The sequence below is a fragment of the Pseudomonas weihenstephanensis genome (assembly GCF_001043055.1).
GTDB lineage: Bacteria > Pseudomonadota > Gammaproteobacteria > Pseudomonadales > Pseudomonadaceae > Aquipseudomonas > Aquipseudomonas weihenstephanensis.
In genome coordinates this window covers 1-57187 of the sequence record NZ_JYLF01000003.1, presented here as the reverse complement: position 1 = coordinate 57187, position 57187 = coordinate 1, and the positions used below count along the sequence as shown (strand labels likewise).

The following is a 57187-nucleotide window of genomic DNA, read 5'->3' as shown; positions in this document are numbered from 1 at the left end:
GGCGAAAAGTGGCAAGGCAACGAGGGTGCAGGCTTGATCCATCGTTCGCCTGCGCTGCAAGCCGGCGAACGACGGCTGATTTTGACCCTGGATTGGCTGGCCTGAGGCATATTGCAGCCTTCCATCCCTACAGAAGCGTTTGATGATGCTGCACAACATTCCTACCCATGTGATCGCCGGGCCGCTGGGCGCAGGCAAAACCAGCCTGATTCAGCACCTGATGGCCCAGAAGCCTGTGCACGAACGTTGGGCGGTACTGGTGAATGAGTTCGGTCAAATAGGTCTGGATGCTGCTTTGATGAGCCAAAGCGGTGATGCAATCGCTATTACTGAAGTCGCGGGCGGCTGTGTCTGTTGCGTGAACGGTGCGCCTTTTCAGATTGGTTTGAGCCGTCTGTTACGTCAGGCAAAGCCTGATCGCTTATTCATTGAGCCTTCGGGTCTCGGGCATCCTGCGCAAATCCTCCAGCAGCTCAGCGCTGCGCCCTGGTTAGGTGTTTTAGCCTTGCAGCCGTGCGTAATAGTGCTAGATGCCGAGGCGTTAGCGTTGGGTAAACCGGTGCCTGCAACCCAACAAGAAGCCTTGAAAATGGCCGGTTTAGTGGTCATGAATAAATCTAATAGTGTCCAAAATGAGCAACGTGAGCAGATTGCATGCAGCCTGCCAAAGTGCCCTGTTTTATGGACCGAGCAGGGCTACATCCCGCTAAATACGCTGCCTGTAGCCACTATGAGCGATATTCATGCTGTGGATAACTCGTTGATTTATAAGGATTTTAATTCAGTAGTAAGCGTTTTTTCTGACCCCCAGACCCCCTTCGTGATGACGCAACAGCAGCCGGAGGCGTGGAGTATTGGCTGGAAATGGCACGCCTCACTGCAATTTGACCTGGTGCTGCTCAGGCATTGGCTTCAGGGGCTGAACTGGCTGCGCGCTAAGCTCGTTGTGCATGCGCCCTCAGGGTGGTTTTCAGTCAATTGCCTTGAAAACAGTCTCCAACCTTGGAAAGCCAGCGAGTGGCGCACCGATTCGCGCGTTGAATTGATCTTCGAAAGCCCTCAGGACGTGAATTCACTCAAAAAAGGGCTGCAAGACTGCCTCGTTCATCCCCTGTAGGCATTAACGGTTAACGCGGGCGGACTTGCTGAATAAGCAGTCGGCCCTGATCGATTTCGGGGCTGATTTTGGATTAATACGCCATTTTGTACTGGTAAAGTTGTCCTACAATCCTTTTTTTTGACATCTGTTTTAACCTCCTTGAAGTGTCTATTTCAAAGGTTTCAGCGCTATTGACGGGGTTTTATGAAAAGTTATCCACAGGGGAACTAAAAAAGGCGAGAAAGAGGCGCTCAGGAAGGAAGCGCTCCTCGAGATTCATCACTGGGGCGGTTTGGTGTGCTCCTGGCGCCATTGGCTCAGCTCTATGATTTGTGCGCTGGGGATGTCGCGATGCTCAGGCTCAGGTTGTGCTTGGAACGGGTAGGGTGCCAGCTCGATCTTCGCGCTGTGGGCGCCAAATTGAGTGATGGTGCCAGCATGGCGTTGATCGCCGGTGACGGTGAACTCAAAGTTATACACACGGGCCAAGCGTCGATTGCCCTTGGCGTCCGCAATGAATCCGATTTTCTTGAGGGCCACGTTTTCATCGAGCAATTCGATGTCGAGCTTGTTGCAGTGCTGTTTGACGCGCTCCAGCGCTCGCTCGCGCATACCGTGGTTGTGCCACAGCCAGGCAGCAGCAGTGGCCAGTAGCATCAGCACAAACATATTTCCAAGGGTCAGCATGACGTGGGCTCCAACAGAATAGGCTCAGCTTAACTGCGTCTTCAGCCTGTCGTACAGGTTGCTTTTCGTCGCATACTGCGTGGCTTGAATCCACCCGCAGTCTGGAATCCGGCATGAAACGTACGCCTCACTTACTTGCTATCCAATCCCACGTGGTTTTCGGCCATGCCGGCAACAGCGCAGCCGTCTTTCCTATGCAGCGCGTGGGTGTGAATGTATGGCCCTTAAACACGGTTCAGTTCTCGAACCACACTCAGTATGGTCAGTGGGCTGGCGAAGTGCTGGCCCCTGAGCAAATTCCTGCGCTGGTTGACGGTATTGCCGCGATTGGCGAACTGGGTAACTGCGATGCGGTGTTATCTGGCTATTTGGGGAGCGCGGCACAGGGTCGGGCCATCCTCAGCGGGGTCGCGCGCATTAAGGCGGTCAACCCCAATGCGCTTTACCTGTGCGACCCCGTCATGGGGCACCCGGAGAAAGGCTGCATCGTGCCGTACGAAGTCAGTGACTTTCTGCTGAATGAGGCGGCCGCAGTGGCGGATTTTCTGTGTCCTAACCAGCTGGAACTGGACAGCTTCTGTGGTCGTCATCCGCAATCGCTGTTCGATTGCCTGGCGATGGCGCGCAGCATGCTGGCCCGCGGGCCCAAAGCGGTACTGGTCAAGCACCTGTCATACCCTGGCAAGCCTGAAGAAAGTTTTGAGATGTTGCTGGTGACGAATGACGGGAGCTGGCACTTACGCCGCCCGTTATTAGCGTTTCCGCGCCAGCCTGTAGGCGTGGGTGACCTGACGTCCGGCTTATTCCTGGCACGGGTACTGCTGGGAGACAGCCTGGTGGCCGCATTTGAATTTGCGGCATCGGCGGTGCATGAAGTGCTGCTCGAAACCCAGGCATGTGCCAGTTACGAGCTGCAATTGGTGCGGGCTCAAGACCGTATTGCTCACCCGCGTGTGCGCTTTGAGGCTACGCCGATCAACCTGTAATCCTTGCCCTAGGGGGCATCGTCGCGGCCTGTAGGCGCTGCCGAGGCACGCGCTGCTCGGGCGCGAAGCGGTCGTAAACCGGATGAGTGTGGTGTGTCTGAGGCACTGCGCTGAATGGTTTACGACGGCTGCGCCGCCGGACGCAGCCTCGTACTCCTCGTCAGCGATAGGTTTTATCTGCGCGAGGCTGGACCGGTGGCAAAAGGCCTAGACCGTTTCGTCTTTCAATTCCCGATAGCGTTTTTCCAGCTCCTGGCGGATCTGGCGACGCTGTTTGCCTTGAATAAAGCGGCGTTTGTCTTCGCTGTTAACGGGTTGCAAAGGCGGTACAGCCGCCGGTTTACGGTCGTCGTCCACTGCCACCATCGTGAAAAAACAGCTGTTGGTGTGGCGCACCGAGCGCTCGCGAATGTTTTCAGTGACGACTTTGATCCCCACTTCCATCGACGTGTTACCGGTGTAATTGACCGAGGCCAGAAAGGTCACCAGCTCGCCGACATGAATCGGCTCACGAAAAATAACCTGGTCCACGGACAAAGTGACCACATAACGCCCGGCATAGCGGCTGGCGCACGCGTAGGCGACTTCGTCGAGGTATTTGAGCAGGGTTCCGCCGTGAACATTGCCAGAAAAATTGGCCATGTCCGGGGTCATCAAGACCGTCATCGACAGTTGGGCGTTTCCGGGTTCCATAGCAGCAGGCTCGCGGTAGTGTTGCAGCAGTGAAATGGGTATCTCTGTGGATACTTTTCGATTTTTTTAAACAGACAGGAACGGGACGCTACCGTTTGGGCTGTCGTCACGCTCTGGCGTACATGTTTCCATATATTGCGCCGCCTTTCTGCGTTAAGTCCCGGTGTTAACCTGCCAAAGCCCGTTTAGCGGGTATTTCCTACACTTAAAACAGTCGATACATACTGCGAGACTCGCTGTGTCTGTCGTTCTGTTGTCGGGCAGCACCCACACAAGGAGGCGACACGCCATGCATGCCATCAGCTTTATTCAGGATCTGGCAGTCATCATGTTGGTCGCAGGTGTGGTGACTATTCTTTTTCACCGTTTTAAACAGCCCGTGGTGCTGGGTTACATCGTTGCGGGTTTTATTATTGGCCCGCACACGCCGCCTTTCGGTCTGATTCATGACGAAGAAACCATCAAAACCCTGGCTGAGCTGGGGGTTATTTTTTTGATGTTCTGCCTGGGGCTGGAGTTCAGCCTGCGCAAGTTATTCAAAGTGGGTGCGACGGCCTTTATTGCGGCCTTCATGGAAACCACCCTGATGATTTGGATCGGCTATGAAATTGGCCGCTGGTTCGACTGGAGCACGATGGATTCGCTGTTTTTGGGCGCCATTTTGGCCATTTCATCGACCACCATCATCGTTAAAGCGCTCAATGACCTGAAAATGAAAAACGAGCGTTTTGCGCAGCTGATTTTCGGTGTGCTGATCGTTGAAGACATTCTGGGCATCGGCATCATTGCGTTGCTGTCGAGCATTGCCGTCAGTGGCAGCGTCAGCCCGGAAGAAGTGTTCTCCACCGTTGGCAAGCTGTCGTTGTTCATGATTGTGGCGCTGGTCATCGGTATCTTGCTGGTGCCACGCGTTTTGGCCTATGTGGCCAAATTTGAAAGCAATGAAATGCTGCTGATTACCGTGCTCGGGCTGTGTTTTGGTTTTTGCCTGCTGGTGGTCAAGCTGGAATACAGCATGGTCCTGGGCGCATTTTTAATCGGCGCGATCATGGCTGAATCACGGCAACTGCTGAACATCGAAAGGCTGATCGAGCCTGTGCGCGATTTGTTCAGCGCGATCTTTTTTGTCGCCATCGGTTTGATGCTCGATCCCGCCATCTTGTGGGAATACGCCCTACCAATTGTCGTCATCACCTGTGCAGTGGTACTGGGCAAGATGCTGTCCTGTGGGTTGGGTGCTTTTATCGCCGGTAATGATGGACGCACCTCTCTGAGAGTCGGGATGGGCCTCTCTCAGATTGGAGAGTTTTCGTTCATCATCGCGGCACTGGGCATGACCTTGCAGGTCACCAGCAGCTTCCTGTACCCCGTGGCGGTTGCTGTGTCTGTGCTGACGACCTTGATGACGCCTTACTTGATTCGTGCCGCAGATCCGCTTTCGCTCAAGCTGGCGCAGGTCATGCCAAACCGGGTGTCGCGGGTTTTTGCTCTGTATGGCGAGTGGTTGAGGAGCATCCAGCCACAAGGCGAGAGTGCTTTATTGGCGGCGATGATCAGAAAAATCCTGCTACAGGTGGGCGTCAATCTGGCGTTGGTTATCGCGATTTTCTTTGCAGGCGGGTATTTCGCCCCCCGAATTGCAGATTATTTACAGGGCTGGGTGATGAAATCGAGCTGGCAAAACGGCTTGATTTGGGGCGCTGCCTTACTGTTGTCGTTACCGTTCTTGATCGCGGCATATCGCAAGCTCAAGGCGCTGTCGATGCTCTTGGCGGAGATGGGGGTTAAACCCGAAATGGCGGGGCGTCACACGCAACGCGTGCGCCGGGTGATCGCTGAGGTGATTCCGATCTTGTCGCTACTGGTGATTTTTTTATTGCTGTCGGCATTGTCTGCCAGCATCTTGCCGACCAATGAATTGCTGATCGTGATTGCGGTCGTGGCGGCGGGAGTGGCGGCAGTGTTGTGGCGTTGGTTTGTGCGTATCCACACGCGCATGCAAGTTGCGCTGTTGGAGACGCTGGACAATCACAAGGAGGCAGGGCACTAGCGGCACTGTCCTGAGTTCTTGTAGGAGCGAGCAAGCTCGCTCCTACAAAAAAATCAGCTTTCCAGCCAGACATCCCGTGCCCAGTGCCAGACCGATTCCCAGGTTTCTTCGGTCACCAACTCTTCTTCTGCGGACCACAGCACCACGGTGCCATCTTCGTCCACGCAGTAATAGTCGTCGCCGTCCTGACAAATCGGGATCAGCTCACGGGGGACGCCAGCATCCCATGCGGTAGCTGCGACATCTGGCAGGTAGGTATGGGATTGTGGGTCGGTCACGGTGACCGGTTCCAGGCTGCCATACACCACGTCGCTGACGGTCAGCAGAAACTCTTTGAACACAAAGGGGATGTCGATGAACAGTTGTTCTTCGATTTCCACCAGTTGATCGTCATCAGGCAGTTCCAGAGGAACAGGCACAGGTTCGTTCTTTTCACGCAGTTCTTCGATGATCTCTTCCACGACCTCAATCCTCATACTCTATGGCGCGGTTTATATGACGCGCTTTATACAGTAGCTCGTTATAAGTGCAATCGTGAAATGCAAAGCCCCGGACAAGTCCGGGGCTTTGGGTGTTGCGTGTGGAGCGCGGGGATCAGCCGTTCTGACGGATACCGGCTACAAGCCAAGGTTGGTTTTCGCCTTGAGCGCGTTCCATGTTCCAGCTTTCGCTGAAGGTTTCGCCTTGGTCAAAACGCGACGTTTTCGAGAGGCCGCTGAAAGTCAGGGTCGCGATGGTTTTGTCGGCGCGATCATCCAGGCCGTCCAGCTGAACGGTCAGGTTATCGATGTAGGTTGAGTTGAAGCCATCACCCAGATCCGCGCGCTCACGCTTGAGGAAATCGAGCATTTGTGGGGTAACGAACTCGGCGATTTTATCCATTTCGTTGGCATCCCAGTGCTGTTGCAGGGACTGGAAATGGTTACGCGCGGCTTCCAGAAAGCTCTGCTCGTTGAACCACGCCGGGGCGTTGATCACCGGGCGTGCTGGCGCCGCTGAAGCACCGCCGCCGAAGATTGATGTTGGCGCAGGCTTGGCGTCGAATACTTCGCGCTGCATGGGTGCGTGACCCGCTGGCGCCATGTCAGCCTGTTGCTTGCGGCGACGAGCGGCGATAAAGCGGAAAATCACGAACGCGATGACAGCCATGATCAGGATGTCGAAGATTTGCATGCCCTGGAAGCCACCGCCCATGAACATGGAAGCGAGCAGGCCGCCAGCAGCGATGCCGGCCAGAGGGCCGAGCCAGCGAGAAGCACCACCGGCTTTTGCGGCTGCGCCGGCAGCAGCGGGGGCTGCGGCAGGAGAGGCAGGAGCGGCTTGGCGAGTTTGGTGGCTTGGGGCCGAACCAAAGCTTTTACCGCCGCCGAAGCGCTTGGCGTTTGCGTCGAGGCTCATCGTCAAGCCGATGCACAACGCCATGGCGATGCTAAGAAAACGTTTCATAAAGGGAATTCCCATTTGTGGATGACACGCGCGCCATGTTGCACAGGTGAGGTGTGACTGGCTAGCAGTGAAATGTTTCGGGCTTTTGCCTAAATGCGAGTAGGACGGTTCCCGATATTGTGTAGTTCACCTTGGGGTCGTCGAAAAGCCAGCCCGTACCGCCGCCGTGAAAACGGGTAACAGCAGAGGGAGAGACCACGCTTCAGGATGAAGACTGGCCCGGGCCTGGAGGCTGGAATCAGTGCTGCACGCTGGCTGACAACAAGGCCCGGATTGTCCAGAAAGAACAAAGTCTGAGCCTATGTTGCCTACCTTATCGTTCGATGCCTGTCGGGTTGCTGTCAGACCGCCTCAAGTTTGGCGTAGCCCATCATCAGCCACTTGCTGCCTTCGTCGAAGTTAACCTGCACCCGCGCCTGTGCGCCGGCACCTTCGAAGTTGAGAATCACGCCTTCACCGAATACCGCATGCTTGACCATCTGCCCCAGTTTGAATTCGGTTTCCGGGATCTCCGAACCGCCAAACAGGGTGCTGGTGTTTTGCTGTTGACCGCCGCCGAAAGGGCGACTGACGCTGTTGGACAAGCGCACTTCTTGAATCAGCCCTTTTGGCACTTCACGTACGAAGCGCGAAACCTTGTTGTAGGTTTCGCTGCCGTAAAGGCGTCGGGTTTCAGCATAGGTCATGACCAGGTTTTGCATGGCGCGGGTGATGCCCACGTAGGCCAGGCGGCGTTCTTCTTCAAGACGACCCGGCTCTTCCAGGCTCATCTTGTGCGGGAACAGACCTTCTTCCATCCCCACCAAAAACACATACGGGAACTCCAGACCTTTGGCGCTGTGCAGCGTCATCAGCTGGATACCGTCTTCATGCTCTTCGGCTTGCGTGTCACCGGCTTCCAGCGATGCATGACCCAGGAACGCGGCCAGCGGCGTCAGCTCCTCGTCCTCTTCGTTGTTCTCGAAGTTACGGGCGGCGCTGACCAGTTCCTCAAGGTTTTCTACCCGGGCCTGGCCTTTTTCGCCTTTTTCTGCCTGATGGTAAGCAATCAGTCCGCTTTGCTCGATCACGGTTTGAGTCATCAGGTGCAGCGGCATCTCCATGACTTTTGCCGCGAGGTTCTCGATCAGTTCAACAAAGCCTGCGATGGCGCCCGACGCGCGGCCAGGCAACGCTTTGTTGGCAATCAACTGGCGCATCGATTCCCACATCGACACGTCGCTGTGGCGTGCGTGTTCACGAATCGCTTCGACTGTTTTTTCGCCAATACCGCGAGCCGGGACGTTAATCACCCGCTCTAGCGCAGCATCATTCCCACGGCCTTCGAGAAGGCGCATGTAGGCCATCGCGTTTTTGATTTCAGCCCGTTCGAAGAAGCGCTGGCCCCCATAAATACGGTACGGAATGCGCTCGCGCAGCAGCGCCTCTTCGAGTACCCGCGATTGGGCGTTGGAGCGGTACAAAATAGCGATGTCTTTATGAGCAAGGCCGGTTTTAAGCGCACTCTCAATGGTTTCGACCACATAGCGGGCTTCGTCGTGCTCGTTAAAGGCGGCATACAAATTGATTGCTTCGCCGTCGCCGCCATCGGTCCACAGCTCTTTACCCATGCGCCCGGTGTTGTTGGCGATCAGGGCGTTGGCGGCTTTGAGAATGCCGGCAGTGGAGCGGTAGTTCTGCTCCAGACGAATGGTTTCGGCGTCCGGGAAGTCCGTGGAGTACTGGTAAATGTTTTCAATTTTCGCGCCGCGCCAGCCGTAGATGGATTGGTCGTCGTCGCCGACCACCATCAGGCTGTCGCCACCCTGGGCCAGCAATCGCAGCCAGGCATATTGAACGGCGTTGGTGTCCTGAAACTCGTCGACCAAAATGTGCCGGAAGCGTTTTTGGTAATGCGCGAGCAAGCCCGGGTTATCGCGCCACAGGTCCAGTGCGCGTAACAGCAACTCAGAGAAGTCGATCACGCCTGCGCGCTGGCAGGCGGCCTCATAGGCTTCGTAAATGCTGCGCATGGTGGCCAGGAACAAATCGCCACTGGCCTGGATGTGTTGTGGACGCAGACCTTCGTCTTTTTGACCGTTGATAAACCACTGCGCCTGACGCACTGGCCAGCGTTGTTCGTCTAGCCCCAGTTCACGAATCACACGCTTGACCAAGCGTTGCTGATCATCGCTGTCCAGAATCTGGAAGGTCTGGCTCAACCCCGCTTCTTGCCAATGGGCACGCAGCAGGCGGTGCGCCAGCCCGTGGAAGGTGCCAACCCACATACCGGCCGGGTTGATACCCATCAGCTGCTCGATGCGGTGACGCATCTCGGCAGCGGCCTTGTTGGTGAACGTCACCGACAGTACGGAGTGGGGGGACGCGTTTTCGACCTGGATCAACCAGGCGATACGGTGCACCAGCACACGGGTTTTGCCGGAACCTGCGCCGGCCAGAACCAACTGACGCCCGACACTGGCCGTGACGGCCTGACGTTGGGCATCGTTGAGGGAATTTAACAAGAGAGAGAGATCATCGCGCATCGGCGCATTCTAGGGTGCTGGCTCAAACCGGGCAAACTTCTATCCTGTTCGGGCTGGCCGTCTGTCGCAGCGCTGCGGTGAGTGTTTTAAAAGAACCGCAGGCGCGCACTTCAATTACAGGGGCTTATTTCGTCTGTTTAATGACGTGTCTCAGTTTGGTCACGGGCCTGGCTTGTGTATGCTCGGGCAACATTTTTTGGCTCATCCACTGATAAGAATATTGCCGATGATTCAGAGTTTTAGCGCGTCGGGTGTGGCGTTGGGCACCGGGCTCGGTTTTTTTTTGGCGCTGCTGGGCGTTGTCGGCTGGCGAGCCAGTCAGCGCCGCCAAGAAGGGCGCTTGGCACCTCCTGTATGGCCTGAAGTGCTGCCGCAGGCTCAGGGTCACAGCGTGCAGCGCACTGCACCGCTGTCGTGCGAGATTGAGCAACGGCGTTTGGCGGCCACCGTGTTTGAAGCGGCCAGCGAAGGCATTGTGATACTCGACCCCGATTACCGGATGTTGGCGGCCAATCAGGCGTTTTGTCGCATCAGTGGCTACGCCGTCGAAGAGCTGGTTGGGCGGCGTGTGAACGAACTGGCCTGCAGTCGTGATGCCCGCCGTCACTTTCCAATGATCCAGCCGGTGCTGGATGAGCACGACCACTGGCAGGGCGAGTTGGTCGAAACGCGCAAAAGCGGTGAACTTTACCCGCAATGGCTGCAACTTAAAGTCGTGCGTGATGATGACGGGCGTATCAGCCACATCGTGGCCTTTGTCAGCGACCTGTCAGCGCGGCGTATTTCTGAAGCCCGGGTGCGCCATCTGACGCATTTTGATGAACTCACAGGGCTGGCCAATCGCCTGTTGTTCAAAGAGCGGCTGGAAGAAGCCAATCAGCGTGTGCGCCAAGGTTCACGCAACCTTGCGCTGCTCTACATCAACCTTGATCGTTTCAAGCTACTCAATGACAGCCTGAGTCCCGAACTCGCTGACCAAGTGCTGCATAAAGTCGCTCGACGCCTGACCAAAGCACTGCCGGAGGCAGACACCATTGCGCGGCTCTCAGGTGATGAATTTGCCGTGTTGTTCGATGCGTACGGCAGCCTGACGAGTCTGGCGCGTGTGGCGACCCGGCTATTGGCCAAAATAAGCCGGCCATTGGTGGTTGACGGGCATGAACTGGTCATCAGCGCATCGATGGGTATCAGCTTGTTGCCTGATAGCGCGCGGGACATCGCCACGCTAGTCAGCCAGTCCAACAAGGCCATGCAGCAAGCCAAACACTTGGGCGGCGGCACGTTTCAGTTTTTCAGTCATAGCCTGCAAGACAGTACCCTTGAACGCTTGCAGCTGGAAAACCAACTGCGCAAGGCAATTGCCGACCAGCAACTCAGCGTCTTCTACCAACCCAAGCTGTGCCTGACCACGGGGCGTTTGCACGCGGCTGAGGCGTTGGTGCGCTGGGATCATCCACAACTGGGCAGCGTGCCTCCGAGTGATTTTATTGGTTTGGCCGAAGAGACCGGCCTGATTGGTGCCATTGGCGAGTTTGTACTGCGCCAGGCCTGTCATCAGGCGTGTGAGTGGCAGCGCGAAGGGCTGGCGCCGATACGGGTATCGGTCAATTTGTCAGTGCATCAATTGCGTCAGGGCAAGCTGGTCAGTTTGGTGCGTCAAGTGCTGGAAGAGAGCGGGCTGGCGCCTCATTGCCTGGAGCTGGAACTCACTGAAAGCCAATTGCTCGACAGTGTTGATTCCATTGTTGCGACTTTCCAGCAACTCCACGAGTTGGGGGTAAAACTGGCGATCGATGACTTTGGCACGGGGTATTCGTCCCTCAGTTACCTCAAACGGTTTGCTGTGGATTACGTAAAAATCGATCAAACATTTATTCGCGGTGTGGGCCGCTCGGTCGAGGATGAGGCGATTACCAAAGCGATTATCGCGATGGCCCACAGCCTGGATTTAAAGGTTGTCGCCGAAGGCGTGGAAGATGACGTGCAACTGGCGTTTCTCAAGGCGCAGCAGTGTGACGAGGTGCAGGGATATTTGATCAGCCGGCCCATCAATCCTTCAGCTTTAGGTGATTTATTACGCAGCAATGTAGTCTTTTTGTAGTGCTAAAAAGGGCTACATAGAGCTTTGGTAGCCTGTATTGGGGGTAAAGCGCAGGTATACGCGACGTATTGGTTGGGCAGAAATCGAATTCTTGTAGTATAACTACAAGATTGCTACATCTCTGGTACCTCACCTTTTCAGACCGAGTCCTGCCCTTTGAACTTGCTGCAACATATCGCCCAGTCACGCCACTTGTTACGTAAATCGGAACTCAAGGTCGCCGATCACGTGCTGCTTGATCCTGCGGCTGTAATGCACAGTTCCATGGCCGACCTTGCCCATAACGTCGGTATCAGTGAGCCCACCATCGTGCGCTTTTGCCGGGCGATTGGGTGTTCCGGGTTTCAAGACCTGAAACTCAAGCTGGCGCAAAGCCTGGCGGCGGGTGCCAGTTTTGGTCAGTTCGCCATCCATGAAGACGACTCCGTCGCTGACTACAGTCTCAAAATTTTCGACACCACACTGCACACCTTGATGGACGTGCGTGAAAAGCTCGACCCTGTGGCGTTGCAGCGTGCCGTGACCGCCATGTCTCAGGCTCAGCGTGTCGAGTTTTATGGCTTTGGTGCCTCGGGTGCCGTGGCGGCCGATGCGCAGCACAAGTTTTTCCGTTTGTTGCTAACGGCAGCGGCCTATTCCGACCCGCACATGCAGGCGATGTCGGCCGTGACCTTGAAGCCCACCGACGTGGCCATCTGCATCTCGCAGTCGGGTCGCTCCAAAGACTTGCTGATTACCGCCAATTTGGTGCGTGAAAGCGGCGCAACATTGATCACGTTATGCCCAAGCCAAACGCCATTGGCAGAGTTGGCCACCGTGAACCTGGCCATCGATGTTCACGAAGACACCGAAATCTATACGCCATTGACCTCGCGCATCGCCCACCTGGTGGTGATCGACGTGCTGGCAATGGGCGTGGCAATGGCCCGTGGCCCGAGCCTGGTCAACCACCTCAAGAGCGTCAAACGCAGCCTGCGCAGTTTGCGCCTGTCGCCAAAATCGCTGAAAAACCACGACGATTAACACCGCCTAAACTCCTCGCAGGCGGCGATTTTTTGATCGTAAACAATCGCAGCCTTCGCCAGCGCTTACAGAGGTCGTACCCGGTTCATTCTTTTGTCATTGGGCCTTCGCTCAATTGTCACAAACAAAGTCCATCGTAAAGCTCCCGTACACGCCTTGGGAGACTCGAAATGGCCCAGCCTTACGAAGAACGCAACAGCGCCGTCAAAACCCGTCGTCAACAGGAAGACCAGCGCCGCATGGCCTTCCGGCGTGCGATTGAAGACCATACGGACCAGCGCTTATTGCGCCTTGAAACGGCCGACTACCCCGACCTCGGCGCCCTCAATTACTGGCAGGCGCCGCCGGTAAATGGCCGTCGAAGCGCTCAACCAGCGCGCTGATTTGCTGACGCTCGCTGCGAATAAAGCCTACGAACGCATGCGCCACTGGTGACAGGCGTTTGGCTTTTGCCTGCACCACGCACCAACTGCGATACAGCGGCAATTCTTCGACCGGCAGCTCACGAAGCAAGCCGGTCGCCAGCTCCAGGCTGACAGCGTGGCGCGTCAACAGCGCCACGCCCAACCCCGCCACCGCACATTCACGCTGAGCATCGGTCGACGCCACCTCCAGCGTGTGTTTGAAGTGCACACGTTTCTCTTTGAAATACTCTTCGCACGCCCTGCGCGTGCCAGACCCTTGCTCGCGCATCAGCAGCGTGAAGGGTTCCAGCTCTTGAAGTTGTAAGGTTTCGCGCTGGCTCAAGGGGTGATCGGGCGGCGCAACAGCAATGATGGGGTTATTCAAAAACGGCAAGAATTCCAGGCCCATGTCCAGCGGCACCATCGACATGATCACCAGGTCGTCGCGGTTGTCTGAAAGTCTGCGCACCGCTTGTGCCCGATTGACCACCGTGAGTTGCAAATTGACTTCGGGGTGCAGGCGCTTGAACGCCGCAAAAAGATGCGGCACAAAATATTTCGCACTCGACTCCACGGCCAGTTTCAGCTGCCCTTGTAGCGAACCGAGCAGGTCGGACAGCTGCATATCAAGGTTTTCCAGGCGGTCAAAAATATCGCGACTGGCCCGCTGAAGCGCTTCAGCGGCCTCGGTCATGTACAGCTTTTTGCCGACGTAATCGAATAAAGGCTGCCCAACCAGTTCTTCAAGCTGGCGAATTTGTAGACTTACGGCGGGTTGCGTCAGCGACATTTCTTCTGCTGCGCGGCTGTAAGAGCGTAAATCACACACTTCATTGAACACCTGAAGCTGCCTAAAAGTGATACGCATCAATGACTTACGCATTTTTATAAAATTATCCGAAGCGACAAGTGATCTGACTATAAGTGGTTACTTATGCATGACCCAAGAATTATTGATTTTTGTTTATCAATGCGTGGGTCTAGTGTGACGACACAACGGTTCAGACACATTTGGACACGTGCCGACCTGGTCTAGCAGGTCGTTTGTTCCATGGGCTTTAGGAAAAATCCAAGTGATAAAAAAGATCCTGATCGCCAACCGCGGAGAAATTGCCGTCCGAATCGTGCGCGCCTGCGCCGAGATGGGCATTCGCTCTGTAGCGGTCTATTCCGATGCTGACCGGCATGCCTTGCACGTCAAGCGCGCCGACGAAGCACACAGCATTGGCGAAGACCCGCTCGCCGGTTATCTGAACCCACGCAAACTGGTCAACCTGGCGGTAGAAACCGGCTGCGATGCCTTGCACCCCGGTTACGGTTTCCTGTCAGAAAATGCCGAACTGGCTGATATCTGCGCCGAGCGCGGTATCAAATTTATCGGCCCGGCTGCCGAAGTCATTCGACGCATGGGCGATAAAACTGAAGCCCGCCGCAGCATGATCAAAGCCGGTGTGCCGGTCACGCCGGGTACTGAGGGCAACGTGGCGGATATTCACGAGGCGTTGGTTGAAGGTGAGCGCATCGGCTACCCGGTCATGCTCAAAGCCACCTCGGGCGGCGGCGGCCGCGGGATTCGTCGCTGCAACAGCCGCGAAGAGCTGGAGCAAGCGTTTCCGCGGGTGATCTCCGAAGCCACCAAAGCCTTTGGCTCGGCTGAAGTGTTTCTCGAAAAATGCATCGTTAATCCCAAGCACATCGAGGCGCAAATTCTCGGTGACAGCTTTGGCAACGTCGTCCATCTGTTCGAGCGCGACTGCTCGATTCAGCGACGTAACCAAAAGCTCATCGAAATTGCCCCCAGCCCTCAGTTGACCCCGGAGCAGCGCGCCTACATCGGCGACCTGTCCGTGCGCGCCGCCAAGGCCGTGGGCTACGAGAATGCGGGCACCGTGGAGTTTCTGCTCGCTGAAGGCGAGGTGTACTTCATGGAGATGAACACGCGGGTGCAGGTGGAGCACACCATCACCGAAGAAATCACCGGCATCGACATCGTTCGCGAGCAAATCCGTATCGCTTCCGGTTTGCCGCTGTCGATCAAGCAAGAAGACATTCAGCACCGCGGCTTTGCCCTGCAATTTCGGATCAACGCCGAAGACCCGAAAAACAACTTTCTGCCCAGCTTCGGCAAGATCACCCGTTACTACGCTCCCGGCGGCCCCGGCGTGCGCACCGACACGGCGATCTACACCGGCTACACCATCCCGCCGTATTACGACTCCATGTGTCTGAAACTGGTGGTGTGGGCGCTGACGTGGGAAGAGGCGATGGACCGTGGTTTGCGCGCCCTCGACGACATGCGTCTGCAAGGGGTTAAAACCACCGCCGCTTACTACCAGGAAATCCTGCGTAACCCGGAATTTCGCAGTGGCCAGTTCAACACCAGCTTCGTAGAAAGCCATCCTGAACTGACCAACTACTCGATCAAGCGCAAACCCGAAGAGCTGGCACTGGCCATTGCTGCCGCCATCGCTGCCCACGCAGGCCTGTGAGGAAAAGAATAATGAGCAAAAAGATTTTTGTAACCGACACCATCCTGCGTGACGCCCACCAGTCGCTGCTGGCCACCCGCATGCGCACCGAAGACATGCTGCCTATCTGCGACAAGCTGGACAAAGTCGGCTATTGGTCGCTGGAAGTCTGGGGCGGCGCGACCTTTGACGCCTGCGTGCGCTTCCTTAAAGAAGATCCGTGGGAGCGCCTGCGTCAGTTGCGTGCGGCCTTGCCCAATACCCGCCTGCAAATGTTGTTGCGTGGCCAGAACCTGCTCGGCTACCGCCACTACAGCGACGACGTGGTCAAAGCCTTCGTCGCCAAGGCTGCGGTCAATGGCATCGACGTGTTCCGCATCTTCGACGCCATGAACGACGTGCGTAACCTGCGCGTCGCCATCGAGGCAGTCAAGGCGGCCGGCAAGCACGCTCAGGGCACCATCGCCTACACCACCAGCCCGGTGCACACCACCGAAGCGTTTGTGGCGCAGGCCAAACAAATGGAGGCGATGGGTTGCGACTCGGTGGCAATCAAAGACATGGCTGGCCTGCTGACCCCGTTCGCCACTGGCGATCTGGTCAAAGCGCTGAAGGCTGAAATCAGCCTGCCGATCTTTATCCACTCCCACGACACTGCTGGTCTGGCTGCCATGTGCCAGCTCAAAGCGATCGAAAACGGCGCAGACCACATCGACACCGCGATCTCCAGCTTTGCGTGGGGCACCAGCCACCCAGGCACCGAGTCGATGGTGGCCGCCCTTAAAGGCAGCGAGTACGACACGGGCCTCGACCTGGCGCTGTTGCAGGAAATCGGTTTGTACTTCTACGCCGTGCGTAAGAAGTACCACCAGTTTGAAAGCGAATTCACCGCCGTCGACACTCGCGTACAAGTTAACCAAGTGCCGGGCGGCATGATTTCCAACCTGGCCAACCAGCTCAAAGAGCAGGGCGCGCTGAACCGCATGAGCGAAGTGCTGGCCGAAATCCCGCGTGTGCGCGAAGACCTCGGCTACCCGCCGCTGGTTACGCCGACCTCGCAAATCGTAGGCACTCAAGCGTTCTTCAACGTACTGGCGGGCGAGCGCTACAAAACCATCACCAACGAAGTGAAGCTCTATTTGCAAGGCGGCTATGGCAAGGCGCCGGGCGTGGTGAATGAAAAACTGCGTCGTCAGGCCATCGGCAACGAAGAACTGATCGACGTCCGTCCGGCTGACCTGCTCAAGCCCGAAATGGTCAAGCTGCGCGGTGAGATTGGTGCATTGGCCACGTCCGAAGAAGATGTGCTGACCTACGCCATGTTCCCGGACATCGGGCGTAAATTCCTTGAAGAGCGTGCTGCGGGCACGCTCGTGCCTGAAGTGCTATTGCCGATCCCGGAAGCGGGCGGTGTCAGCAAGGCGGGCGGCGAGGGTGTACCGACTGAATTTGTGATCGACGTGCACGGCGAGAGCTACCGCGTAGACATCACCGGTGTAGGCGTTAAAGCTGAAGGCAAACGTCACTTCTACCTGTCAATCGACGGCATGCCGGAAGAAGTGGTGTTCGAGCCGCTCAATGAGTTTGTCGGTGGCGCCTCCAGCAAGCGCAAGCAAGCCAGCGAGCCTGGTCACGTCAGCACCGCCATGCCGGGCAACATCGTCGACGTACTGGTGGCCGTGGGCGACACCGTCAAAGCCGGCCAATCGGTACTCATCACCGAAGCCATGAAAATGGAAACCGAAGTGCAGGCCGCGATTGCGGGCAAAGTGGTAACCATCCATGTGATCAAAGGCGATCGCGTCAACCCGGGCGAAATCCTGATCGAAATCGAAGCCTGATGCGCCGTTGATCCAAACGCTTTAAACCTCGGGGGAGCATGTGCTCCCCTTTTTTTTGCCCTAACGTTGAGGTTCCGTACCACGCTTTAGGAGTGAGCGCATGAGCGATGGAGGCTAAACAACCGATTCGCGAGCAAGCGCGTCTAGGCAGAGACGAGGGCTGGCTTGAATGACGAGAAATTTCTAGCCTCACCTGTGCACCAAAAACGCCCAACAGCCCTTGCTGGGCGTACTGATCATTTTTTATACAGTCGATGCCCTGCATTCTTCCAGAGACTTGATTTGGCCGCTTTTTGGCTGGTTATCCAGTGCCAGCCATTTTTCGAAGCCTGCCGCTACAGGTGACCATTGTGTACTGATTATGCTGTACCACGTAGTATCTCTATTTTTACCTTTTACCACCATATGCTGGCGAAATACGCCTTCAAATGTGTACCCCAATCGTACTGCTGTACGCTTGGAGCGGGTGTTGTCATTGTTGCACTTCCATTCCAGGCGACGATTGCCCAGTGCAAAGGCTTCTTTGGCTAGCAGGTAGACGGCTTCGGTGCTTTTGGGCGAGCGTTGCATCGGTGCACCAAATGCCACATGGCCAATTTCGATTCGCCCGTGTTCCGGCACGATGCACATCAGGCTGAGAATGCCCTGCGCCTGATCGTTGGCACTGTCGATGACGGCATAGAAATGCGGGTCGGCACTGGCGGCATTTTTTTCAAGCCAGGCATCAAATGCACTGCGTTCCGGGAAAGGGCCGTAAGGCAAGTAATCCCACAGCTTTGGATCGCTGTCGGGTCCCTGTAAGGCTAGCCACAAATCGTCGCCATGCCGGGCCGGATCGAGTTTTTCCAGACGTATATATAGCCCTTCAAGTGTTCGGTTATCCGGGGTTGTGGCCGGTTGCCAGTGTTGGAGAGATTCGGACATGGCGTGCTCCTTATTTATGACAAGGCTTTACGAAATTGGATGAAGCCAGGGCGATCCGCAATACGTTCATACAACCGAATGGCCGTGGCATTGGTTTCTTGGGTCAACCAATGCACTTTGGCGCATTCCAGGGCGCGCGCCTGCGCATAGACGTGTTCGATCAACTGGCGACCGACCCCGGTGCCACGCAAGTGCGGGCTAACGTACAAGTCTTGCAGGTAGCACGAGTTGCCAATGCTCCAGTTAGAGCGATGAATAACGGTCTGCACCATGCCTACCGCCTCATCGTCTTGCCAGGCAAGGGCCAGATGAGTCGGTTCGGCCGGGTCCATGAAACGTTGCCAGGTGGATTGGCTGACGTCGGCGGGTAGCTCGGTTTTGTAAAACGTAAGGTACGCCTGCCAGAGTGGCATCCACACATCGTGGTCGGCGTCAGTGGCGGGTTTGATCTGGATGTTGGAGGTCATGAAGCTATTCCTTAGCGATTCAAGAGGTCTGGACTTCGCACCTACAGAGAATGTTCTTGGCGAATGCCTGCATCCTAGGCAGGCTATTGGCCCGTTGTAAGAGCCACTAACGACCCATTTCGTAGGTCCAATGTATGCCTGATTCAGCCTTGCCTATCGCTTTCAACCCTGCGGGTATCGAGCTTGATCCTAAAAAAGGATTGAGCCGTCAGTTGTATCAGGCGTTACGCGAGCGGGTACTGGACGGTCGATTGAGTGGTGGCGCGCGTTTGCCGGCCAGCCGTGACTTAGCGGCAGCGCTCGGTATTTCGCGCAATAGCGTCGTGCGCGCCTACGATCAGCTGTACGCCGAAGGCTTTATAGAAGGCCGGATTGGAAATGGCACCTACGTCGTGCAATTACCCCAAAAAGCGCAGGCGCCAAAAAAGTTGTCCACCAACTTGTCCACAGGGTTTTCAACAGGCTTACCCACAGGTTTATCCACAAAATCGTCTTTTTTACCTGTAATTACGTCCAGTAAAGTTATCCACAGCACAGCGCTGCACAAGGTCTCAAGACACTCTCTGGACCAGCCTCCCAGTGGGCCGCCGCGCGCTTTTCGGGTGGGCATTCCGGCCTTTGATTTGTTCCCGTTTGAGGTCTGGAGCAAGCTGCAAGCCACTTTTTGGCGTAAGCCGGATTTGCAGCAACTGTGTTACGGCGACCCGGCCGGGGATGAGCGTCTGCGCGGGCTCATTGCCGCATATTTACGAACATCGCGGGGTTTATCCTGCTCCGCTGAACAAATTTTGATCACCTGCGGCGCGCAGCAAGGAATTAGCCTTTGTGCACAGTTGCTGGTGGAGCTGGGTGAGGGCGTGGCGGTGGAAAACCCCGGCTACCACGCGGCAGCCCAAGCGTTCGCAATTGCGGGTGCTCAAGTGCTGGGGGTGCCGGTCGATCAGGAGGGCATGAAGTGTGACGCGTTATCAGGCCTGCCGACTTGCCGATTGGCCTACGTGACACCGTCCCATCAGTACCCGTCGGGGGTGACCATGAGCCTGGCGCGACGCCTTGAATTGCTGGCGTGGGCTGAGCGCACGCAAGGCTGGATTGTCGAAGATGATTACGATGGCGAGTACCGTTACAGCGGCGCGCCGTTGTCGCCATTGGCCGCGCTGGACCGCACCGGGCGCGTCATTTACGTCGGCACGTTTGGCAAGGTCGCCTTTCCGGCGTTACGCCTCGGTTATCTGGTATTACCCCACGCTCTGATTGAACCCTTCGCCCAACGTCGCTCGCTGGACATGCGCCATTCGGAGGTGAGCGCCCAGGCGGTCATGGCCGAGTTTATGGCCGCAGGGCATTTTCAGCGTCACATCCGGCGCATGCGGCGCGCCGCATTGAGTCGGCGTAATGCCTTGCTGGCGCATTGGCCAAAGGGTGTTGAGGGTGTAGGAGAATTACCGGACATCGTGGCAGGTTTGCACGTCACCGTGCCGGTCAGCAGCCTTGAGCGCGAACATGTATTGCTGGCGCAGGCCCATCAGGTACAGGTAGAAATCAACGGTTTGAGTCGCTATTGGCTGCGCGACTCGGTCGAGCCTGTGGATAACCGTGCCGGTTTGGTGCTGGGGTTTGCGGGTGTGCCCGAGGCGGATATCCGCGCAGCGCTAGCGCGGTTGAGCAAGGTCTGGAGATGAGCACGCGCAGTCGCTGTCGCAGGCTGCGAAGGGTTGCTTAGCAACCCGTTTATCGAAAATACCGCTGACCTTTTTCCGCCTGGGCAGTGACTACGGAGGAGGGATTACGTACCCGATTTGATTTTGGTCCACGCCCGTGTGCGCGCCCGCTCGGCGTCACGCGGCAGCGGTGTGAGGGTGTAAAGCGTTTCCATCGCCGCTTCGGTGGGGTACAGGTTCGGGTTATTGCGAATGCTTGGGGCCACCCGCTCTGTGGCGTCTTTGTTGGGGTTGGGGTAGCCGACAAAGTCACTGATCGGCGCAATCACTTTGGGTTGCAGCAGGTAGTTGATGAAGGTGTAGGCGTCTTCGGTATTTTTCGCCCCTTTAGGGATCGCCAGCATGTCGAACCAGATGGGCGCGCCTTCTTTGGGTAGGCGCATGTCGACCGTCACACCATTTTTAGCCTCTTTGGCCCGGTTAGCCGCCTGCGAAAAACTGCCCGAATAACCGACGGCCACACAGATGTCGCCATTGGCGATGTCGGCCATGTATTTGGAGGAGTGGAAGTAGGTCACGTATGGGCGAATTTTCAGCAGCAGTGCTTCGGCCTTGGCGTAGTCCTTGGGGTTGTTGCTGTTGGGCGGTAGCCCCAAATGTTGCAGCGCCAGCGGCAATATTTCTGAGGGCGAATCCAGCAACGCCACGCCGCATTGTTTGAGTTTGCTGATGTTCTCTTCTTTGAAAATCAGGTCCCAACTGTCGACGGGGGCGTTCTCGCCCAGTGCGGCCTTGACCTTGTCCGGGTTGAACCCGATCAGAATCGTGCCGTACATATACGGCACGGCGAATTGATTGCCGGGGTCGTTGGCTTCAATCAACTTCATCAGTTTGGGATCAAGGTGGTTCCAGTTCGGGAGTTTGCTGCGGTCCAGCGGCTGGAACACCCCCGCTTCGATCTGCTTGGCCAGAAACACATTGGACGGCACCACCACGTCATACCCCGAGTTTCCCGTGAGCAGCTTGGCTTCCAGCGCTTCGTTAGTGTCGAAAATGTCGTAGATGAGTTTGACCTGGGTGTCCTTTTTGAAATCCACCAGGGTTTGCGGGGTGATGTAGTCGAACCAGTTATACACGCGCAAGGTGCGGTCTTCGGCATGTACGGCGGTGCTGAGCAGCGCGCTGGCGCAGAGCACCGGGGTAAAGAAACGCGTAAGGGTATTCATTGTTGTTATGTCCTCATTGAGCGCTCAGGAAGCCTTCAAGCACGTTGACGGCGTTGACGCCGATCTCTTCTACCGCGTAACCGCCTTCCATCACAAACAGCGTCGGCTTGCCCAGGCGCGCAATGCGTTCGCCCATGCGCACGTAGTCCGGGCTGTCGAGTTTGAACTGGGAAATCGGGTCATTTTTAAAGGTGTCGACGCCCAGTGAAATCACCAGCACATCGGCGTTGTACCGCTCCACCTCAAGGCATGCCTGCTCCAGTGCGGCGCTCCAGCGGTCCCAGGCGGAGCCTGCGGCCAGCGGGTAGTTGAAGTTGAACCCTTCGCCCGGCCCTTCACCGCGCTCGTCTTCGTAGCCCAGAAAGAACGGAAACTCGGCCTCTGGGTGGCCATGAATTGAGGTGAACAACACATCGTTGCGCGTGTAGAAAATCGACTGCGTGCCATTACCGTGGTGGTAGTCCACATCGAGGATGGCGACCTTGCGACGGCCTTGATCGAGAAAGGCTTGAGCCGCGATGGCAGCATTGTTGAGGTAGCAATAACCGCCCATTAAATCCCTGGCAGCGTGATGGCCCGGTGGGCGACATAGGGCGAAAGCGCTGTGAGCGCCGCGCTGAATTTCTGCTTGTGCTGTCAGTGCCACTTGCGCCGCGCTGTAGGCCGCTTGCCATGTGCCCGCCGTAATCGGTGCGCCACCGTCAAAGCTGTAGTAACCCAACTGGCCGTGCAGGCTGGTCGGGATGATCGGACGTAAGGTGCGAGCGGGCCACGTGTAGGGCAACAGGTCGCCGTCGCGGCCATGTTCGGTCCAGCGCGCCCACGCCCCCTCAAAGAAATCCAGATACGCCGCCGTGTGAATACGTTCGATGGGGCCGCGGCCAAAGTCGCGGGGGGCTTGTACCGGGCCCAGTTCACGGGTTTTAACCCGTTGCAGGATGTGGTCGGCGCGCGAGGGCATTTCGAAGCAGGGCATCAGTTGCCCGTCCATCAGTTCACAACGGCCGTGATGCAGGTGGTGATCGTCTGAATAGATCGTCAGCATTTTCTTATTCTCCGCAGGCGTGATCGATGATCCACAGTCTTGCGGGGTCGCGGGGTTCAGAGAACGGCAGGAGCGGCCAAAAGGGGATTGATATGGCCAAAATGATTGACCTGAATTCGCCCCTGAGCGGATCAACGTGCTCCACGTCGCAGGGGTCGAAGGCGAGGCCCGGCGGCGCAAACATCGTAAAAAGCAGGGTGTTCAAGCGCGAAACTGGCTCGGTGATACACCGCTCCAGCGCACGAAGGCATGGCGAAAGCTCGCGGTTTCGCTGAACCCCAGGGTGTCGGCAATCCGGTAAATCGGCCATTCGGTGTCATTGAGCAGCAACTTGGCGCGCTCAAAGCGCAGGTCGTCGAGCAGCATTTGATAGCTGCACCCCATGTCTTGCAGGTGCCGGCGCAAGGTGCGGGGCGAGCAGTTCATTTGTTGCGCCAGGCCCTCAAGCCCCGGCGCGGCATGCAGTTGCGCTGCCAGCAGTTGGCGGATGCGGTCCAGCCAGGACTGGCGCCCCGTGAACTCAAGGTTTTGTTTGCGGCAGCGCTCCGCCATCGCCTGATGGGTCACGGCATCGGCCAGAGGCAGCGGCATATCAAGCCAATGCAGGGCAAAGCCGAAGGCGTTGTCGGGGGCTTGGAAGGTGTGCGGGCAATCGAAGTTGTCCGCGTAGCGGGCGTGATAGTCCGGCGCGGGGTGAGCGAAGCGTGCGCCTAAAAGAGGCAATGGGCGGCCGAGCAGGTCTTCGCAAATCACCTTGAGCGAGGCCAGGCACAACTCGGTGTTGAACACCGCCAGTTGCGGGTTTTCGCGATAGCCCGCAGCGCAGAACCACACCGCGCCGTCTTCGAGACTCAGGCTCAGCTCAAAAAGTGTTCCCAGCAGCGCCGGGTAGCGTAAGGCCAGGCGCAAAGCGTCACCTAAGGTGGCACTGGTGAGCAGGGCGTAACCCAACATGCCGTAGGACGAAACATGCATGCGCCGGCCCAGCTCCAGGCCGATTTCCCGGCGGATGGCCACGGCGTTGGCGCACACGCGCATTTCCTGATGCGTGGTGATGCGCGTGTCGGCACGGCTCAAGTCCGCGGCACGTATACCACTGCCTGCCAGCAGCGCTTCGCTGGGCAGGCCTTCGGCCTTGAAGGTGCTGAGCACCAGCGACACCGCGTTCAGGGTGGTGAGATGGGAATGCAGCATGCTCGCTTCCAGCGTGAGGGTGCTGTAAGCGAGCAAGTTGTGTGCCGGGGTGGGGAATGGTTGCTGCGACGGGAGAATGACGCAGGTCGGTTAAAGCAACTCTGCGCACACATCCAGCTCAACCAAACGGCGTACTTCGGCCAGTGGCAAATCGGCGCCCAGCAGCGCGTGCAGCTTGCCGAACACCGCTTCGCGGGTCATGCCGCCCCCTGACAACACCCCCACGTCACGCAAGCGACTGCCCGCTTCGTACACGTCCAGCTCAACGCCGCCTTCGTGGCATTGCGTAATGGCGACGATCACGATGCCGTTTTCCTGCGCCCGTTGCAGGCTGGCCAGGAACGCGGGGTCATCGCTGGGGCCGGTGCCGCTGCCGAAACATTCCAGCACCAAGGCTTCGATGCCACTGTTGAGCAGCGCATCGAGCTGCGCTGCGCCGATGCCCGGCACCAGCGGCAGCACGCCCACGTTGGCAAGGTGCTTGGGCCGGTTGTAGAGCAGCTCGCTCGGCACGTAGTCGGCCGCTGTCCCACCGCCATTGCGCAGGAGTGACACAAACGGATTGCGCCCGAAGCTGCGCACTTTGGCGCAACGGGTCGGTGCCATGAGCGTGCCGTGGAAGTACAACTGCACACCGTTGGGCTGACCTTGAGCAAGGGCCGTCAATGCGCCGCTGACGTTCTCCCAGGCATCGCTGTGCGGCACGCCCGCAGGCAACATGGAGCCGGTGAACAGCACAGGGGCTGGCAAGCCAATCAATTGAAAGCACATTGCCGCAGCGCTGTAGGCCAGTGTGTCAGTACCATGCAGAACCAATACCGAATCGCAGTCTTGCTGATCAATGGCGTCGATAATCGCCGCACTCAGGCGCAGCCAGTAGGCGGGCGTCATGTTGGCGCTGTCGATCAGCGGGCTCATTTCGCGAAAGCACCACTGCACCACGTTCAGGTCAGGTTGGCTGGCGAGGTACTCGCCCATGCGCGCTTCAAACCCCGAGGCGGGTGCAAGGCCATTGGCACTGGCTTGCATGCCGATAGTGCCGCCGGTGTAGAGCACCATGACCCGTTTGGCAGCGTTGAAGGTGGCAACAGTCATTGATAAGTCCCCATAAGCAAAAACGCGGCGGTTCTGTTCAGAACCGCCGCGTCAGTGTCAGCGTTTTGTGTCTTCGACCTTGGCGGCCGGTGTCGGCGGCCAGGCCTTCACGTCCAGATCCAGGTCCGAGAATTTACTGGAATCGAACACCGGTGTCTTGATCCCCGCACGACGTTGGTCGTCGTAGTCCTTGAGCACGCGCATGCAAATTTTGAACAGCATGGCCAAGGCAATCAGGTTCACGAACGCCAGCAGGGTCATGGTGATGTCGGCAAAAGCGAACACGGTTTGCAGGTTTTCAATCGAGCCCCACACGATCAGCACCAATACCAGCGCGCGATAACCGATGAGCGCTTTGCGGTTTTCACCGATCAAAAAGCGCAGGTTGTTTTCGCCCAGATAGTAGTTGTAGAGCATCGAGGTGAACACGAATAACGCCAGCGCCACGCTGATGAACACGCGGCCCCACTCGCCCACCACGGCGGCCAGGGAGTTTTGGGTCAGGGCAATGCCGTCGCCTTCAAAGCCTGGAGTGTAAAAGCCGGACAGCAGAATCAGCAGCGCCGTACAGGTGCAGATGACGAAGGTGTCGAGGAACACGCTGAATGCCTGAACCACGCCCTGAGCAACCGGGTGTTCCACATCCGCCACGGCGGCCACGTTCGGGGCGCTGCCCAAACCGGCTTCGTTGGCGAACACGCCGCGTTTAACGCCCATCACGATTGCGCTGCCGATCAGGCCGCCAAACACCGGGTCCATGCCGAAGGCACTTTTCACGATGTGGCCGAGCATGGCCGGGACTTGGTCGAATTGCAGCACGATCACGTACACCGTGACGGCGATGTAGGCCAGGGTTTTGACCGGCACCAACAAGTCGGCGACCGAGGCGATGCGTTTGATACCGCCGATAAACACCAGCCCCAACAGCACGGCAATGGCCACACCGGAGTAGTTCACGTCAAAACCGAAGGCGTCTTGCAGCGAGTGCGTCACAGCGTGGGCTTGCAGGCCCATGAAGGCGAAGCCAAAGGTGACCAGCAGCAACACGGCCATCAGCTTGCCCATCCAGGCTTTGCCCAGACCGTGCTTCATATAGAAGGAGGGGCCGCCACGCAGCTGGCCTTCGGCGTCGCGGCGCTTGTACAACTGGCCAAGGGTGCATTCGATGAGGCTGCTGGACATGCCGACCAGTGCGGTCACCCACATCCAGAACACGGCACCGGGGCCACCCAGAGTTACGGCAATGCCGACGCCGGCAATGTTGCCTGCACCCACACGGCCCGCCAGGCTGAGCATCAGGGCCTGAAAGGAGCTGAGTTGGCCAGCGCTGCTGCGCAGGCTGTCTTTGAACACCGCAAACATGTGCAGGAAGTAACGAAACTGAACGAAACGCGAGCGGATCGTGAAGTAGCCACCGAGCCCAACCATGAGCACGATTAGCACTTTCCCTGAGAGGAAGTCATTGATGACTTCAAGCATGGATTATTCCTCGCTGTTTTTATCTGATGGCAAAACGGCCAGGTCGAAATATCGCGTTACACCCGTGTGTGCAGGGCATAAACGTAGGCGATCAAGGCGACCCTGGCCATGTTGCTGCTTGGTTTACGATGCTGTTTGCGCAGTGCCGCTGGCCGCCGTAGCGGGGCCGATGCATGGCAAGAGGGCGGGCACTATACCTAGGCGCAGTGGAAGCGTCTGCATAAGCCATTGATTTTTCATATACATGCCGTCTGAAAATTCACTTTTTAAGGCGCTGTCATTCCTGTACGCGCGCTTGATTGCGATGGAGGCGCCGCCGGACGCTGCCTTCGGCAGTTGCAGGGCGAATAACGCCAAATCGCAGGCAAAAAAAAGGGCCCGCAGATACATCTGCAAGCCCTCAAAAGGTGAGAGGTGTCTAGTCCCTCGACCTGGTGAGCGTGTTACAGCATCAGGCCTTTAAAGGCACCAGACGCGGAGCAATCATGTTTTCCGGGCGCAGGATGTCGTCGAGCATGGCGTCGTCGAGCAAGCCTTCTTCGCGCACCAGTTCCAGCACGCCGCGGCCGCTTTCAAGGGCGATACGGGCGATGCGGGTGGCGTTTTCATAGCCGATGTACGGGTTCAGAGCCGTTACCAGACCAATCGAGTGTTCGACCAGCTCGCGGCAGCGCGCTTCGTTGGCGGTGATGCCGACGATGCAGTGTTCGCGCAGCATGTCCATTGCACGTTGCAGCAGGCGGATCGAGTCGAAGATCTTGAAGGCGATCAGCGGTTCCATCACGTTCAGTTGCAGTTGGCCACCTTCGGCCGCAATGGTCAGTGCCAAGTCGTTACCGATGATCTGGAACGCCACCTGGTTAACAGCTTCCGGGATAACCGGGTTGACCTTGCCAGGCATGATCGAGCTGCCTGGCTGACGCGCTGGCAGGTTGATTTCGTTGATGCCGGTACGTGGGCCGCTGGACAGCAGGCGCAGGTCGTTACAAATCTTCGACAGTTTGACCGCAGTACGCTTGAGCATGCCGGAGAACAGTACGAAGGCACCCATGTCGGACGTGGCTTCGATCAAGTCGGCCGCAGGCACCAGCGGGTGACCGCTGATGGTCGCCAGGCGGTTGACGGCCAGCAGTTGATAGCGCGGGTCGGCGTTGATGCCGGTCCCAATCGCCGTGCCGCCCAGGTTCACTTCGGTCAGCAACTCTGGCGCCAGTGTTTTAAGGCGAGCCAGGTCTTCACCCAAGGTGGTGGCGAAGGCGCGGAACTCTTGACCCAAGGTCATCGGTACGGCGTCTTGCAGTTGGGTGCGGCCCATCTTCAATACATGGTTGAACTCAACGCCCTTGGCAGCGAACGCCTGAATCAGGCTGTCGAGGCTGGCCAGCAGCGCGTCGTGACCCAGCAACAAGCCCAGGCGGATGGCCGTCGGGTAGGCGTCGTTGGTGGACTGCGCCATGTTGACGTCGTTGTTAGGGTGCAGGTACTGGTACTCGCCTTTCTGGTGGCCCATGGCCTCCAGTGCGATGTTGGCGATCACTTCGTTGGCATTCATGTTGGTTGAAGTGCCAGCGCCGCCCTGGATCATGTCCACCACGAACTCTTCGTGGAAATCGCCGCGCACCAAACGGGCACAGGCTTCGCTGATCGCCGCGTGCTTGGGTGCACTGAGGTGGCCCAGTTCGCGGTTAGCATCTGCCGCGGCTTGCTTGACCATGGCCAGGGCCACAACCAACTTTGGGTAATGCGAGATCGGAACGCCGGAGAGACGGAAGTTATTCACCGCTCGCAGGGTCTGGATGCCGTAATACGCTTGAGCGGGTACTTCGAGTACGCCAAGCAGGTCTTTTTCAGTGCGGAAAGATGCAGCGGAGGACATGATAGAAATCATCTCGATAAGGACCCGGTATAGGCCGGAACGCTGCGAATCCTAGGCTTGCGGTCTATTTTGGGCCAATGCCTTTAAACACTATCCTATGCATAAACGGCATAATGGCGACGTGACGCGACAGGCGCGTCGGACGTGTGACCCAAATTGGTGCGCCTCTGGGAGGCTCGATGAATCTCGAAAGTAAATGGCTGGAAGACTTCAGTGCTCTTGCCGCCACGCGCAGTTTTTCTCAGGCGGCGGAGCGTCGTTTTGTGACGCAGCCGGCCTTTAGTCGACGTATTCGAAGCCTTGAATCCGCGCTGGGGCTGACGTTAGTGAATCGTTCCCGCACCCCGGTGGAGTTGACTGCGGCCGGTCAGCTGTTTTTGGTCACGGCACGCACCGTGGTTGAGCAGCTGGGCGAGGTGTTGCGTCACCTGCACCACCTCGAAGGAGGGCAGGGCGAGGTCATGCAAGTGGCGGCTGCTCACTCCTTGGCGCTGGGGTTTTTCCCGCGCTGGATCGCTCAATTGCGCAATGAAGGGCTGAACATCGCGACACGTCTGGTTGCGACTAACGTCGGAGACGCGGTGCATGCATTGCGCGAAGGCGGCTGCGATTTGATGCTGGCTTTTTACGATCCTGACGCCGCGTTGCAAATGGACCCGGAAATTTTCCCGTCTTTGCACCTGGGCAATACCGAAATGTTGCCCGTGTGTGCGGCGGATGCAGACGGCAAGCCGTTGTTTGACCTGGAAGGCGATGTAAGCGTGCCGTTGCTGGCGTATAGCGCGGGCGCGTTTCTGGGGCGTTCAGTCAATTTGTTGCTGCGCCAACGCAGCCTGCGTTTCACCACTATTTATGAGACGGCTATGGCGGACAGCCTCAAGAGCATGGCGCTCGAAGGGTTGGGCATTGCGTGGGTGCCGCATTTAAGTGTGCGGGCCGAACTGGCGCGCGGTGAATTGGTGGTGTGTGGCGGGCCTCAATGGCACGTACCGTTGGAGATTCGCCTCTATCGCTGCGCCTTGGTGCGTAAGGCCAATGTGCGGTTGCTATGGCGCAAGCTGGAAAGTGGTACGCAGCCTGAGTGAGTGTTACCTGGCTTTGCCCAAACGGCGCAAAGCCAGGTGGCGGGTGTTATTCAAGTTTGCCTAGAAAGCTTTTAATGCGATCGCGGTTGATGGTGCTGAAACGCAAAAGGCTGCCGCTGCCCACTTCATCGTCTGTGGCCATGTAGCTTGAAAGCACCTGGCCTCGGTTGGCAGGGTCCGGGGTTTGCATCACGCCGGTGTGTTTGGCATTAAAGGTGTGCCCTACCTCATGCGCAATGGTGGTGGCGTCAACGGTGGAAGCAATCACCGAGTTGCCTGCATTAACGCCGGACTGGGCCGCCCCCGCGACGGAGCCAGTGATAAAACCATCAATGATCAATATGTTGCGGTCAGTTCGATAGGGCGTCACGCCGATGTCTTTGGCGAACTGGTTAGCCACGGTGTTCCATTCATTCACTTTCGTGGCGGTATCAGGGCTTTTGTAGTCGAAGTCAGTGACGCCCGGTACGTATTCGTAGAGGTTAACGTTGATTTGACGACCACTGATGTTGCCCAGCTCTTGCACGAAATGATCGAAGTTAAAGGTTTTGAGGTTTTGATAGGTGGCGTCAGAGACGCTGTTGTGGATGAACGCATTGAGGTTGATGGGGTTCATGTAACTCCTCCTGTGCAGGACTGGCTGAGGGCTGAATGTCGCGGGGTGCCATGAAGGCATCGCATGGCCCCGGGTGAAGCTGAAGGTTAGAGCGGCGCCGTGCATTTCGCAGCTGACAGGATTCGCTACGAGTCGTGGCTCTTTTCGCGGCAACAGGTAGCCGCGTGCCAGGTTTTTTCGGGGCGTTGCCGGCTGTTCATGGTTTGACCTGAAGGTCAGTAAAACCGGGCGTTTGTGCGATTTAGAGGGGCGCAGACAGATGGTCACCAAAGGTGCTTTTAACGCACTTCTTTGGGGTATACTGCGCGGCCTTCGGCTGGCTTGACCGGCCTTAATTCCTATAACAAGCCACGTCGGATCCCCCACGTGGCTTGTTGTTTTTTGACGCGCCTGCGGGCGCCCAAGAGAAGAGGCGCGACGATGAGTGCACTGGTAGGCGTGATCATGGGCTCCAAGTCCGATTGGTCCACCCTCAGCCACACCGCCGATATGCTGGAAAAACTCGGCATCCCTTACGAAGTGAAAGTGGTCTCTGCCCACCGCACTCCGGATCTGCTGTTCCAGTATGCCGAAGAGGCCGAAGGCCGCGGCATCGAGGTCATCATTGCCGGTGCCGGTGGCGCTGCCCACTTGCCCGGCATGTGTGCCGCGAAAACCCATTTGCCGGTGCTCGGTGTGCCCGTGCAATCGTCGATGCTGTCGGGTGTCGACTCGCTGTTGTCCATCGTGCAAATGCCGGCGGGCATTCCGGTTGCGACACTGGCCATCGGTAAAGCCGGCGCAATCAATGCGGCGCTGCTGTCCGCCAGCATCCTGGGCGCCAAGCACCCCCAATTCCATACCGTTTTGAAAGCATTCCGTGCTGAACAGACTGACAGCGTGCTGGACAATCCAGACCCGCGCCTGGCCTGAGGTTTTAACGATGAAAATCGGTGTAATCGGTGGCGGCCAGTTGGGTCGCATGCTGGCTTTGGCGGGGACCCCGCTGGGCATGAACTTCGCTTTCCTTGATCCGGCTCCCGACGCCTGTGCGGCGCCTTTGGGTGAACATATTCGTGCTGACTACGGCGATCAGGACCACTTGCGCCAATTGGCGGATGAAGTCGACCTGGTCACGTTTGAGTTCGAAAGCGTACCTGCTGAAACCGTGGCTTTCCTGTCGCAATTTGTACCGGTTTACCCGAGTGCCGAAGCGCTGCGCATTGCCCGTGATCGCTGGTTCGAAAAAAGCATGTTCAAAGACTTGGGCATTCCGACGCCGGCCTTTGCCGACATCCAGTCCCAGGCAGACCTGGACGCCGCCGTGGCCAGCATCGGCCTGCCCGCAGTGCTCAAAACCCGCACGTTGGGTTACGACGGCAAGGGCCAGAAAGTGCTGCGCACCCCTGCCGATGTGGTGGGTACGTTTGCCGAGCTGGGCAGCGTAGCGTGCCTGCTGGAAGGTTTTGTACCGTTCACGGGTGAAGTGTCGCTGATCGCCGTGCGCGGTCGTGATGGCGAAACACAGTTTTACCCGTTGGTGCACAACACCCACGACAGCGGCATTCTCAAGCTGTCAGTGGCCAGTACCGATCACCCTCTGCAAGCGCTGGCTGAAGACTACTCCAGCCGTGTGCTCAAGCAGCTGGATTACGTGGGCGTGATGGCGTTCGAGTTCTTTGAAGTCGACGGTGGCCTTAAGGCCAACGAAATCGCGCCGCGTGTTCACAACTCGGGGCACTGGACCACAGAGGGCGCCGAGTGCAGCCAGTTTGAAAACCACCTGCGGGCCATTGCGGGCTTGCCGCTGGGTTCGACGGCCAAGGTGGGCGAAAGCGCCATGCTCAACTTTATCGGCACGGTGCCGCCGGTTGAGCAGGTGATTGCGATTGCCGACTGCCATTTGCACCACTATGGCAAGGCGTTCAAGGTGGGCCGCAAGGTCGGTCACGCCAACCTGCGCTGCGCGGACATGGCGACCTTGCAAGCGCAGATCCTGCGCGTTGAAGCACTGATCGACCACCCGTAAGACGAACATCGGCGGGAACCATTCGGTGGCCGCCGCTCTCTGATGGCGTGATGCCAAAGTGCTGACTAGGCTTTGGTTTAACACCATCTATAGAGAGGAAGCGCCCATGGGCATCATCGGAACCATTTTTATCGGCTTGATCGTTGGCCTGCTGGCCCGTTTCCTGAAACCGGGCGATGACAGCATGGGTTGGATTATGACCATCCTGCTGGGTATCGGCGGTTCGCTGGCAGCCACGTATGGCGGTCAGGCGCTGGGTATCTACAAGGCGGGTGAAGGTGCCGGTTTCATCGGTGCAGTCGTTGGCGCTGTGATCTTGCTGGTGATTTACGGCATGGTTTCGAAAAAGAACTGATTGAGTGTCGGGTTCTCTCTGCGCCAGCCGCAGAGAGGGCTAGAATGCGCGGCGTCCCCAGTCCTTCTTAATTGAGCCTGCCATGCGCCGTCTTGTACTGACCTTCCTTTTGCTGGGCGCAAGCCTGGCCCACGCGGCTGATCTGCCGGAAACCGACTGGCTCGACCTGATGCCGAAGTCGGATCAACTGGCCCTCGAACAAATGCCCGAAATCGACCATGACTCGCCTGAAGCCCAGGGGACGTTTACCGATAAAGGCGGCCTGAAACAAAGCAAGGGCCTGCCGGCCGTGATGTATTCGAGCAAAACCGTGGCCAGCATGAGTGGCAAACGTATCCGTTTGGGCGGTTACCCGGTGCCCCTGGAAGCCGATGCCAAAGGGCGCAGCACGCTGTTTTTTTTGGTGCCCTACCCAGGCGCCTGCATCCACGTCCCGCCACCGCCGCCCAATCAGCTGGTGCTGGTGCGCTACCCCAAAGGCTTGAAGCTGGACGATATCTACACGCCGCTGTGGGTGACGGGCACGCTGAAGGTTGAACAGGTCAGCAATGATCTGGCCGATGCCGCCTATGCGCTGGAGGCGGGCAACGTGAGGGTGGTGAAGGAAGAAGATTTGTAAGGCTGCGGTCTGTTAAAGCTTAAAAGGCCGCAGCCCTGCGCGATCTGGATCACGCCGTGAGTGGTCGAGTACCGATGCTCACACCCAGCGTATGGCTGGCGCCGGGTTGCAGGGTAATCACGTCATCCATCACGTTGGCGGTTTCGATGCAGAGCATGCGTTGCCAGCCATCGGCGGCCATGTCGCTGAAGCTGGCTGTTTTGTCGATCCACGGGTTCCAGATCACGGCGCTGCGCGAGCCTCGGCTGTTGAGTTCAATGCTGCGCGACCAGTCGGGGTCAACAATGCTCAACGTGTCCGGCGTGTTGAGGTAGATGCGGTCGGTTTCGCCGCTGAAGGTCAAGTCACCCGCCTGTTTGACGTGTTTCCAGTCATTGAGGGTTTCGATGTAGGTCAGGCCGTCGACGCCTTTGACCTGAACCTTACGCACGTCGCTGACCGCAAAATAGCTGTGCAGCGCCTGGCTGATACTCACGGCGGTGTCGCTGCGGTTATGGCTGGTGAGGCTCAGGTGCAGTTGCGTGTCGAGACGAATGCTCAGGGTCAGTGCCACGTCATGGGGCCAGCCGGGCAGGCCACCTTCGATCTGCGGCAGACCGAGTTCGATATGCAGCGCTTCGCCTGCGTCGTCGTAATCGAGCAGTTCCCATTCGCGCGTACGCACCAGCCCGTGGGCAGTGGCGGGCTGCTCGCTGGCGCGCATGTCTTGCACGCTTTGCGGGTTGAGTGCCAGGTTGCCAAACCACGGCCAGCAAATGGGTACGCCGGTACGAATGCCTTTACCGTGTTCGTACTTGGCTTTTTCGTTAAGCCAAATGATCGGCTTATCTTCGCCCACCTGATAGCTCAGCACCTGCGCGCCTTGTTTGGCGACCAGCAGTTGAGCGTTGCCGTGGATAAAGTGCCAACAGTCCAGCTCGCCCAATTTGAACGATGCGCTTGGGAGTAACTTATGGCTGGGCATGGCAGGTTCTCTTTAAATGGCAGGGGCAGCAGTAGACAGGCAAAACCGCGCGAGGTTTAACGACGCGGTGGCACCGAGCGCGTGCGACCGCTGCCATCGATGGCCACGAACACAAAGACGGCTTCGGTGACTTTGCGCCATTCGCTGGACAGCGGGTCGTCGCTCCACACTTCAACCATCATCTGGATCGAGCTGCGGCCGATTTCCAGCGCTTGGGTGTAGAACGACAACTGAGCACCGACTGCCACAGGAACCAGAAACGCCATACGGTCAATAGCGACGGTGGCTACACGCCCGCCGGCAACTTTGCTGGCCATCGCGGTGCCCGCGAGGTCCATCTGGGACACCAGCCAGCCGCCAAAAATATCGCCAAAACCATTGGTTTCGCGTGGCAGGGCAGTGATTTGCAAGGCCAGGTCGCCTTGCGGGATTGGATCTTCTTGTTCGAGCTCTAGCATGCCGAAGGGCCTCTGACCCGTGATTCATCATGTGTATTGCGGGTGAAAAAGCGTCTTTAGAAAAACGATTCAGCCCGAACATACTACGTTCGTCACGTTCTTCCCAAGCCGCGCCAAGGGGAAACTCTGTGAGATCGGCTGAAGCACACCTTAAGGTGTTTCGCACAGCCACTCAGAAGCCGTAGGTAGTTTCTTACGGTTGGCGAGTATATCGGGCGACAACGCCGTCGACGACCGTCTGATTCTGCTTTTTAAACGGGCGACACGTCTACCTCTGTGCTTTTGCAGGCAATTTGTTATCTTTCGAGACCGCCCGGCCATTGCCCGCGGTGTTGACGCGTTTGCCTAGCCTAATAAGAGATGCCCAAACCCCATGATCACTGAGCCTTCCAGCGCCGCGCCGCCTTCGCGCCCCTTGACCCGTAATGACTACAAGACGTTGTCGCTGTCTGCCTTGGGCGGCGCGCTTGAGTTTTACGACTTCATTATTTTTGTGTTCTTCGCCACGGTAGTCGGCCAGCTGTTCTTCCCCGCTGACATGCCGGAATGGCTACGCCTGATGCAAACCTTCGGCATTTTTGCGGCCGGTTACCTGGCGCGGCCATTGGGCGGCATCGTCATGGCGCATTTCGGCGATCTGCTGGGGCGCAAAAAGATGTTCACCTTGAGCATCTTCATGATGGCTGTACCGACCCTGATTATGGGGTTGCTGCCGACCTACGCGCAGATCGGCATGTGGGCGCCGATTCTGTTGCTGCTGATGCGGGTGATTCAGGGCGCGGCTATCGGCGGAGAAGTGCCGGGGGCGTGGGTGTTTGTGGCCGAGCACGTGCCGCCCCGGCATGTGGGCTACGCCTGCGGCACGCTGACGTGCGGGCTGACGGCGGGTATTTTGCTGGGGTCGCTGGTGGCCACGGCAATCAACACGCTTTACACCCCGGTCGAAGTGTCTGACTACGCGTGGCGAATTCCTTTCTTGCTGGGCGGTGTATTTGGCCTGTTTTCGGTGTACTTGCGTCGCTGGCTGCATGAGACGCCGGTATTTGCCGAGCTGCAACTGCGCAAGGCGTTGGCCGAAGAGGTGCCGCTTAAAACCGTACTGCGTGACCATCGGGGTGCGATTGCCGTTTCGATGCTGCTGACCTGGTTGTTGTCGGCCGGGATCATTGTGGTGATTTTGATGACCCCCACGGTGCTGCAAACCATTTACGGGTTTTCAGCCACGGTCTCGCTGAAAGCCAACAGCTTGGCCATTGTCTTTTTAAGCGTGGGCTGTATCGCTTCAGGTGCGTTGGCTGACCGCTTTGGCGCGGGCAAGGTGTTCGTATTCGGCTGTGCCGCGTTGCTGATTACCTCGTGGACCTTCTATCACAGCCTGTTGCAGCACCCGGATTGGCTGTTTCCGTTATACGCACTGAGCGGTTTGTTTGTAGGCACTATCGGCGCGGTGCCGTATGTGATGGTGAAAGCCTTCCCCCCGGTGGTGCGTTTCAGTGGTTTGTCGTTTTCTTACAACTTGGCTTACGCCATTTTCGGCGGCTTGACCCCGATGGCGGTGACGTTGCTGCTTAAAGAAAGCCCAATGGGCCCTGCCTATTACGTCGCCATCATTTGCACGATGGGTTTGCTGGTGGGGGCTTATTTGTGGAAACAGGGCCGCTGATACACGGGTTATAGCGTTTTAGACGCCAACCCTCGCTCCTTTAGAAGGCCAGTCATTCGTTGCGAATGCTGGCCTTTCATCTAATTGTCACAATCGGTTCATAGAGTAGTCACATGGCCTACAGATACTGGCCCCCGATTCATCTAACCCCGTTTGCTAGGAGTAAGGCATGAAACTGAAGCGTGTGATGGCGGCCCTGACTTTTGTCGCCGCAGGCGTTGCAACTGCCAATGCGGTTGCCGCTGGTGTTGACCCGGCTATTCAGCCCTACGTAAAAACCACCGGTGTGTCGGGGAACCTGTCCAGCGTTGGTTCCGATACCCTGGCGAACTTGATGACCTTGTGGGCTGAGGCTTACAAAAAAGAATACCCGAACGTCAATATTCAGATTCAGGCTGCCGGTTCTTCGACAGCGCCCCCTGCGATTACTGAAGGCACCGCTAACCTGGGCCCGATGAGCCGCAAGATGAAAGACAACGAACTGGCGGCTTTTGAGCAAAAGTTCGGCTACAAGCCAACCGCAATCCCGGTGGCGGTGGATGCCCTGGCCGTGTTCGTGCACAAAGACAACCCGATCAAGCACCTGACGATGGAGCAAGTGGACGCGATCTTCTCCTCGACACGCCTGTGCGGCGCCAAGCAAGACGTCAAAACCTGGGGTGACCTGGGTGTGACCGGCGATCTGGCCAACAAGCCGGTACAGCTGTTTGGTCGTAACTCGGTGTCGGGCACGTATGGCTACTTCAAAGAAGAAGCCCTGTGCAAAGGCGACTACAAGCCAAACGTTAACGAACAGCCCGGTTCTGCCTCGGTGGTGCAATCGATCAGCAGCTCGCTCAACGGCGTGGGTTACTCGGGCATTGGTTATAAAACGGCCAGTGTGAAAACCGTGCCATTGGCCAAAAAAGGCAGCTCTGAGTTCATCGAAGACACTGAAGAAAACGCATTGAACGGCAAATACCCGCTGTCGCGTTTCCTCTACGTGTACGTGAACAAGGCGCCGAACAAGCCGTTGAACCCGCTGGAAGCCGAGTTCATCAAGCTGGTGCTGTCCAAGCAAGGTCAGGAAGTGGTCGTCAAAGATGGCTACATCCCGCTGCCCGCCAAAGTCGCTGCCAAAGCCTTGGCTGACTTGGGTTTGAAAGAAGGTAACTAAACCTGTAGCAGTTGCCGAAGGCTACGTGCGAAATGACGACGGCTACGCCGTCGGACGCCGCCTGCGGCAGCTGCTACGCGTTGTGAGCTGTATTCACCTCAATTTTCCACTCCGCTGCCAGCTCCACTGGGCAGCGGCTTTTTTGCGTCACTGCTTTGTCATCTTTTTGTCATACAGGATCGCTAGGGTGTGCGCATGAATGATCTGGCCAATTCCCCAATGACTACGACATCCGCTCCCAAGCGCATTGATTTCAATACGCCTGAACTGCAACGCAAGCGGCGCATTCGCGCGCTTAAAGATCACCTCACCCGCTGGTATGTGTTTATCGGCGGGCTTGCCGTGCTCGGCGCAATCACGCTGATTTTCTTCTTCCTTGGTTATGTGGTGTTCCCGCTGTTCCAGGGCGCGGACCTGAACGCCAAGCAGGCGATCACGCCGGTCTGGATGCAGGACGCCGGTAAACCGCTGATGATTTCCGTCGAGGAGCAAAATCAGGTCGGGATGCGCGTGTCCGACCAAGGCATGGTGCTGTTCTTCAATGCGAAGAATGGCGAAGAACTGTCGCGCGTGAACCTGCCACTGCCGCCCGGCACGCAAGTGACCTCGCTGGGTGAAGACCAGCCGGGTAACCCGGTGGTGGCATTGGGCTTGTCCAATGGCCAGGCGCTGGTGTTCCGTCACACGTATAAAGTCAGCTACCCGGAGGGCAAAAAAACCATTACCCCGGCGGTTGAATACCCGTATGGCCAAGCGCCCATCGCCCTCGACCCGCAAGGGCGTGCGCTGGATCATGTGAACCTCAATGTGAATGACTCGACGTTGGTGTTGGCCGGCTCTGCGGGTTCGCAATTGAACGTGCTGTCGTTGGCCAGCGAAGAAAACATGATGACGGGCGAGGTCACGAACTCCGAGACCCGCATCGACCTGCCGCAAATGACCGAGCAGGTTAAAGCGCTGTACATCGACCCGCGTCAGCAGTGGTTGTATGTGATCAATGGCCGTGCCCAGGCCGACGTGTTCAGCCTGCGTGACAAGAGCCTGAATGGCCGTTACAAGCTGGCGGACGACGCCACCACTCAAATCACTGCCAGTACGCAATTGGTGGGTGGTATTTCGCTGATCTTTGGTGACTCGACCGGCAGCCTGAGCCAGTGGTTCATGGCCCGCGACCCGGATGGCGAATCGCGCTTCAAGCACATCCGCAGCTTCAAAATGGGCGACTCGCCGATTGTTGAAATCACCGCTGAGCAGCGTCGCAAAGGCTTCCTGGCCCTGGACGCCGCCGGTGAAATCGGCGTGTTCCACAGCACCGCGCACCGCACCCTGCTGGTGGAAAAAGTCGCAGAAGGCCCCGGCATCATGGCGTTGTCGCCGCGTGCCAACCGCATCATCGTGGAAGAGGGCGGCAAGCTGCTGCCACTGACCTTGAAGAACCCGCACCCGGAAGTGTCCTGGAGCGCGCTGTGGAGCAAGGTCTGGTACGAGAACTACGATGAACCGAAATACGTCTGGCAATCGACCGCCGCCAACACCGATTTCGAACCCAAGATGAGCCTTGCGCCATTGACCTTCGGCACGTTGAAGGCGGCGTTCTACGCCATGTTGTTGGCGGCACCGCTGGCGGTAGCCGCAGCGATCTACACCGCCTACTTCATGGCGCCGAGCCTGCGCCGCAAGGTCAAGCCGGTGATCGAATTGATGGAAGCGATGCCGACGGTGATTTTGGGCTTCTTTGCCGGCTTGTTTCTGGCGCCGTATGTCGAAGGCCATTTGCCCGGTATTTTCAGCCTGCTGATGCTGTTGCCAATCGGTATTTTGCTGGCCGGTTTCACCTGGAGCCGCCTGCCTGAGTCGATCCGCCTGCGCGTGCCGGAGGGTTGGGAGAGCATGATCCTGATCCCGGTGATTCTGTTCATTGGCTGGTTGTCGCTGTACATGAGCCCGTTCATGGAAGCGTGGTTCTTTGGTGGCGACATGCGCCTGTGGATCTCCCACGATCTGGGCATCACTTACGATCAGCGCAACGCTCTGGTGGTGGGTTTGGCGATGGGCTTTGCGGTTATCCCCAACATCTACTCGATTGCTGAGGATGCCGTGTTCAGCGTGCCGCGCGGTCTGACCCTGGGTTCGCTGGCGCTGGGTGCCACACCGTGGCAGACCATGACCCGTGTGGTGATCCTGACCGCCAGCCCAGGGATTTTTTCGGCACTGATGATCGGCATGGGCCGTGCAGTGGGCGAAACCATGATCGTGCTGATGGCCACGGGTAACACACCGGTCATGGAAATGAACCTGTTCGAAGGCTTGCGTACTTTGGCGGCGAACGTGGCAGTGGAGATGCCTGAGTCGGAAGTGGGCGGTAGCCATTACCGCGTGCTGTTCCTCTCGGCGCTGGTGCTGTTGTTGTTCACCTTCATCATGAACACTCTCGCCGAGCTGATTCGTCAGCGTCTGCGCAAGAAATATTCGTCGCTTTAAGGAAGGTAGAAGTCTGTGAAACAGAATTCCCTCAAAGGTTGGGTCAAGAGCGGCGCTCCGGGTGTCTGGATCAGCGGTGGCGCGGTGTCGCTCGCGGTCATCATGACCATTGGTTTGCTGGCAGTGATTGCGGTGCGCGGGTTGGGCCATTTTTGGCCCGCGGATCTGGTGCTGGCGCAATACAACGTGCCCGGCTCTGCTAATCACGTCGTACTGGGCGAAGTGGTGCAAAAGGAAGAAGTGCCGCGCGAACGCCTCAAAAGCGCCGGTTTGCCAGTGCCCGACCAAGGCCCGGAGTTCATGACCCGCGAGCTGATCAAGGTCGGCAACCGCGACTTGAACGGTAACGACTTCACCTGGGTCGTCGGCGAGTGGCTGACTGACCAGAAGATGCCCCCCGAGTTGATGGCCATTGAGCGTCGCGAGTGGGGCAACTTTTACGGTTACCTGGTCAATGTGAAAGAAAACGGCAAGGTGGTCGCTGAAGGCGCGGCGGCCTGGCCTGAGGTGCAAGCCCGGGTCAAGCGCGTCAACGAGCTGGCCAAGCAACTCAGCCAACTGGAAAAGAAAGACATTGGCGCGATCAACTACGGGTTGGAGCGTATTCGTCTGCACAGCCGCAAGCTGGAACTCGAAGGCAAGTTGACGCCGCAAGCCCAGGCGGACATGGAAACCGAACGTGCCGAGCTGAATGCACGTTACAAAGCCATCGAAGACCGTTTGGGCGAGCTGCATGCACAGTTCAATCGCGACAGCCTGACGGCCCGCGATGCCAACGGCAAAGAGTTGGAAATCAACATCGGCAAAGTGGTCAAGGCTTACCAGCCCAACGCCATGAACAGCTGGCAGAAGCTGGCGATGTACTTCAGCAACATTTGGGAGTTCCTCAGCGAAGACCCGCGTGAAGCCAACACCGAAGGCGGGATCTTCCCGGCGATTTTCGGCACCGTGATGATGACCTTGATCATGGCCGTGATCGTGACGCCGTTTGGCGTGCTGGCAGCGGTGTACCTGCGTGAGTACGCCAAACAGAACACCCTGACCCGGATCATCCGTATCGCGGTGAACAATTTGGCGGGTGTACCGGCGATTGTGTACGGCGTATTTGGCCTGGGCTTCTTTGTGTATGTGCTGGGTGGCTCGGTTGACCGCCTGTTTTTCGCCGAAGCCTTACCCGCGCCGACCTTTGGTACGCCGGGCCTGATGTGGGCGTCGCTGACGCTGGCGCTGCTGGCGGTGCCGGTGGTGATCGTGGCCACTGAAGAGGGGCTGGCGCGTATTCCTCGCACCGTGCGTGAAGGCTCGCTGGCATTGGGCGCTACCAAATCCGAGACCTTGTGGAAGATCGTGCTGCCGATGGCCAGCCCGGCCATGATGACCGGCATGATTCTCGCCGTGGCTCGCGCGGCGGGTGAAGTGGCACCGCTGATGCTGGTGGGTGTGGTCAAGCTGGCGCCGTCGCTGCCGCTGGACGGCAACTACCCGTACCTGCACCTTGACCAGAAGATCATGCACTTGGGCTTCCATATTTATGACGTCGGCTTCCAAAGCCCGAACGTTGAAGCCGCACGACCGCTGGTGTACGCCACGGCGCTGCTGCTGGTGCTGGTGATTGCGACCCTGAACCTGTCGGCGGTGTGGATTCGCAACCACCTGCGCGAGAAGTACAAGGCGCTGGAAAGCTGATAACGCAACACCTGTAGGCGCGAGCGTGCTCGTGAAGGCATCGGCAGGGTCTCAAGGTGGGACCGAGGTGTCTGGAGTGTGAGCCAGCTCGTTGCTACAGCAAATGAAAAGCCCGGTCAGAACGACCGACACGAATGTTTAGCGTATGGAGCAACCCATGCAGCATGAATCCTCCGCCCACGGCATCAACATGTCCGCCCTGGGTCGCACCAAGCAAAGCTTGAACCTGGCCAACGAAGAAGTTGCCATTGAAGTCCCGGGCCTGAACCTTTACTACGGTGAAAAACAGGCGCTGTTCGACGTGAGCCTGAACATTCCAAAGCAGCGTGTGACCGCTTTTATCGGTCCCTCGGGTTGCGGCAAGTCCACGCTGCTGCGCACCTTCAACCGCATGAACGATCTGGTGGACGGTTGCCGGGTTGAAGGCGAGATCAACCTGTACGGCCACAACATTTACCGCAAGGGCGAGGACGTGGCTGAGCTGCGTCGCCGGGTGGGCATGGTGTTCCAGAAGCCCAACCCGTTCCCCAAGACCATCTACGAGAACGTGGTCTACGGCTTGCGGATTCAGGGCATCAATAAAAAGCGCATCCTCGACGAAGCCGTGGAGTGGGCGCTTAAAGGTGCGGCGTTGTGGGATGAGGTCAAAGACCGCCTGCACGACTCGGCGCTGGGTTTGTCCGGTGGTCAGCAACAGCGTTTGGTGATCGCCCGTACCATCGCGGTTGAACCCGAAGTGTTGTTGCTCGATGAGCCGTGCTCGGCCCTCGACCCGATCTCGACGCTGAAGGTCGAAGAGCTGATTTACGAGCTTAAGTCCAAGTTCACCATCGTCATTGTGACCCACAACATGCAGCAGGCTGCGCGGGTGTCGGATTACACCGCCTTTATGTACATGGGCAAAATGGTTGAATACGGCGACACCGACACCTTGTTCACCAACCCGGCCAAAAAGCAGACCGAAGACTACATCACCGGGCGCTATGGCTAGTTGGGGCGGGCTTTACAGTTCGCGGTAACGACACATTTGGCTAGCAGCGTATAGCTTGCGGCTCACAGTTTTTGCGGAGCAGAACCATGATTTCAAAGGATGGCCTCACCCATCACATTTCCGCGCAGTTCAACGCGGAACTCGAAGAAGTGCGCAGCCACTTGCTGGCCATGGGCGGGCTGGTCGAGAAGCAGGTTAACGACGCGGTCACGGCGTTGATCGAGGCCGATTCCGGGCTGGCTCAGCAAGTGCGTGAGATCGACGAACAGATCAATCAGATGGAACGCAACATCGACGAAGAATGCTTGCGCATTCTGGCCCGCCGTCAGCCTGCGGCGTCTGACCTGCGGTTGATCATCAGCATTTCCAAGTCGGTGATCGACCTTGAGCGCATCGGTGACGAAGCGACCAAAATTGCCCGTCGTGCGATTCAGCTCTGTGAAGAGGGCGAAGCGCCGCGTGGTTATGTTGAAGTGCGACACATCGGCGATCAGGTGCGCAACATGGTACGTGATGCACTGGATGCATTTGCCCGCTTCGACGCCGACCTGGCGCTGTCGGTGGCGCAGTACGACAAAATCATCGACCGTGAATACAAAACGGCGTTGCGCGAGTTGGCCACCTACATGATGGAAGACCCGCGCTCGATCTCGCGGGTGCTGAGCATCATTTGGGTGCTGCGTTCGCTGGAACGCATTGGCGACCATGCGCGCAATATTTCGGAATTGGTCATCTATCTGGTACGTGGCACAGACGTGCGCCACATGGGCCTTAAGCGCATGCGTGAAGAAGTTGAAGGTACAGGCGGTGATAACGCTAATGTTCCGCAACCACCTGACGATAAATAAGACTGCCTGAGATGAAAACGCCTGGCTCTAGCCGGGCGTTTTGCTTTTCGGCGTTCATATTCAGGCGCTCTGCGAACGTAAAGTGATTCGGGGTGCCCCCAAGATTTGGCACATGGCCATCATTCGGCGCATGCTTGTCAAGATTTCAGAGGAGCAATCGATGAGCAAGGTCAGTGTGTTGGTGGTGGATGACGCGTCGTTTATTCGCGATCTGGTTAAAAAATGCCTGCGTAATGCATTTCCGGGCATCAAGATCGAAGACGCGGTCAACGGCCGCAAAGCACAGGCCATGCTGACCCGCGATGCGTTCGATCTGGTGCTGTGTGATTGGGAAATGCCAGAGATGTCGGGCCTTGAGCTGCTGACCTGGTGCCGCGAGCAAGACCATCTCAAAACCCTGCCCTTCATCATGGTCACCAGCCGTGGCGACAAAGAGAACGTGGTGCAGGCGATTCAGGCCGGTGTTTCGGATTTTGTCAGCAAGCCGTTCACCAATGAGCAATTACTGACCAAGGTGAAAAAAGCCTTCACCAAAGCGGGCCTGATGGACGCGGTGATGGCATGTGCACCGACGCGCATGAATTCGGCCTTCGGCAATGACTCGTTGAGCGCGTTGACCGGTGGCAAAACCCAACTGGCCACCCCGGCCCTAGCACCGGCTGCGCGCCCGCAGACCGTTGCGGCCCCGGTGGCCCCGGCGGCCAAAGCCGCCAGCCAAACCCCGACCGGGCGTGGCCAGGGACAATTGCGCCTGTCGAGCGGTACTCAAGCGTGTGTGATCAAGGCGCTGAGCTTGAAGGAAGCGCTGCTGGTGGTGCGTAGGGGTGAAGTGCTGCCACAGGTGCTGGAAAGTGCAGTGCTCGACCTTGAGCAGGGCGACAACGCCGAAGTAGCGCGTTTGAATGGTTACCTGCACGCCATCGTGGCTTACGAGCCCAAGCCCGACAGTGATTGGTTGCAACTGACCTTTCGCTTCGTGGACCAGGATGCGGCGAAGATGGGTTACCTCTCGCGGTTAATCGCCCACGGCACGGCACAAAAACACTTCGTACCGGGGGCGTAAGACGCACCGGTTTAAGCCGTAGCCGCTGTCGAGGTACGAGGCTGCGATCGCGTGCCGCATCACGTTCGGTCGCAGCCTCGCGCTGCTCGTTAACGACTGGAGGGCTTATGGCAGTTGCAGGCCGCCGGAGGCTTTGTGGATCGCTCGCAGATGTTCGCCGATGTGTTTGACGTTGGCCTCGGTCGCGGCAATTTCAGCCGCGCGCGCCGGCTCCAGCAGGCTGCGTACTTCTTTGTCCAAATCACCGGTCAGGCGCAGTAATTGCTGCTGGCGCTGGCTGCTTTCTGATTCGAGCATTTCCCACTCTTTTGCCTGTGGCAAACCATAGCCGCTGCTGCCAAGCAGTTCGGCCGGACGACTGAGAAAGCCGCTGCTGGCGAGGATCTCTTGCAGTGTCTGATTGGCCTTGTCCATACCGGCGCCTTCAATGCCGCGTACCTTCAAGTACTTCTGTTTAACCTCGTCTTGCGCCAACAGCAGTTGGCGGCGAAAGGCTGCTTGCTCCAACAGTAACAACGCAGCACTGGCGCGCAGGTCGGCTTGCCCGATCCACGGGCGACGTTCATCCGGGCTGAGCGCGAGCCAGTCTTCGACGCTGGTTTGCTTGATCGGCAGACGGGTCTTGAGTACATCGAACATCGCCTGATAACGGTCGCGGTACGAGTCAAAGCGATAACCCAAACGCAGGGCTTCTTTTTTGTCGTTCAGCACGCTGGTATCAGCCAGGCCACGGGACTTGAGCACCTCCAGCAAGCCGTTGGGCATGATGCTGTCCAGGCCTTTGAGCTGCGAATTGTCGCTGCCGCTGCGCAGCAGTTTCAGGGTTTCGACCGCGCAGTTGTTGGAGATGAAGTAGTAGTTGCCATCGTAGCTCCAGTGCATCTCGGCGGCGTGTTCTACCACGTCTTCGATTTCTGCACGGTTGAGTGTGAGCGGCACGGACGCCAGGCTGCGCAGTTCGGTTTTGGTGTATTCGTCGATCACCTGGGCCAGCGGCAATACAAACAGGCGTGACGGGTAAGCACCGGTTAGGCCATCCCAGCTCGACAGCTGTACGTCGTTGACGAATGCGCGGTAGGACAACACCAGATGTTCTTGCAGGTCGAGCCGGCAATCCGGCCCCCGAGGACGCCCCGGCGCGCAGATCACCAGCCGCAGCATGCTGTGGCCCCAGCGGCTGGCCCATTCTTGGTTGGCCTCGGCAAGCAAGTAGTCCACGGCATACACGCGTTCCGGGTCGACGGTGCCGAGCGGCTGTTTGGCAAAGTCGTTACCGGCATTGAGAAAGGCGAAGCCTTTGGGGCATTCATCCTTGGCTGCGGGCGCCCAGCCGAAGCGCTCTTTGTAGTAGCGATACAGCGCCGGGCGGCGGCAGGCGTAGGCCGGGTCGAGGAGGAAGTACTCCATGTTGACCGCGACAAATTCTCGGGGGTTGCTGACCTCGTAGAGGTCGGGGCTGCGCACCACCTGATGGTTGTCTTGCTCCCGTTCGCCGCGGCGGCCGACGTATTGCTGCCACCCTGCCAGGTCAAGCAGCCGCGGATCGTCGCTGAGGGTGAAGCGGCGTTCGGCCTGGCCTCGGCAGTCGTCCGGCAGGCCAATCAGCCCGGCACTGTTGTGCTGGCGCGTGCAACGCTGGATTTGGGTGCGCTCGGCAGCAGGCCACAGACGTGCGCGGTCGTAGATGTGCGTCAGCTCGTGCAGCACGGTGGCGAGTAATTCGCGGCGTACCGTGCCGTGGGGGCGATTGGTTTGCTCGGTGGCGGCCGAACCGTCGGTCAGGCTCGCCAGCAGTTTGCGATTGAGGTCCAGCTCGGACACCAGTGAGGCTTGGCCGTAGGCGTTGCTCGGCATGCCTTCGGTCCAGCCCACCAGAATCTGGCGGTCCAATTGCTCGATCAAGCGCGGTGGCAGCTTGTGCATGGCCTCGTCGAGCAAGGCTTGGGTCGCCTGTTGCTCAGCCGGGCTCAGGCCGTCGGTCTTGAGTTGCAGATGCAGCGCGGCCTGGGCGCTGCTGCCGATCAGCAGCAGGCCACAGGCGGCGAGCCAGCGCGCTATCGGCCTCACAGCGCGAGGATGGCTTCGGCGAGGACTTGATCGCTGGCGTTGCGTGCTTCAGGTACGCGATCGCGCAGGGTGTTGAAGGCCGCTTCCAGTTGTACGCCGCGAATGTCGCCTTGGCTGGCAACGAAGGTAGCGGCGTCATCGTGGGCCTCGCGCACTACTTTTGAGTCGCGGATCGAGGTGGTGGTGTCAGAAGTGAAGTCGATGGTGCGTCCGAATGCGCGAACGATGATGTTACTGGTTTGCACCAGGGTTTGTGCCTGCGCCACATCGGCGAGCAACAACAGGCCAAGGGTGGCGACAATCAACGGGCTACGCATGACATTTCTCCAGAAAACGCGGGTGTTTATTGGACGAGAATCGCTTGTGCCAGTTCAAAGTCGCTGGCACTCAATTTTGGTTGGCTGTGGCGCACGTAGCGCAACGCAGACTCCAACTGCGAACCCCGCAGTTGACCGTCACTGGCGATAAAAGCGGCAGCGTCATCCTGAGCGGCGCGGATCAGTTTGTTGTCGAAAGGAGCCGACGTCACTTTGCTGGTGACATAACCGGTGAGCACTGTGGTTTGTGTGCTGGTGTCGAAGGCGGATGCAGATTGAACCCAGCAAAGGGCAAGTAAAGCGATAGTGAGAAAGCGCATGGGTCTCGACGTTGGTTGAGCGAGGGCCAAGGCTAGCGTAATGGGCGGGGCAGGGCCAGAGCGGGGGGCGTGTTCTTCATGTAGGGGCGGGCTTTATCTCAAGCAAGCGCGCTCCTACAGGAAGACGACCTGTCAGAGGGTCAGGATGGCCTGAGCCAATTGGGTGTCGGAGGCTTGCAGCTGCGGTGCTTGCTGGCGGATGAAGTCCAGTGCGCTTTCGAGCTTAACGCCACGGACAGTGCCTTCACTGGCGACAAAGCTGGCGGCGTCGTCACGGGCTGCACGCACTATCTTGTTGTCGCGGATGGAGTTGGTGGCATCTGAGGTCAGGTCGGTGGTGGCCTTGAGCGTACCTACGATGGCATCGGTGGTCACGATGAAGCTGGAAGCATTGGCGCTGGCGGCAACAACCAGCAAAGCCGCTGCGCTCAGTAGGCGAAGTGTGGACATGGTGATACTCCTTGGCAGGTGCTTATACATTAGACGTTATGGGCGAATAGTAGGCCGAGTGCTGCGCGGGGCAAAGAATGTTTTACCTGTAACGGGTGTTTTAGCGCTCTGGCTCAAGGATTTCTATAACTGTACTTGTTCTTGTGTGCTGTATTTAAAACTGTACCTATTCGATGGTGGCTTACGTAAACAGGGTTGCTGAAACGACAAAACCCGTCAGCGGTTGCCCGCGACGGGTTTTGTTTTTTCAATTCTGGGTGCTGGCGGTGGACCGGTGGTCAGGGCCAGCGAGCGCTTGTTAGCGCCAGAACGGCTTGCTCAGCTCTTCGTAACGCTGTGCTTCGCTAATCCCGGCATCCGCCAGAAGACGCGAATCCAGGCGAGCCAGTTGATGGCGGCTGGAGATACGGCGCTGCCACAACATCAGGTTGGCAAGTACGCGCAAAGGCATGGAAGCCTGGGTGTTTACAGTGTTGCTTTCGTTGAACAGATCGGAACTGAGGGTACGTTCCATGATGGCATCCTTCCGCTTGTGGCGGCATTGGCGAGTGGTTTAACTGGTGCCCATGATCCTCCTCCGTGTCGAGACTCTCTAGATACAGTTCACTTGTATTGTGATGAGCCAGTTAACTGTTTATGGGCGCTGTACGGCCATAAATGGGCGCAACTGTACCTGTCGGCACTAAGTTGGTGCATTTTTGATCAATTTAGTGAGAAATTGCCGTGGTAAGAGTAGGAAATGACCAGTACAGCAGTACAGTTTTTGAAACTCCAGGCACAAAAAAGCCGCCGAGGAAACAGTGTTTTCTGCGGCGGCTGTCTAGCTCGCGTGTTACGGCAGCATTTTCCCGGTTTCTTCCAGGTTGATGTGCCAGCTCAACGCTTCGCGCAGGATGTGCGGGGTGTGGCCACCGATTGCACAGGCTTTGCTGAAGTAGTCATTGAGTGCTTCACGGAAATCCGGGTGTACACAGTTGTCGATGATCACCCGAGCGCGTTCGCGAGGTGCCAGGCCGCGCAGGTCGGCCAGGCCCTGTTCGGTCACCAGGATGTCCACATCGTGCTCGGTGTGGTCGACGTGGCTGACCATTGGCACGACGCTGGAGATCGCGCCAGCCTTGGCAATGGACTTGGTCACAAAGATCGCCAGGTGAGCGTTACGGGCGAAATCGCCTGAACCGCCGATGCCGTTCATCATGCGTGTGCCGCAGACGTGGGTGGAGTTCACGTTGCCGTAGATGTCGAATTCCAGGGCAGTGTTGATGCCGATGATGCCCAGGCGCCGTACCACTTCAGGGTGGTTGGAGATTTCTTGCGGGCGCAGGACCAGTTTGTCCTTGTAGCGCTCCAGGTTGCCGAATACGTCCGAGTTGCGACGTTCAGACAAGGTGATCGAACTGCCCGAGGCGAAGCTCATCTTGCCAGCGTCGATCAGGTCGAAAGTCGAGTCCTGCAACACTTCGGAGTACATGGTCAGGTCTTCGAACGGCGAGTCAATCAAGCCGCACATGACGGCGTTGGCGATGTTGCCGATACCTGCTTGCAGCGGGCCGAGTTTGTTGGTCATGCGGCCTGCTTCAACTTCAGCCTTGAGGAAGTTGATCAGGTGGAAGGCGATGCCGTCGGTTTCGCTGTCTGGCTCGGACACCGTGGACGGTGAGTCGGGCTTGTTGGTAATAACGATGGCGACGATTTTTTCTGGTGGAATCGGGATCGCAGTACTGCCGATACGGTCGTCGACTTTGACCAGCGGGATGGGCGTGCGCGTCGGACGGTAGGTCGGAATATAGATGTCGTGCAGGCCTTCCAGATTCGGGTTATGCGCCAGGTTGATCTCGACGATCACTTGTTTGGCGAAAATCGCGAAGCTGGCGGAGTTGCCTACAGAAGTCGTTGGAACAATATGACCTTGCTCGGTAATAGCGACGGCTTCAATTACTGCGATATCCGGCAGCTTCAGTTGATTGTTACGCAGCTGTTCAACCGTTTCGGACAAATGCTGGTCAATGAACATCACTTCGCCAGCATTGATAGCTTTGCGCAAGGTGCTGTCTACCTGGAACGGCATGCGACGAGCCAGTACACCGGCCTCGGTCAGTTGTTTGTCCAGATCGTTGCCCAGGCTGGCGCCGGTCATCAGGGTGATTTTCAGGGGCGATGTTTTAGCGCGCTCGGCCAATGCTTTTGGGACGGCCTTGGCTTCGCCGGCACGGGTAAAACCGCTCATGCCGACGGTCATGCCGTCTTGGATAAGGGCGGCGGCTTCTTCGGCGCTCATGACCTTATCGTGCAGGGAATTTAGGCGAATACGTTCACGGTACATGGATTGTTATCTCGGGCAACGGAAGCAAGATGCGCAGTCTATTCATTTTCAAAGGCTGGCGTCCCGCTACCATGGTCGAATGCCTGACGGCGATTTAGACCCTTTGGTCGGGATCTTTGGGGAATAAAAAACCCCGGTCAATTCAGCGCCGGGGTTCTCAGTCGTGCAGTGGCGGAGATGTTACTCGACCGCTTTGACCATATCTTCAATAACTTTCTTGGCGTCACCGAAGACCATCATGGTTTTATCCAAGTAAAACAGTTCGTTATCCAGACCTGCGTAGCCACTGGCCATTGAGCGTTTGTTAACGATGACGGTCTTGGCTTTGTAAGCCTCAAGGATCGGCATGCCCGCAATCGGGGATTTGGGATCGTTCTTGGCTGCCGGGTTGACCACGTCGTTGGCGCCCAACACCAGCACCACGTCGGCCTGACCAAACTCGGAGTTGATGTCTTCCATTTCGAACACTTGGTCATAAGGTACTTCGGCCTCGGCCAGCAGCACGTTCATATGACCGGGCATCCGGCCCGCTACCGGATGGATGGCGTATTTGACGGTTACGCCGCGATGGGTCAGCTTCTCGGTCAGCTCTTTAAGTGCGTGCTGTGCCCGCGCTACGGCCAGGCCATAACCCGGCACGATGATGACGGTGTCGGCGTTGGTCAGCAGGAAGGTGGCGTCGTCTGCCGAGCCGGATTTAACCGGACGGGCTTCTTGCGCACCCGCAGGGCCGGCCACATCGGTTGCGCCGCCAAAACCGCCGAGAATCACATTGAAGAACGAACGGTTCATCGCCTTGCACATGATGTACGACAGGATTGCGCCCGAGGAGCCCACCAGCGAACCGGCAATAATCAGCATTGAGTTGTTCAGCGAGAAGCCGATACCTGCTGCTGCCCAGCCTGAGTAGCTGTTGAGCATCGACACCACGACCGGCATGTCTGCGCCGCCAATCGGGATGATGATCAGCACGCCCAGTACGAACGCCAGAGCCAGCATCAATGCGAAGGCATTAAGGTTGCCGGTCAGCATGAAGGTGATGCCCAGCGCCAAGGTGGCCAGGCCCAGTGCCAGGTTCAGCTTGTGTTGGCCGCCGAACTGTACCGGTGCACCCTGGAACAGGCGGAACTTGTATTTACCCGACAGCTTGCCGAAAGCGATCACCGAACCCGAGAAGGTAATCGCGCCAATGGCAGCACCCAGAAACAGTTCCAGACGGTTGCCCGCAGGAATGGCGTCGCCCAGTTGTTTGACGATGCCCAGCGATTGCGGCTCGACGACGGCGGCAATGGCGATGAACACCGCAGCCAGGCCGATCATGCTGTGCATGAAGGCAACCAGTTCGGGCATTTTGGTCATTTCAACGCGCTTGGCCATGACCGAGCCAGCTGTTCCGCCGACCAACAGGCCGACAATCACGTAGCCGATACCCGCTGTCGCTATTTCAGCGCCTAGTTTGTAGATAAGCCCTACGGTGGTAATTACCGCCAAAGCCATGCCGAGCATGCCGAACAGGTTGCCGCGACGTGAGGTGGTCGGGTGCGACAGGCCTTTAAGCGCTTGAATGAAGCAGATCGATGCAACCAGATACAGCACAGTGACCAGATTCATGCTCATGGTTTACGCACCTCGTCTTTAGCTTTAGGTGCTTTCTTCTTGAACATTTCCAGCATGCGCCGTGTGACCAAAAATCCACCGAATACGTTTACGGCTGCCAGTGCGACGGCCAGGGTGCCCATGGTTTTACCCAGCGGGGTGACTGTCAGCGCGGCGGCGAGCATCGCGCCGACGATCACAATCGCCGAAATGGCATTGGTGACGGCCATCAGTGGGGTGTGCAGGGCAGGGGTTACGTTCCAGACCACGTGGTAGCCAACGTAAATGGCCAGCACGAAAATGATCAGGTTGTAGATGCCGGGCGAGATCAGCTCTTCCATTGTTTTTATCCTCAGCCGTTTTTGCGCACGACTTGCCCGTCGCGGCACATCAGGCACGCAGCGACGATGTCGTCTTCTAGGTTGATCTGAAACTGCCCTTCAGGGGTGAAGACCAGCTTGAGGAAGTCCAGCAAGTTGCGGGCATACAGCGCGGAGGCGTCTGCGGCCACCATTGCAGCCAGATTGGTGTGGCCCACGAGGGTGACACCGTGCTCAACCACGACGTGATCCGCCACGGTCAGCGGGCAATTACCGCCTTGCGCCGCGGCGAGGTCGATGACCACTGAGCCGGGTTTCATTTGCGCCACGGTTTCTGCGCTGAGCAGTACCGGGGCCTTACGGCCGGGGATCAGCGCAGTGGTGATGACGATGTCAGCCAGTTTGGCGCGTTCGTGAACGGCCAAAGCTTGGCGCTGCATCCAGCTCGTAGGCATGGGCCGTGCGTAGCCGCCCACACCGACGGCGCACTCGCGCTCTTCGTCCGTTTCATACGGCACGTCGACGAACTTGGCTCCCAGCGATTCAATCTGCTCTTTAACCGCAGGTCGTACATCCGACGCTTCAATCACGGCGCCTAAGCGTTTGGCGGTGGCGATGGCCTGCAAGCCTGCAACCCCGGCGCCAAGGATCAGCACGCGGGCTGCCTTAACGGTGCCTGCTGCGGTCATCAACATGGGCATGAAACGGGGGTAATAGTGAGCGGCCAGCAACACGGCTTTGTAACCCGCAATGTTGGCTTGGGATGACAGCACATCAAGACTTTGCGCACGAGAGGTGCGTGGGGCCGCTTCGAGAGAGAAGGCCGTGATGCCGTGCCCCGCCAGTTTGGCAATGGTTTCATTGCTGAACGGGTTGAGCATGCCAATCAGCACGGCACCGCTGTTAATCAGGGCCAGTTCGCTGTCATTGGGGGCAACCACTTTGAGAATCAGCTCGGCACCCAAGGCTTCTCGGGCGCTGCCAATGGTTGCGCCGACGGCTTCATAAGCGCTGTCGATAACACTGGCATTAATGCCCGCGCCGCTTTCAACAGTCACCTTATGGCCTTGGCCGATCAGCTTCTTGATGGTTTCCGGGGTTGCAGCAACCCGCGTTTCACCCGTGTGGGTTTCGAGAGGAACACCAATGTGCACGTCATATCTCCTGCGTGATCTTTTATAAGAAAGCCAGCGCACTGCGGTGGGTGCGTCTGGGGCGGCCGATCAGCACGACCCCACCAGAATCAGGGTGGGGCGCCGCATAATGCAGGCGATTTTTTAGCCCTTCAAGAACTTATGGAGGGTGACGGAATTTTTACTACAAGTCATGCCGTGACCGAATGTCGCAATGATAAGCCGGGCGCCAGTAACGACGGTGCTTCTAGGGATTAAAGGTGCTTTTAGAGTTTTTTTCACATTTCTTTTAGTTATGCGGGCATAACTTTCGGAAATACCCTGTAGGCCGCGTGGTTACTGGCCTACAGGTTTGTCCATATAGACATAAGTTTAGGGTGTTATAAAGCGACATTTACGTACATATGTAGGGCTATTTGTTGATGCGCTACATAATCATTGCGGACGTTGCTCTTGGCTAAAGCAAGCTGTAGCGCCGGGCTTGCTGGATGAGCCAGTCGCGAAACGCCTGGAGAGAGGCAGATTCGATTTTGCGTTCTGGAATCATCAGGTGATAAGCCTTGGTGCTGGGTAGTGTGGCGGGGTGGGCAATCACCAGGCGTTGCTCGGTCAGCTCGCGTTGAATCAAAAAAGGCGGGATAAGGGCGACGCCCATATCGTGCATGGCGGCTTGGGCCAGCATCGAAAACAGTTCATAGCGTGGACCGGTCATGTCGCGTGGCACGCTCATCTCTTGTGCGTTGAACCATTGCCGCCACGCGTAGGGGCGGGTGGTCTGTTGCAATAAGGGGAGTTCGGCGAGTGCTGATGCGCTGAGGGTTTTGTGGGTGTTGATGAGGGTGGGGCTGCAAACAGGGACCGGGTTTTCCCCCATCAGACGGTAGGACGTGGTGCCGGACCAGTCGGCATCGCCGAAATAGATGGCGGCGTCAAAGTCGGTGTCGGCAAAGAGGAAGGGGCGGGTACGGTTTGTAAGGTTGACCGTGACGTCAGGGTGCTGCTGTTGGAAGTCCTTGAGTCGGGGAAGCAACCATTGCGTGCCAAAGGTGGGCACAACGGCCAGTTCAATAACGTTAGCGCCTTGTTGCCCCATGATCGAAAGGGTGTCGCGTTCTACGGCGTCCAGTTGGGTTGCAATGCGCCTGCTGTAGGAAAGACCAGCTTCGGTGAGTTTGACTCCACGCTTGGAACGTCTGAAAAGTTCGACGCTGAGAAACGCTTCAAGGCTAGCGATCTGTCGGCAGATGGCGCCCTGAGTGAGAGAGAGTTCTTGCGCAGCTTTGGTGAAGCTTTCGTGGCGCGCGGCGGCCTCAAAGCTGATGAGCGCGGTCGTGCTGGGAATCTTGCGGCGCATGTACGGCTTCCTCACTAAAGGCAGTCAAATATGGCGTTTTTGATCTTCACGGAGTGAGAAATTAGCACAAGAGGGTGCGTAAACCTCGTTTGTCCTTCTATATAGAAGGGACCTAGGATTGGCCCACGACATTTGATCTATTTCGCGAGGGTTCACTCATGGCGGGTAAAGCAAGCTTCAACTGGATCGATCCACTGCTGCTGGATCAACAGCTCACTGAAGAAGAGCGCATGGTGCGTGACAGCGCTGAACAGTTTGCCCAGGACAAGTTGGCGCCGCGTGTGCTTGAGGCTTTCCGGCATGAGAAGACGGATCCTGCCATTTTTCGGGAGATGGGTGAAACCGGTCTGCTGGGTGCGATGATTCCTGAGCAGTACGGCGGCAGCGGTCTCAACTATGTCAGCTATGGCCTGATCGCGCGTGAGGTAGAGCGTGTGGACTCCGGCTACCGCTCAATGATGAGTGTGCAGTCTTCGCTGGTGATGGTGCCAATCAATGAGTTCGGCACTGAGGCTCAGAAGCAGAAGTACCTGCCCAAGCTCGCGTCGGGCGAGTGGATCGGCTGTTTTGGTCTGACAGAACCTGATCATGGTTCTGATCCGGGTGCGATGATTACTCGGGCACGTAAAGTAGAGGGCGGCTACAGCCTGACGGGCGCCAAGATGTGGATCACCAACAGCCCTATCGCGGATGTGTTTGTGGTCTGGGGCAAGGATGATGCAGGTGACATTCGTGGCTTTGTTCTGGAGAAAGGCTGGAAAGGTCTGAGTGCGCCTGCGATCCACGGCAAGGTGGGTTTGCGTGCATCGATCACCGGCGAGATCGTCATGGATAACGTGTTTGTGCCTGAAGAAAACATTTTCCCGGATGTGCGTGGCTTGAAGGGGCCGTTCACCTGCTTGAATTCGGCGCGCTACGGCATTTCTTGGGGCGCACTGGGGGCGGCTGAGTCGTGCTGGCATACCGCCCGCCAATACACTTTGGATCGCAAGCAGTTTGGTCGTCCTTTAGCGGCGACCCAATTGATTCAGAAAAAACTGGCTGACATGCAGACTGAAATTACCCTGGCCCTGCAAGGTTGCCTACGTTTGGGCCGGATGAAGGATGAGGGGACTGCAGCGGTAGAGATTACGTCGATCATGAAGCGTAACTCGTGCGGCAAATCACTTGATATCGCCCGCATGGCGCGTGACATGTTGGGTGGTAACGGCATTTCTGATGAGTTCGGCGTGGCACGTCACTTGGTCAACCTTGAAGTGGTGAATACCTATGAGGGTACGCACGATGTGCATGCTCTGATTCTTGGGCGTGCGCAGACGGGTCTTCAGGCGTTCTATTAATAGGAGTTCGGCTCATGGGTGCTTTATCGCATTTGCGGGTGTTGGACTTGTCGCGCGTGTTGGCTGGTCCGTGGGCCGGGCAGATCCTGGCAGACCTTGGGGCAGAAGTGATCAAGGTCGAGCGTCCGGGCAATGGCGATGACACGCGAGCCTGGGGGCCGCCCTTCCTTAAAGATGCTTATGGTGAGAGCACAGGGGAGGCGGCCTATTATTTGTCGGCTAATCGCAACAAGCAGTCGGTGACCATTGACTTCACTCAGCCTGAAGGTCAGCGGCTGGTGCGGGAGTTAGCGGCGAAGTCCGATATTTTGATCGAAAACTTCAAAGTAGGTGGGTTGCAGGCTTATGGCTTGGACTATGCGTCGCTTAAGGAGATCAATCCAGATTTGATTTACTGCTCGATCACCGGTTTCGGTCAGACGGGGCCGTATGCCAAGCGCGCAGGCTATGACTTCATGATTCAGGGGTTGGGTGGCCTGATGAGTTTGACGGGGCAGCCTGACGGTGAAGAGGGGGCAGGGCCGGTCAAGGTGGGTGTAGCGCTGACAGATATTTTGACGGGGCTGTACTCGACCGTCGCCATCCTGGCGGCGCTGGCCCATCGTCAGCATGGTGGCGGTGGTCAGCATATCGATATGGCGCTGCTGGATGTTCAGGTGGCGTGCCTGGCGAATCAGGCGATGAATTATCTGACTACAGGTGTTCCTCCTAAGCGGCTAGGCAATGCGCACCCAAATATTGTGCCTTATCAGGATTTTCCTACTGCGGATGGTGATTTCATTCTTACCGTGGGGAATGACAATCAGTTTCGAAAATTTGCTGAAGTGGCCGGTTGTGGAGAGTGGGCGCAGGACTCGCGGTTTGCGACTAATAAAGAGCGTGTGGCGAATAGAGCGGTGTTGGTGCCGCTGATACGCCAGGTGACTGTCTTCAAAACGACGGCTGAGTGGGTATCTCAGTTGGAGGCGGTGGGGGTGCCTTGCGGGCCGATCAATGATTTGGCGCAGGTGTTTCAGGACCCTCAGGTGCAGGCGCGCGGGTTGGCAATAGAGTTGCCTCATGTGCTGGCTGGGCGTGTGCCGCAGGTTGCCAGTCCAATTCGCTTATCGCAGACGCCTGTCGAGTATCGCAATGCTCCACCTTTGTTGGGCGAGCATACCGATGAGGTATTGCAGCGCGTGCTGGGATTGACTGCGGGGGCGTTGGCAGGGCTGCGTAAATCAGGCGTGGTTTGATGTGGCTGTATGTAAGGAGGGGGCGTTAGCCCCCTCTTCTATATAGAGGTTTTATTGGGCTGTTGAAGGTAATTGATAGAGTCGCTCAATTAGGGGTTGACTCAGATTTAAAACGCCCTATAATTCGCCCCACTTCCGGCGTAGTCGAAACGGAAAACTCCTTGAGTATCAATGAGTTGGAAGGTTTTTGGTGATGCTAGCTTCAAATCATCGAAGCAGGAAATGAGGTGTTGACAGCGGCGTGTAACGCTGTAGAATTCGCCTCCCGCTAACGAGAGATCGAAAGCGCAAGTGGTTGAAGTTACAAGGGAAACTTTGAAATCTTCTGAAATAACCGCTTGACAGCAACAGAGGCTGCTGTAGAATGCGCGCCTCGGTTGAGCGAAAGCTTAACCAACCGCTCTTTAACAACTGAATCAAGCAATTCGTGTGGGTGCTTGTGGAGTCAG

Annotated in this window: 51 protein-coding genes and 1 pseudogene (1 of these 52 cut by a window edge); 24 read left to right on the top strand and 28 right to left on the bottom strand. The window is 57.5% G+C overall.

What is annotated here, in order from left to right:
• A protein-coding gene (locus tag TU86_RS07870) for a DUF1826 domain-containing protein (protein ID WP_420865103.1) crosses the window boundary here: on the top strand, positions 1–105 show its 3' portion. It extends 519 nt beyond the left edge of the window; 105 of the gene's 624 nt are visible here — the last part of the coding sequence; its start codon lies beyond the left edge, outside the window; it ends in the stop codon at positions 103–105.
• Positions 106–145: 40 nt separating this feature from the next.
• Positions 146–1117: a CobW family GTP-binding protein gene (locus tag TU86_RS07865; RefSeq protein WP_048364272.1), complete on the top strand. Its 972-nt coding sequence runs from the start codon at positions 146–148 to the stop codon at positions 1115–1117.
• Between the two features lie 261 nt (positions 1118–1378).
• Here TU86_RS07865 and TU86_RS07860 read toward each other — a convergent pair whose 3' ends face one another.
• Positions 1379–1786 carry a DUF3301 domain-containing protein gene (locus TU86_RS07860; protein WP_048363750.1) on the bottom strand — a complete coding sequence of 136 codons (408 nt, stop codon included), beginning with the start codon at positions 1784–1786 and terminating at the stop codon, positions 1379–1381.
• A gap of 113 nt (positions 1787–1899) precedes the next feature.
• Between TU86_RS07860 and pdxY the strand changes: the two genes are divergently transcribed.
• Positions 1900–2772 carry a pyridoxal kinase PdxY gene (pdxY, locus tag TU86_RS07855; protein ID WP_048363749.1) on the top strand — a complete coding sequence of 291 codons (873 nt, stop codon included), beginning with the start codon at positions 1900–1902 and terminating at the stop codon, positions 2770–2772.
• A 207-nt stretch (positions 2773–2979) separates the two neighbouring features.
• Here pdxY and TU86_RS07850 read toward each other — a convergent pair whose 3' ends face one another.
• Entirely contained in the window at positions 2980–3465 is a 486-nt protein-coding gene (locus tag TU86_RS07850) for an acyl-CoA thioesterase (RefSeq protein WP_048363748.1), read from the bottom strand.
• Between the two features lie 289 nt (positions 3466–3754).
• Here TU86_RS07850 and TU86_RS07845 point away from each other — a divergent pair, with 289 nt between their 5' ends.
• Positions 3755–5515 (top strand): cation:proton antiporter, encoded by a 1761-nt coding sequence (locus tag TU86_RS07845; RefSeq protein ID WP_048363747.1) that lies wholly within the window; start codon positions 3755–3757, stop codon positions 5513–5515.
• Positions 5516–5568: 53 nt separating this feature from the next.
• Here the strand turns inward: TU86_RS07845 and TU86_RS07840 are convergent, their stop codons facing one another.
• From TU86_RS07840 to uvrD, 3 genes are all read right to left on the bottom strand, one after another.
• The gene (locus TU86_RS07840; protein WP_048363746.1) at positions 5569–5976 is read right to left on the bottom strand and encodes an SMI1/KNR4 family protein; all 408 of its coding nucleotides are present in this window, start codon (positions 5974–5976) and stop codon (positions 5569–5571) included.
• Positions 5977–6109: 133 nt separating this feature from the next.
• On the bottom strand, positions 6110–6961 hold the full coding sequence (locus tag TU86_RS07835; protein ID WP_048363745.1) for a Tim44 domain-containing protein: 852 nt from the start codon (positions 6959–6961) through the stop codon (positions 6110–6112).
• A gap of 341 nt (positions 6962–7302) precedes the next feature.
• Positions 7303–9486, bottom strand: coding sequence for a DNA helicase II (uvrD, locus tag TU86_RS07830; protein ID WP_048363744.1), 2184 nt, complete (start codon positions 9484–9486; stop codon positions 7303–7305).
• Between the two features lie 424 nt (positions 9487–9910).
• Here uvrD and TU86_RS07825 point away from each other — a divergent pair.
• The 3 genes and pseudogenes from TU86_RS07825 to TU86_RS22375 all read left to right on the top strand — a co-directional run.
• Positions 9911–11587 (top strand): annotated as a pseudogene (locus TU86_RS07825) (putative bifunctional diguanylate cyclase/phosphodiesterase); the annotation flags it as partial.
• A gap of 156 nt (positions 11588–11743) precedes the next feature.
• Positions 11744–12610 carry a transcriptional regulator HexR gene (gene hexR, locus TU86_RS07820; RefSeq protein WP_048363743.1) on the top strand — a complete coding sequence of 289 codons (867 nt, stop codon included), beginning with the start codon at positions 11744–11746 and terminating at the stop codon, positions 12608–12610.
• A 170-nt stretch (positions 12611–12780) separates the two neighbouring features.
• A complete protein-coding gene (locus tag TU86_RS22375) occupies positions 12781–12993 on the top strand; it encodes a PA3496 family putative envelope integrity protein (RefSeq protein ID WP_082149448.1) in 213 nt (70 codons plus the stop codon).
• Here the strand turns inward: TU86_RS22375 and TU86_RS07815 are convergent.
• The gene (locus TU86_RS07815; RefSeq protein WP_048363742.1) at positions 12935–13897 is read right to left on the bottom strand and encodes a LysR family transcriptional regulator; all 963 of its coding nucleotides are present in this window, start codon (positions 13895–13897) and stop codon (positions 12935–12937) included. The two genes, TU86_RS22375 and TU86_RS07815, sit on opposite strands and share 59 nt — an antisense overlap.
• 190 nt (positions 13898–14087) lie before the next feature.
• Between TU86_RS07815 and TU86_RS07810 the strand changes: the two genes are divergently transcribed.
• Together TU86_RS07810 and oadA are read left to right on the top strand one after the other, a co-directional pair.
• Positions 14088–15503, top strand: a complete 1416-nt coding sequence (locus TU86_RS07810) for an acetyl-CoA carboxylase biotin carboxylase subunit (protein ID WP_048363741.1) — start codon at positions 14088–14090, stop codon at positions 15501–15503.
• An 11-nt stretch (positions 15504–15514) separates the two neighbouring features.
• Complete coding sequence (gene oadA / locus TU86_RS07805) at positions 15515–17323, top strand: sodium-extruding oxaloacetate decarboxylase subunit alpha (protein ID WP_048363740.1); 1809 nt, start codon at positions 15515–15517, stop codon at positions 17321–17323.
• Between the two features lie 243 nt (positions 17324–17566).
• Here oadA and TU86_RS07800 read toward each other — a convergent pair whose 3' ends face one another.
• Positions 17567–18247, bottom strand: a complete 681-nt coding sequence (locus TU86_RS07800) for a GNAT family N-acetyltransferase (protein ID WP_048363739.1) — start codon at positions 18245–18247, stop codon at positions 17567–17569.
• 14 nt (positions 18248–18261) lie between these two features.
• The gene (locus TU86_RS07795; protein ID WP_048363738.1) at positions 18262–18714 is read right to left on the bottom strand and encodes a GNAT family N-acetyltransferase; all 453 of its coding nucleotides are present in this window, start codon (positions 18712–18714) and stop codon (positions 18262–18264) included.
• A gap of 134 nt (positions 18715–18848) precedes the next feature.
• On the opposite strand from TU86_RS07795, the gene pdxR reads away from it, so the two are divergent.
• On the top strand, positions 18849–20396 hold the full coding sequence (gene pdxR, locus TU86_RS07790) for a MocR-like pyridoxine biosynthesis transcription factor PdxR (protein ID WP_048363737.1): 1548 nt from the start codon (positions 18849–18851) through the stop codon (positions 20394–20396).
• A 104-nt stretch (positions 20397–20500) separates the two neighbouring features.
• On the opposite strand, the gene TU86_RS07785 is transcribed toward pdxR, so the two are convergent.
• The 7 genes from TU86_RS07785 to aspA form a co-directional block, all read right to left on the bottom strand.
• The gene (locus tag TU86_RS07785; RefSeq protein WP_048363736.1) at positions 20501–21601 is read right to left on the bottom strand and encodes a polyamine ABC transporter substrate-binding protein; all 1101 of its coding nucleotides are present in this window, start codon (positions 21599–21601) and stop codon (positions 20501–20503) included.
• A 13-nt stretch (positions 21602–21614) separates the two neighbouring features.
• Positions 21615–22646 (bottom strand): histone deacetylase family protein, encoded by a 1032-nt coding sequence (locus TU86_RS07780; protein ID WP_048363735.1) that lies wholly within the window; start codon positions 22644–22646, stop codon positions 21615–21617.
• Positions 22647–22847: 201 nt separating this feature from the next.
• A complete protein-coding gene (locus tag TU86_RS07770; RefSeq protein WP_048363733.1) occupies positions 22848–23840 on the bottom strand; it encodes an AraC family transcriptional regulator in 993 nt (330 codons plus the stop codon).
• A 90-nt stretch (positions 23841–23930) separates the two neighbouring features.
• Entirely contained in the window at positions 23931–24935 is a 1005-nt protein-coding gene (locus TU86_RS07765) for an asparaginase (protein WP_048363732.1), read from the bottom strand.
• A gap of 57 nt (positions 24936–24992) precedes the next feature.
• Positions 24993–26414 carry an alanine/glycine:cation symporter family protein gene (locus tag TU86_RS07760; RefSeq protein WP_048363731.1) on the bottom strand — a complete coding sequence of 474 codons (1422 nt, stop codon included), beginning with the start codon at positions 26412–26414 and terminating at the stop codon, positions 24993–24995.
• A gap of 123 nt (positions 26415–26537) precedes the next feature.
• Positions 26538–26804 carry a hypothetical protein gene (locus TU86_RS23190; protein WP_048363730.1) on the bottom strand — a complete coding sequence of 89 codons (267 nt, stop codon included), beginning with the start codon at positions 26802–26804 and terminating at the stop codon, positions 26538–26540.
• A 61-nt stretch (positions 26805–26865) separates the two neighbouring features.
• On the bottom strand, positions 26866–28290 hold the full coding sequence (gene aspA, locus TU86_RS07750; protein ID WP_048363729.1) for an aspartate ammonia-lyase: 1425 nt from the start codon (positions 28288–28290) through the stop codon (positions 26866–26868).
• Between the two features lie 179 nt (positions 28291–28469).
• Here aspA and TU86_RS07745 point away from each other — a divergent pair, with 179 nt between their 5' ends.
• Positions 28470–29375, top strand: a complete 906-nt coding sequence (locus TU86_RS07745) for a LysR substrate-binding domain-containing protein (RefSeq protein WP_048363728.1) — start codon at positions 28470–28472, stop codon at positions 29373–29375.
• 46 nt (positions 29376–29421) lie between these two features.
• Here TU86_RS07745 and TU86_RS07740 read toward each other — a convergent pair whose 3' ends face one another.
• Positions 29422–29991, bottom strand: a complete 570-nt coding sequence (locus tag TU86_RS07740) for a M12 family metallo-peptidase (protein WP_048363727.1) — start codon at positions 29989–29991, stop codon at positions 29422–29424.
• Positions 29992–30411: 420 nt separating this feature from the next.
• Here TU86_RS07740 and purE point away from each other — a divergent pair, with 420 nt between their 5' ends.
• The 4 genes from purE to TU86_RS07720 all read left to right on the top strand — a co-directional run bounded on the left by purE (position 30412) and on the right by TU86_RS07720 (position 32973).
• A complete protein-coding gene (gene purE / locus TU86_RS07735; RefSeq protein ID WP_047279087.1) occupies positions 30412–30903 on the top strand; it encodes a 5-(carboxyamino)imidazole ribonucleotide mutase in 492 nt (163 codons plus the stop codon).
• 10 nt (positions 30904–30913) lie between these two features.
• Positions 30914–31999 (top strand): 5-(carboxyamino)imidazole ribonucleotide synthase, encoded by a 1086-nt coding sequence (locus TU86_RS07730; protein WP_048363726.1) that lies wholly within the window; start codon positions 30914–30916, stop codon positions 31997–31999.
• Positions 32000–32105: 106 nt separating this feature from the next.
• On the top strand, positions 32106–32354 hold the full coding sequence (locus TU86_RS07725) for a GlsB/YeaQ/YmgE family stress response membrane protein (RefSeq protein WP_048363725.1): 249 nt from the start codon (positions 32106–32108) through the stop codon (positions 32352–32354).
• An 82-nt stretch (positions 32355–32436) separates the two neighbouring features.
• A complete protein-coding gene (locus TU86_RS07720) occupies positions 32437–32973 on the top strand; it encodes a DUF3299 domain-containing protein (protein ID WP_048363724.1) in 537 nt (178 codons plus the stop codon).
• A 49-nt stretch (positions 32974–33022) separates the two neighbouring features.
• On the opposite strand, the gene TU86_RS07715 is transcribed toward TU86_RS07720, so the two are convergent.
• Positions 33023–33937: a D-hexose-6-phosphate mutarotase gene (locus TU86_RS07715; RefSeq protein ID WP_048363723.1), complete on the bottom strand. Its 915-nt coding sequence runs from the start codon at positions 33935–33937 to the stop codon at positions 33023–33025.
• Between the two features lie 56 nt (positions 33938–33993).
• Positions 33994–34395, bottom strand: coding sequence for an acyl-CoA thioesterase (locus TU86_RS07710; RefSeq protein ID WP_003438129.1), 402 nt, complete (start codon positions 34393–34395; stop codon positions 33994–33996).
• A 373-nt stretch (positions 34396–34768) separates the two neighbouring features.
• Between TU86_RS07710 and TU86_RS07705 the strand changes: the two genes are divergently transcribed.
• The 7 genes from TU86_RS07705 (at position 34769) to TU86_RS07675 (ending at position 44283) form a co-directional block, all read left to right on the top strand.
• Entirely contained in the window at positions 34769–36058 is a 1290-nt protein-coding gene (locus tag TU86_RS07705) for an MFS transporter (RefSeq protein ID WP_048363722.1), read from the top strand.
• A gap of 169 nt (positions 36059–36227) precedes the next feature.
• Positions 36228–37214, top strand: coding sequence for a phosphate ABC transporter substrate-binding protein PstS (locus TU86_RS07700; protein WP_048363721.1), 987 nt, complete (start codon positions 36228–36230; stop codon positions 37212–37214).
• Positions 37215–37409: 195 nt separating this feature from the next.
• On the top strand, positions 37410–39695 hold the full coding sequence (locus tag TU86_RS07695) for an ABC transporter permease subunit (RefSeq protein WP_048363720.1): 2286 nt from the start codon (positions 37410–37412) through the stop codon (positions 39693–39695).
• A gap of 15 nt (positions 39696–39710) precedes the next feature.
• Positions 39711–41381 (top strand): phosphate ABC transporter permease PstA, encoded by a 1671-nt coding sequence (gene pstA, locus TU86_RS07690; RefSeq protein WP_048363719.1) that lies wholly within the window; start codon positions 39711–39713, stop codon positions 41379–41381.
• A 157-nt stretch (positions 41382–41538) separates the two neighbouring features.
• Positions 41539–42372 carry a phosphate ABC transporter ATP-binding protein PstB gene (gene pstB, locus TU86_RS07685; protein ID WP_048363718.1) on the top strand — a complete coding sequence of 278 codons (834 nt, stop codon included), beginning with the start codon at positions 41539–41541 and terminating at the stop codon, positions 42370–42372.
• A gap of 86 nt (positions 42373–42458) precedes the next feature.
• Complete coding sequence (gene phoU, locus TU86_RS07680; protein WP_048363717.1) at positions 42459–43220, top strand: phosphate signaling complex protein PhoU; 762 nt, start codon at positions 42459–42461, stop codon at positions 43218–43220.
• Positions 43221–43380: 160 nt separating this feature from the next.
• Complete coding sequence (locus TU86_RS07675; protein ID WP_048364270.1) at positions 43381–44283, top strand: response regulator; 903 nt, start codon at positions 43381–43383, stop codon at positions 44281–44283.
• Between the two features lie 105 nt (positions 44284–44388).
• Here the strand turns inward: TU86_RS07675 and TU86_RS07670 are convergent, their stop codons facing one another.
• The 10 genes from TU86_RS07670 to TU86_RS07625 form a co-directional block, all read right to left on the bottom strand.
• Positions 44389–46350 (bottom strand): DUF7844 domain-containing protein, encoded by a 1962-nt coding sequence (locus tag TU86_RS07670; RefSeq protein ID WP_048363716.1) that lies wholly within the window; start codon positions 46348–46350, stop codon positions 44389–44391.
• On the bottom strand, positions 46347–46667 hold the full coding sequence (locus tag TU86_RS07665) for a DUF2388 domain-containing protein (RefSeq protein ID WP_048363715.1): 321 nt from the start codon (positions 46665–46667) through the stop codon (positions 46347–46349). The genes TU86_RS07670 and TU86_RS07665 overlap by 4 nt, the downstream gene beginning before the upstream one ends.
• A 26-nt stretch (positions 46668–46693) precedes the next feature.
• On the bottom strand, positions 46694–46987 hold the full coding sequence (locus tag TU86_RS07660; protein WP_048363714.1) for a DUF2388 domain-containing protein: 294 nt from the start codon (positions 46985–46987) through the stop codon (positions 46694–46696).
• A 132-nt stretch (positions 46988–47119) separates the two neighbouring features.
• Entirely contained in the window at positions 47120–47437 is a 318-nt protein-coding gene (locus tag TU86_RS07655; protein WP_048363713.1) for a DUF2388 domain-containing protein, read from the bottom strand.
• 298 nt (positions 47438–47735) lie between these two features.
• Positions 47736–47951 (bottom strand): DUF1127 domain-containing protein, encoded by a 216-nt coding sequence (locus tag TU86_RS07650; protein WP_048363712.1) that lies wholly within the window; start codon positions 47949–47951, stop codon positions 47736–47738.
• A gap of 318 nt (positions 47952–48269) precedes the next feature.
• Entirely contained in the window at positions 48270–49760 is a 1491-nt protein-coding gene (locus tag TU86_RS07645; RefSeq protein WP_048363711.1) for an acetyl-CoA hydrolase/transferase family protein, read from the bottom strand.
• A gap of 180 nt (positions 49761–49940) precedes the next feature.
• Positions 49941–51377: an NAD(P)(+) transhydrogenase (Re/Si-specific) subunit beta gene (locus TU86_RS07640; protein ID WP_048363710.1), complete on the bottom strand. Its 1437-nt coding sequence runs from the start codon at positions 51375–51377 to the stop codon at positions 49941–49943.
• Positions 51374–51697, bottom strand: coding sequence for an NAD(P) transhydrogenase subunit alpha part 2 (locus tag TU86_RS07635; RefSeq protein ID WP_048363709.1), 324 nt, complete (start codon positions 51695–51697; stop codon positions 51374–51376). Before TU86_RS07635 ends, TU86_RS07640 begins: the two co-directional genes overlap by 4 nt.
• An 11-nt stretch (positions 51698–51708) precedes the next feature.
• Entirely contained in the window at positions 51709–52830 is a 1122-nt protein-coding gene (locus tag TU86_RS07630; protein ID WP_048363708.1) for a Re/Si-specific NAD(P)(+) transhydrogenase subunit alpha, read from the bottom strand.
• 436 nt (positions 52831–53266) lie between these two features.
• Complete coding sequence (locus TU86_RS07625) at positions 53267–54163, bottom strand: LysR family transcriptional regulator (protein ID WP_048363707.1); 897 nt, start codon at positions 54161–54163, stop codon at positions 53267–53269.
• 158 nt (positions 54164–54321) lie between these two features.
• Here TU86_RS07625 and TU86_RS07620 point away from each other — a divergent pair, with 158 nt between their 5' ends.
• Both TU86_RS07620 and TU86_RS07615 read left to right on the top strand, forming a co-directional pair.
• Positions 54322–55503: an acyl-CoA dehydrogenase gene (locus TU86_RS07620; protein WP_048363706.1), complete on the top strand. Its 1182-nt coding sequence runs from the start codon at positions 54322–54324 to the stop codon at positions 55501–55503.
• 14 nt (positions 55504–55517) lie between these two features.
• Positions 55518–56738, top strand: a complete 1221-nt coding sequence (locus TU86_RS07615; protein ID WP_048363705.1) for a CaiB/BaiF CoA transferase family protein — start codon at positions 55518–55520, stop codon at positions 56736–56738.
• Positions 56739–57187: the final 449 nt, after the last annotated feature.

What these genes read in the sequence shown, in the direction of transcription:
- TU86_RS07865 (WP_048364272.1), top strand. Translation starts at nt 146, where the DNA reads ATGCTGCACAACATTCCTACCCATGTGATCGCCGGGCCGCTGGGCGCA.
- TU86_RS07860 (WP_048363750.1), bottom strand. Translation starts at nt 1,786, where the DNA reads ATGCTGACCCTTGGAAATATGTTTGTGCTGATGCTACTGGCCACTGCT.
- pdxY (WP_048363749.1), top strand. Translation starts at nt 1,900, where the DNA reads ATGAAACGTACGCCTCACTTACTTGCTATCCAATCCCACGTGGTTTTC.
- TU86_RS07850 (WP_048363748.1), bottom strand. Translation starts at nt 3,465, where the DNA reads ATGGAACCCGGAAACGCCCAACTGTCGATGACGGTCTTGATGACCCCG.
- TU86_RS07845 (WP_048363747.1), top strand. Translation starts at nt 3,755, where the DNA reads ATGCATGCCATCAGCTTTATTCAGGATCTGGCAGTCATCATGTTGGTC.
- TU86_RS07835 (WP_048363745.1), bottom strand. Translation starts at nt 6,961, where the DNA reads ATGAAACGTTTTCTTAGCATCGCCATGGCGTTGTGCATCGGCTTGACG.
- uvrD (WP_048363744.1), bottom strand. Translation starts at nt 9,486, where the DNA reads ATGCGCGATGATCTCTCTCTCTTGTTAAATTCCCTCAACGATGCCCAA.
- TU86_RS22375 (WP_082149448.1), top strand. Translation starts at nt 12,781, where the DNA reads ATGGCCCAGCCTTACGAAGAACGCAACAGCGCCGTCAAAACCCGTCGT.
- TU86_RS07815 (WP_048363742.1), bottom strand. Translation starts at nt 13,897, where the DNA reads ATGCGTAAGTCATTGATGCGTATCACTTTTAGGCAGCTTCAGGTGTTC.
- oadA (WP_048363740.1), top strand. Translation starts at nt 15,515, where the DNA reads ATGAGCAAAAAGATTTTTGTAACCGACACCATCCTGCGTGACGCCCAC.
- TU86_RS07800 (WP_048363739.1), bottom strand. Translation starts at nt 18,247, where the DNA reads ATGTCCGAATCTCTCCAACACTGGCAACCGGCCACAACCCCGGATAAC.
- TU86_RS07795 (WP_048363738.1), bottom strand. Translation starts at nt 18,714, where the DNA reads ATGACCTCCAACATCCAGATCAAACCCGCCACTGACGCCGACCACGAT.
- pdxR (WP_048363737.1), top strand. Translation starts at nt 18,849, where the DNA reads ATGCCTGATTCAGCCTTGCCTATCGCTTTCAACCCTGCGGGTATCGAG.
- TU86_RS07785 (WP_048363736.1), bottom strand. Translation starts at nt 21,601, where the DNA reads ATGAATACCCTTACGCGTTTCTTTACCCCGGTGCTCTGCGCCAGCGCG.
- TU86_RS07780 (WP_048363735.1), bottom strand. Translation starts at nt 22,646, where the DNA reads ATGCTGACGATCTATTCAGACGATCACCACCTGCATCACGGCCGTTGT.
- TU86_RS07770 (WP_048363733.1), bottom strand. Translation starts at nt 23,840, where the DNA reads ATGCTGCATTCCCATCTCACCACCCTGAACGCGGTGTCGCTGGTGCTC.
- TU86_RS07765 (WP_048363732.1), bottom strand. Translation starts at nt 24,935, where the DNA reads ATGACTGTTGCCACCTTCAACGCTGCCAAACGGGTCATGGTGCTCTAC.
- TU86_RS07760 (WP_048363731.1), bottom strand. Translation starts at nt 26,414, where the DNA reads ATGCTTGAAGTCATCAATGACTTCCTCTCAGGGAAAGTGCTAATCGTG.
- TU86_RS23190 (WP_048363730.1), bottom strand. Translation starts at nt 26,804, where the DNA reads ATGTATCTGCGGGCCCTTTTTTTTGCCTGCGATTTGGCGTTATTCGCC.
- aspA (WP_048363729.1), bottom strand. Translation starts at nt 28,290, where the DNA reads ATGTCCTCCGCTGCATCTTTCCGCACTGAAAAAGACCTGCTTGGCGTA.
- TU86_RS07745 (WP_048363728.1), top strand. Translation starts at nt 28,470, where the DNA reads ATGAATCTCGAAAGTAAATGGCTGGAAGACTTCAGTGCTCTTGCCGCC.
- TU86_RS07740 (WP_048363727.1), bottom strand. Translation starts at nt 29,991, where the DNA reads ATGAACCCCATCAACCTCAATGCGTTCATCCACAACAGCGTCTCTGAC.
- purE (WP_047279087.1), top strand. Translation starts at nt 30,412, where the DNA reads ATGAGTGCACTGGTAGGCGTGATCATGGGCTCCAAGTCCGATTGGTCC.
- TU86_RS07730 (WP_048363726.1), top strand. Translation starts at nt 30,914, where the DNA reads ATGAAAATCGGTGTAATCGGTGGCGGCCAGTTGGGTCGCATGCTGGCT.
- TU86_RS07725 (WP_048363725.1), top strand. Translation starts at nt 32,106, where the DNA reads ATGGGCATCATCGGAACCATTTTTATCGGCTTGATCGTTGGCCTGCTG.
- TU86_RS07720 (WP_048363724.1), top strand. Translation starts at nt 32,437, where the DNA reads ATGCGCCGTCTTGTACTGACCTTCCTTTTGCTGGGCGCAAGCCTGGCC.
- TU86_RS07715 (WP_048363723.1), bottom strand. Translation starts at nt 33,937, where the DNA reads ATGCCCAGCCATAAGTTACTCCCAAGCGCATCGTTCAAATTGGGCGAG.
- TU86_RS07710 (WP_003438129.1), bottom strand. Translation starts at nt 34,395, where the DNA reads ATGCTAGAGCTCGAACAAGAAGATCCAATCCCGCAAGGCGACCTGGCC.
- TU86_RS07705 (WP_048363722.1), top strand. Translation starts at nt 34,769, where the DNA reads ATGATCACTGAGCCTTCCAGCGCCGCGCCGCCTTCGCGCCCCTTGACC.
- TU86_RS07700 (WP_048363721.1), top strand. Translation starts at nt 36,228, where the DNA reads ATGAAACTGAAGCGTGTGATGGCGGCCCTGACTTTTGTCGCCGCAGGC.
- TU86_RS07695 (WP_048363720.1), top strand. Translation starts at nt 37,410, where the DNA reads ATGAATGATCTGGCCAATTCCCCAATGACTACGACATCCGCTCCCAAG.
- pstB (WP_048363718.1), top strand. Translation starts at nt 41,539, where the DNA reads ATGCAGCATGAATCCTCCGCCCACGGCATCAACATGTCCGCCCTGGGT.
- phoU (WP_048363717.1), top strand. Translation starts at nt 42,459, where the DNA reads ATGATTTCAAAGGATGGCCTCACCCATCACATTTCCGCGCAGTTCAAC.
- TU86_RS07675 (WP_048364270.1), top strand. Translation starts at nt 43,381, where the DNA reads ATGAGCAAGGTCAGTGTGTTGGTGGTGGATGACGCGTCGTTTATTCGC.
- TU86_RS07665 (WP_048363715.1), bottom strand. Translation starts at nt 46,667, where the DNA reads ATGCGTAGCCCGTTGATTGTCGCCACCCTTGGCCTGTTGTTGCTCGCC.
- TU86_RS07660 (WP_048363714.1), bottom strand. Translation starts at nt 46,987, where the DNA reads ATGCGCTTTCTCACTATCGCTTTACTTGCCCTTTGCTGGGTTCAATCT.
- TU86_RS07655 (WP_048363713.1), bottom strand. Translation starts at nt 47,437, where the DNA reads ATGTCCACACTTCGCCTACTGAGCGCAGCGGCTTTGCTGGTTGTTGCC.
- TU86_RS07650 (WP_048363712.1), bottom strand. Translation starts at nt 47,951, where the DNA reads ATGGAACGTACCCTCAGTTCCGATCTGTTCAACGAAAGCAACACTGTA.
- TU86_RS07645 (WP_048363711.1), bottom strand. Translation starts at nt 49,760, where the DNA reads ATGTACCGTGAACGTATTCGCCTAAATTCCCTGCACGATAAGGTCATG.
- TU86_RS07640 (WP_048363710.1), bottom strand. Translation starts at nt 51,377, where the DNA reads ATGAGCATGAATCTGGTCACTGTGCTGTATCTGGTTGCATCGATCTGC.
- TU86_RS07635 (WP_048363709.1), bottom strand. Translation starts at nt 51,697, where the DNA reads ATGGAAGAGCTGATCTCGCCCGGCATCTACAACCTGATCATTTTCGTG.
- TU86_RS07625 (WP_048363707.1), bottom strand. Translation starts at nt 54,163, where the DNA reads ATGCGCCGCAAGATTCCCAGCACGACCGCGCTCATCAGCTTTGAGGCC.
- TU86_RS07620 (WP_048363706.1), top strand. Translation starts at nt 54,322, where the DNA reads ATGGCGGGTAAAGCAAGCTTCAACTGGATCGATCCACTGCTGCTGGAT.
- TU86_RS07615 (WP_048363705.1), top strand. Translation starts at nt 55,518, where the DNA reads ATGGGTGCTTTATCGCATTTGCGGGTGTTGGACTTGTCGCGCGTGTTG.